General features: G+C 63.8%; 54 protein-coding genes and 1 riboswitch (1 of these 55 only partly in view). Of the genes, 20 read left to right on the top strand and 34 right to left on the bottom strand.

Features of this window, described 5'->3' with window-relative positions:
• Positions 1 to 89: 89 nt before the first annotated feature.
• The 3 genes from CUJ91_RS23300 to CUJ91_RS23290 all read left to right on the top strand — a co-directional run bounded on the left by CUJ91_RS23300 (position 90) and on the right by CUJ91_RS23290 (position 1,948).
• Entirely contained in the window at positions 90 to 410 is a 321-nt protein-coding gene (locus CUJ91_RS23300; protein WP_006047069.1) for a thioredoxin family protein, read from the top strand.
• Positions 411 to 432: 22 nt separating this feature from the next.
• The gene (locus CUJ91_RS23295; protein ID WP_114157265.1) at positions 433 to 852 is read left to right on the top strand and encodes a secondary thiamine-phosphate synthase enzyme YjbQ; all 420 of its coding nucleotides are present in this window, start codon (positions 433 to 435) and stop codon (positions 850 to 852) included.
• A gap of 76 nt (positions 853 to 928) precedes the next feature.
• Complete coding sequence (locus CUJ91_RS23290; protein WP_114157264.1) at positions 929 to 1,948, top strand: class I fructose-bisphosphate aldolase; 1,020 nt, start codon at positions 929 to 931, stop codon at positions 1,946 to 1,948.
• A gap of 128 nt (positions 1,949 to 2,076) precedes the next feature.
• Here CUJ91_RS23290 and CUJ91_RS23285 read toward each other — a convergent pair whose 3' ends face one another.
• Positions 2,077 to 2,379, bottom strand: coding sequence for a hypothetical protein (locus CUJ91_RS23285; protein WP_006047066.1), 303 nt, complete (start codon positions 2,377 to 2,379; stop codon positions 2,077 to 2,079).
• Positions 2,380 to 2,494: 115 nt separating this feature from the next.
• On the bottom strand, positions 2,495 to 4,648 hold the full coding sequence (locus CUJ91_RS23280; RefSeq protein ID WP_029970598.1) for a hybrid sensor histidine kinase/response regulator: 2,154 nt from the start codon (positions 4,646 to 4,648) through the stop codon (positions 2,495 to 2,497).
• Between the two features lie 282 nt (positions 4,649 to 4,930).
• Between CUJ91_RS23280 and CUJ91_RS23275 the strand changes: the two genes are divergently transcribed.
• Positions 4,931 to 6,523, top strand: a complete 1,593-nt coding sequence (locus CUJ91_RS23275) for an FAD-dependent oxidoreductase (RefSeq protein ID WP_114158037.1) — start codon at positions 4,931 to 4,933, stop codon at positions 6,521 to 6,523.
• A 147-nt stretch (positions 6,524 to 6,670) separates the two neighbouring features.
• Positions 6,671 to 6,844, top strand: a complete 174-nt coding sequence (locus CUJ91_RS34490) for a hypothetical protein (protein ID WP_167450667.1) — start codon at positions 6,671 to 6,673, stop codon at positions 6,842 to 6,844.
• Between the two features lie 90 nt (positions 6,845 to 6,934).
• Here CUJ91_RS34490 and CUJ91_RS23270 read toward each other — a convergent pair whose 3' ends face one another.
• From CUJ91_RS23270 to glgX, 3 genes are all read right to left on the bottom strand, one after another.
• The gene (locus tag CUJ91_RS23270; protein WP_114157263.1) at positions 6,935 to 9,007 is read right to left on the bottom strand and encodes an AI-2E family transporter; all 2,073 of its coding nucleotides are present in this window, start codon (positions 9,005 to 9,007) and stop codon (positions 6,935 to 6,937) included.
• A gap of 63 nt (positions 9,008 to 9,070) precedes the next feature.
• Complete coding sequence (locus CUJ91_RS23265; RefSeq protein ID WP_006047061.1) at positions 9,071 to 9,250, bottom strand: DUF2934 domain-containing protein; 180 nt, start codon at positions 9,248 to 9,250, stop codon at positions 9,071 to 9,073.
• A 107-nt stretch (positions 9,251 to 9,357) separates the two neighbouring features.
• Complete coding sequence (gene glgX, locus CUJ91_RS23260) at positions 9,358 to 11,574, bottom strand: glycogen debranching protein GlgX (protein ID WP_107709799.1); 2,217 nt, start codon at positions 11,572 to 11,574, stop codon at positions 9,358 to 9,360.
• 204 nt (positions 11,575 to 11,778) lie between these two features.
• Between glgX and CUJ91_RS23255 the strand changes: the two genes are divergently transcribed.
• Positions 11,779 to 12,198, top strand: a complete 420-nt coding sequence (locus CUJ91_RS23255) for a PRC-barrel domain-containing protein (RefSeq protein WP_192698993.1) — start codon at positions 11,779 to 11,781, stop codon at positions 12,196 to 12,198.
• Between the two features lie 87 nt (positions 12,199 to 12,285).
• Here the strand turns inward: CUJ91_RS23255 and CUJ91_RS23250 are convergent, their stop codons facing one another.
• The 7 genes from CUJ91_RS23250 to CUJ91_RS23220 form a co-directional block, all read right to left on the bottom strand.
• The gene (locus tag CUJ91_RS23250; RefSeq protein WP_114157261.1) at positions 12,286 to 14,535 is read right to left on the bottom strand and encodes a xanthine dehydrogenase family protein molybdopterin-binding subunit; all 2,250 of its coding nucleotides are present in this window, start codon (positions 14,533 to 14,535) and stop codon (positions 12,286 to 12,288) included.
• Complete coding sequence (locus CUJ91_RS23245) at positions 14,532 to 15,536, bottom strand: FAD binding domain-containing protein (protein WP_114157260.1); 1,005 nt, start codon at positions 15,534 to 15,536, stop codon at positions 14,532 to 14,534. The genes CUJ91_RS23250 and CUJ91_RS23245 overlap by 4 nt, the downstream gene beginning before the upstream one ends.
• Positions 15,533 to 16,093 (bottom strand): (2Fe-2S)-binding protein, encoded by a 561-nt coding sequence (locus tag CUJ91_RS23240; protein ID WP_114157259.1) that lies wholly within the window; start codon positions 16,091 to 16,093, stop codon positions 15,533 to 15,535. The genes CUJ91_RS23245 and CUJ91_RS23240 overlap by 4 nt, the downstream gene beginning before the upstream one ends.
• A 180-nt stretch (positions 16,094 to 16,273) precedes the next feature.
• Positions 16,274 to 17,140 (bottom strand): SDR family oxidoreductase, encoded by an 867-nt coding sequence (locus tag CUJ91_RS23235; RefSeq protein ID WP_114157258.1) that lies wholly within the window; start codon positions 17,138 to 17,140, stop codon positions 16,274 to 16,276.
• Between the two features lie 255 nt (positions 17,141 to 17,395).
• Entirely contained in the window at positions 17,396 to 17,854 is a 459-nt protein-coding gene (locus tag CUJ91_RS23230) for a response regulator (RefSeq protein ID WP_006047054.1), read from the bottom strand.
• 125 nt (positions 17,855 to 17,979) lie between these two features.
• Positions 17,980 to 19,665 carry an ATP-dependent DNA ligase gene (locus tag CUJ91_RS23225; protein ID WP_107709809.1) on the bottom strand — a complete coding sequence of 562 codons (1,686 nt, stop codon included), beginning with the start codon at positions 19,663 to 19,665 and terminating at the stop codon, positions 17,980 to 17,982.
• A complete protein-coding gene (locus tag CUJ91_RS23220) occupies positions 19,662 to 20,816 on the bottom strand; it encodes a ligase-associated DNA damage response exonuclease (RefSeq protein ID WP_114157257.1) in 1,155 nt (384 codons plus the stop codon). The genes CUJ91_RS23225 and CUJ91_RS23220 overlap by 4 nt, the downstream gene beginning before the upstream one ends.
• Positions 20,817 to 20,951: 135 nt before the next feature.
• Here CUJ91_RS23220 and CUJ91_RS23215 point away from each other — a divergent pair, with 135 nt between their 5' ends.
• From CUJ91_RS23215 to CUJ91_RS23205, 3 genes are all read left to right on the top strand, one after another.
• Complete coding sequence (locus CUJ91_RS23215; RefSeq protein ID WP_114157256.1) at positions 20,952 to 21,854, top strand: YihY/virulence factor BrkB family protein; 903 nt, start codon at positions 20,952 to 20,954, stop codon at positions 21,852 to 21,854.
• A gap of 166 nt (positions 21,855 to 22,020) precedes the next feature.
• Positions 22,021 to 23,097 carry a cell division protein ZapE gene (gene zapE / locus CUJ91_RS23210; RefSeq protein WP_114157255.1) on the top strand — a complete coding sequence of 359 codons (1,077 nt, stop codon included), beginning with the start codon at positions 22,021 to 22,023 and terminating at the stop codon, positions 23,095 to 23,097.
• A 94-nt stretch (positions 23,098 to 23,191) separates the two neighbouring features.
• A complete protein-coding gene (locus CUJ91_RS23205) occupies positions 23,192 to 24,277 on the top strand; it encodes a hypothetical protein (protein ID WP_114157254.1) in 1,086 nt (361 codons plus the stop codon).
• Between the two features lie 67 nt (positions 24,278 to 24,344).
• Here CUJ91_RS23205 and tkt read toward each other — a convergent pair whose 3' ends face one another.
• The 4 genes from tkt to CUJ91_RS23190 form a co-directional block, all read right to left on the bottom strand.
• On the bottom strand, positions 24,345 to 26,429 hold the full coding sequence (tkt, locus tag CUJ91_RS23200; protein WP_114157253.1) for a transketolase: 2,085 nt from the start codon (positions 26,427 to 26,429) through the stop codon (positions 24,345 to 24,347).
• 241 nt (positions 26,430 to 26,670) lie between these two features.
• Positions 26,671 to 27,273, bottom strand: coding sequence for a cupin domain-containing protein (locus tag CUJ91_RS23195; RefSeq protein WP_244231074.1), 603 nt, complete (start codon positions 27,271 to 27,273; stop codon positions 26,671 to 26,673).
• A 99-nt stretch (positions 27,274 to 27,372) separates the two neighbouring features.
• A complete protein-coding gene (locus CUJ91_RS34485) occupies positions 27,373 to 27,543 on the bottom strand; it encodes a hypothetical protein (RefSeq protein WP_006047046.1) in 171 nt (56 codons plus the stop codon).
• A 26-nt stretch (positions 27,544 to 27,569) separates the two neighbouring features.
• Positions 27,570 to 27,890: a hypothetical protein gene (locus CUJ91_RS23190; RefSeq protein ID WP_114157252.1), complete on the bottom strand. Its 321-nt coding sequence runs from the start codon at positions 27,888 to 27,890 to the stop codon at positions 27,570 to 27,572.
• Positions 27,891 to 28,061: 171 nt separating this feature from the next.
• Between CUJ91_RS23190 and CUJ91_RS23185 the strand changes: the two genes are divergently transcribed.
• A complete protein-coding gene (locus CUJ91_RS23185; RefSeq protein ID WP_006047044.1) occupies positions 28,062 to 28,298 on the top strand; it encodes a hypothetical protein in 237 nt (78 codons plus the stop codon).
• A 20-nt stretch (positions 28,299 to 28,318) separates the two neighbouring features.
• Here CUJ91_RS23185 and CUJ91_RS23180 read toward each other — a convergent pair whose 3' ends face one another.
• Complete coding sequence (locus tag CUJ91_RS23180) at positions 28,319 to 28,564, bottom strand: DUF6723 family protein (protein ID WP_006047043.1); 246 nt, start codon at positions 28,562 to 28,564, stop codon at positions 28,319 to 28,321.
• Between the two features lie 192 nt (positions 28,565 to 28,756).
• Here CUJ91_RS23180 and CUJ91_RS23175 point away from each other — a divergent pair, with 192 nt between their 5' ends.
• A complete protein-coding gene (locus CUJ91_RS23175; protein WP_029970581.1) occupies positions 28,757 to 28,978 on the top strand; it encodes a hypothetical protein in 222 nt (73 codons plus the stop codon).
• A 110-nt stretch (positions 28,979 to 29,088) separates the two neighbouring features.
• Here the strand turns inward: CUJ91_RS23175 and CUJ91_RS23170 are convergent, their stop codons facing one another.
• Together CUJ91_RS23170 and CUJ91_RS23165 are read right to left on the bottom strand one after the other, a co-directional pair.
• Complete coding sequence (locus CUJ91_RS23170) at positions 29,089 to 30,195, bottom strand: porin (RefSeq protein WP_114157251.1); 1,107 nt, start codon at positions 30,193 to 30,195, stop codon at positions 29,089 to 29,091.
• A gap of 183 nt (positions 30,196 to 30,378) precedes the next feature.
• A complete protein-coding gene (locus tag CUJ91_RS23165; protein ID WP_006047039.1) occupies positions 30,379 to 31,059 on the bottom strand; it encodes a MarC family protein in 681 nt (226 codons plus the stop codon).
• A 300-nt stretch (positions 31,060 to 31,359) separates the two neighbouring features.
• Here CUJ91_RS23165 and CUJ91_RS23160 point away from each other — a divergent pair, with 300 nt between their 5' ends.
• From CUJ91_RS23160 to glgA, 3 genes are all read left to right on the top strand, one after another.
• Positions 31,360 to 31,575 carry a DUF3311 domain-containing protein gene (locus CUJ91_RS23160; protein ID WP_006047038.1) on the top strand — a complete coding sequence of 72 codons (216 nt, stop codon included), beginning with the start codon at positions 31,360 to 31,362 and terminating at the stop codon, positions 31,573 to 31,575.
• Positions 31,572 to 33,044, top strand: coding sequence for a sodium:solute symporter family protein (locus CUJ91_RS23155; protein ID WP_006047037.1), 1,473 nt, complete (start codon positions 31,572 to 31,574; stop codon positions 33,042 to 33,044). Before CUJ91_RS23160 ends, CUJ91_RS23155 begins: the two co-directional genes overlap by 4 nt.
• Before the next feature lie 249 nt (positions 33,045 to 33,293).
• The gene (gene glgA / locus CUJ91_RS23150; RefSeq protein ID WP_114157250.1) at positions 33,294 to 34,901 is read left to right on the top strand and encodes a glycogen synthase GlgA; all 1,608 of its coding nucleotides are present in this window, start codon (positions 33,294 to 33,296) and stop codon (positions 34,899 to 34,901) included.
• A 32-nt stretch (positions 34,902 to 34,933) separates the two neighbouring features.
• Here glgA and CUJ91_RS23145 read toward each other — a convergent pair whose 3' ends face one another.
• Together CUJ91_RS23145 and CUJ91_RS23140 are read right to left on the bottom strand one after the other, a co-directional pair.
• Positions 34,934 to 36,085 carry a GGDEF domain-containing protein gene (locus tag CUJ91_RS23145; protein WP_006047035.1) on the bottom strand — a complete coding sequence of 384 codons (1,152 nt, stop codon included), beginning with the start codon at positions 36,083 to 36,085 and terminating at the stop codon, positions 34,934 to 34,936.
• Positions 36,045 to 36,917, bottom strand: a complete 873-nt coding sequence (locus CUJ91_RS23140) for a hypothetical protein (RefSeq protein WP_114157249.1) — start codon at positions 36,915 to 36,917, stop codon at positions 36,045 to 36,047. Before CUJ91_RS23140 ends, CUJ91_RS23145 begins: the two co-directional genes overlap by 41 nt.
• Before the next feature lie 299 nt (positions 36,918 to 37,216).
• On the opposite strand from CUJ91_RS23140, the gene CUJ91_RS23135 reads away from it, so the two are divergent.
• On the top strand, positions 37,217 to 37,525 hold the full coding sequence (locus CUJ91_RS23135) for a hypothetical protein (protein ID WP_114157248.1): 309 nt from the start codon (positions 37,217 to 37,219) through the stop codon (positions 37,523 to 37,525).
• Here the strand turns inward: CUJ91_RS23135 and CUJ91_RS23130 are convergent.
• The 7 genes from CUJ91_RS23130 to CUJ91_RS23100 all read right to left on the bottom strand — a co-directional run bounded on the left by CUJ91_RS23130 (position 37,519) and on the right by CUJ91_RS23100 (position 44,667).
• A complete protein-coding gene (locus CUJ91_RS23130; protein WP_114157247.1) occupies positions 37,519 to 37,878 on the bottom strand; it encodes a cupredoxin domain-containing protein in 360 nt (119 codons plus the stop codon). The genes CUJ91_RS23135 and CUJ91_RS23130 overlap by 7 nt on opposite strands.
• A gap of 29 nt (positions 37,879 to 37,907) precedes the next feature.
• Positions 37,908 to 38,849 carry a metallophosphoesterase family protein gene (locus CUJ91_RS23125; protein ID WP_114157246.1) on the bottom strand — a complete coding sequence of 314 codons (942 nt, stop codon included), beginning with the start codon at positions 38,847 to 38,849 and terminating at the stop codon, positions 37,908 to 37,910.
• A gap of 198 nt (positions 38,850 to 39,047) precedes the next feature.
• Complete coding sequence (locus CUJ91_RS23120) at positions 39,048 to 41,216, bottom strand: M1 family metallopeptidase (protein ID WP_029970572.1); 2,169 nt, start codon at positions 41,214 to 41,216, stop codon at positions 39,048 to 39,050.
• A 614-nt stretch (positions 41,217 to 41,830) separates the two neighbouring features.
• Complete coding sequence (locus tag CUJ91_RS23115) at positions 41,831 to 42,466, bottom strand: glutathione S-transferase family protein (RefSeq protein WP_114157245.1); 636 nt, start codon at positions 42,464 to 42,466, stop codon at positions 41,831 to 41,833.
• Between the two features lie 51 nt (positions 42,467 to 42,517).
• The gene (locus tag CUJ91_RS23110) at positions 42,518 to 42,964 is read right to left on the bottom strand and encodes an SRPBCC family protein (RefSeq protein WP_114157244.1); all 447 of its coding nucleotides are present in this window, start codon (positions 42,962 to 42,964) and stop codon (positions 42,518 to 42,520) included.
• Positions 42,965 to 42,966: 2 nt separating this feature from the next.
• Entirely contained in the window at positions 42,967 to 43,299 is a 333-nt protein-coding gene (locus CUJ91_RS23105; protein WP_006047028.1) for an ArsR/SmtB family transcription factor, read from the bottom strand.
• Positions 43,300 to 43,512: 213 nt separating this feature from the next.
• Positions 43,513 to 44,667: an epoxide hydrolase family protein gene (locus CUJ91_RS23100; RefSeq protein ID WP_114157243.1), complete on the bottom strand. Its 1,155-nt coding sequence runs from the start codon at positions 44,665 to 44,667 to the stop codon at positions 43,513 to 43,515.
• A 136-nt stretch (positions 44,668 to 44,803) separates the two neighbouring features.
• Here CUJ91_RS23100 and CUJ91_RS23095 point away from each other — a divergent pair, with 136 nt between their 5' ends.
• From CUJ91_RS23095 to CUJ91_RS23080, 4 genes are all read left to right on the top strand, one after another.
• Positions 44,804 to 45,187, top strand: a complete 384-nt coding sequence (locus CUJ91_RS23095) for a CidA/LrgA family protein (protein ID WP_053860706.1) — start codon at positions 44,804 to 44,806, stop codon at positions 45,185 to 45,187.
• Complete coding sequence (locus CUJ91_RS23090; RefSeq protein ID WP_114157242.1) at positions 45,184 to 45,924, top strand: LrgB family protein; 741 nt, start codon at positions 45,184 to 45,186, stop codon at positions 45,922 to 45,924. The genes CUJ91_RS23095 and CUJ91_RS23090 overlap by 4 nt, the downstream gene beginning before the upstream one ends.
• Positions 45,925 to 46,254: 330 nt before the next feature.
• The gene (gene treA / locus CUJ91_RS23085) at positions 46,255 to 47,958 is read left to right on the top strand and encodes an alpha,alpha-trehalase TreA (protein ID WP_114157241.1); all 1,704 of its coding nucleotides are present in this window, start codon (positions 46,255 to 46,257) and stop codon (positions 47,956 to 47,958) included.
• 135 nt (positions 47,959 to 48,093) lie between these two features.
• Positions 48,094 to 48,684 (top strand): alpha-ketoglutarate-dependent dioxygenase AlkB, encoded by a 591-nt coding sequence (locus CUJ91_RS23080; RefSeq protein ID WP_006047022.1) that lies wholly within the window; start codon positions 48,094 to 48,096, stop codon positions 48,682 to 48,684.
• 45 nt (positions 48,685 to 48,729) lie between these two features.
• On the opposite strand, the gene CUJ91_RS23075 is transcribed toward CUJ91_RS23080, so the two are convergent.
• A complete protein-coding gene (locus tag CUJ91_RS23075) occupies positions 48,730 to 49,365 on the bottom strand; it encodes a carbonic anhydrase (protein ID WP_006047021.1) in 636 nt (211 codons plus the stop codon).
• A gap of 216 nt (positions 49,366 to 49,581) precedes the next feature.
• Positions 49,582 to 49,854 (bottom strand): DUF1488 family protein, encoded by a 273-nt coding sequence (locus CUJ91_RS23070; protein WP_006047020.1) that lies wholly within the window; start codon positions 49,852 to 49,854, stop codon positions 49,582 to 49,584.
• A 226-nt stretch (positions 49,855 to 50,080) separates the two neighbouring features.
• On the opposite strand from CUJ91_RS23070, the gene CUJ91_RS23065 reads away from it, so the two are divergent.
• Complete coding sequence (locus CUJ91_RS23065) at positions 50,081 to 51,574, top strand: MDR family MFS transporter (RefSeq protein ID WP_006047019.1); 1,494 nt, start codon at positions 50,081 to 50,083, stop codon at positions 51,572 to 51,574.
• A 68-nt stretch (positions 51,575 to 51,642) separates the two neighbouring features.
• Here CUJ91_RS23065 and cobM read toward each other — a convergent pair whose 3' ends face one another.
• From cobM to cbiE, 4 genes are read right to left on the bottom strand one after another with little or no spacing between them, the layout of a single operon-like run.
• Positions 51,643 to 52,368, bottom strand: a complete 726-nt coding sequence (gene cobM, locus CUJ91_RS23060) for a precorrin-4 C(11)-methyltransferase (RefSeq protein WP_114157240.1) — start codon at positions 52,366 to 52,368, stop codon at positions 51,643 to 51,645.
• A gap of 28 nt (positions 52,369 to 52,396) precedes the next feature.
• Entirely contained in the window at positions 52,397 to 53,119 is a 723-nt protein-coding gene (locus tag CUJ91_RS23055) for a cobalt-precorrin-6A reductase (protein WP_107709837.1), read from the bottom strand.
• Entirely contained in the window at positions 53,116 to 54,204 is a 1,089-nt protein-coding gene (locus tag CUJ91_RS23050) for a cobalt-precorrin-5B (C(1))-methyltransferase (protein WP_114157239.1), read from the bottom strand. Before CUJ91_RS23050 ends, CUJ91_RS23055 begins: the two co-directional genes overlap by 4 nt.
• 5 nt (positions 54,205 to 54,209) lie before the next feature.
• The gene (gene cbiE, locus CUJ91_RS23045; RefSeq protein ID WP_114157238.1) at positions 54,210 to 55,460 is read right to left on the bottom strand and encodes a precorrin-6y C5,15-methyltransferase (decarboxylating) subunit CbiE; all 1,251 of its coding nucleotides are present in this window, start codon (positions 55,458 to 55,460) and stop codon (positions 54,210 to 54,212) included.
• A gap of 84 nt (positions 55,461 to 55,544) precedes the next feature.
• Positions 55,545 to 55,690, top strand: a riboswitch (cobalamin riboswitch); it runs 45 nt beyond the window's last position.

Here is a 55,690-nt window from a genome sequence, read left to right as displayed (position 1 = left end):
ATTACCGTAGCGACCCGCGCAACGGCCACAGGATCGCCGCGCGCCGCGGCAACCCCACACCGCACAACCCGATCCACAGCGGAGCATGCATGGCAATACGGACGCCCTATTCCACCAAAGCCCCGTCGCGAGCCGAAGTCGACGCCCTGCCCGGCGCCACCGTCATCGAGTTCGGCACGGACTGGTGCGGCTACTGCCAGGGCGCGCAGCCTTCGATTGAAAAAGCCTTCGAAGCGCATGCCGGCGTCAGGCACCTGAAGATCGAGGACGGCCCCGGCCGGCCGCTAGGCCGCTCGTTCAAGGTCAAGCTGTGGCCCACGCTGATCTTCATGCGCGACGGCGCGGAAGTCGCGCGCGTCGTGCGCCCCACCAGCGTCGAGCAGATCACAGACGCGTTCGCGTCGCTATAAACCGTAGACGAGCGCTTCCATCATGAAGCAGGCCATCCACCATCTAAGCGTCAAGGCGCGCACTCGCGGCCTTGTCGAATTCACCGACGAAGCGCGCCGCTTCGTCGCGGCGCAGCACATCGACACGGGACTGCTGACGCTCTTTTGCCGTCATACGTCGGCATCGCTGCTGATTCAGGAAAACGCGGACCCGTCGGTGCAGCGCGATCTGGAGCGCTACTTCGCGAACCTCGCGCCCGAAGACGAGCAACGCTATGAGCACGACGCCGAAGGTCCCGACGACATGCCCGCGCATCTGCGCACCGCGTTGACGCAAGTGCAATTGAGCGTGCCCGTCGAACATGGACAGATGGTGCTCGGCACGTGGCAGGGCCTGTATCTATTCGAGCATCGGCGCCATGCGCAGCATCGCGACATCGTGTTGCATCTGATCGGCGAATAAGTCATAACCCGGGCGCAGCCGCACGCGCCGCGACGGCAGGTTTTCTTCCGCAACCCGAACAAAGGGAGCACATCTCATGGATACCCGCAGCGAACTGCAAGCCACCGTCGACGCCATGGTTCAGCCCGGCAAGGGTCTGCTCGCCGCCGACGAAAGCGGTCCCACCATCGCAAAACGCTTCAAGACGATCGGCATCGACTCCACCGAGGAAAACCGCCGCGCGTATCGCAACCTGCTGCTCACCACGCCCGGTCTCGGCGAATTCGTGAGCGGCGTCATTCTGTATCAGGAAACACTCGGTCAAAAGGCCGACGACGGCACGCCGTTTCCACAACTCGCCGCCCGAAACGGCATCGTGCCGGGCATCAAGGTCGACCTCGGCAAGATCGCGCTCGCCCATGCTCCGGGCGATGAAATCACCGAAGGCCTCGACGGCCTCGCACGCCGCTTCGTCGATTACAAGCAGCAAGGCGCACGCTTCGCGAAGTGGCGCGCGGTCTACAACATCACGGCCAGTCTGCCGAGCCGTCTCGCGATCGAAGCCAATGCGGATTCGCTCGCGCGCTATGCGGCGATCTCGCAGGAAGCGGGTATCGTGCCGATCGTCGAACCCGAAGTGCTGATGGACGGCGATCACAGCATCGAGCGCAGCGCCGAAGTCACCGAAGCGGTGCTGCACGAGGTGTTTGATGCGCTGCGTCGGCATCGCGTGGTGCTCGAACATATTCTGCTGAAACCGAGCATGGTGCTCGCCGGTTCGGAGAACGCGCGGCAATCGTCCACCGCGGACATCGCCGCTTATACGGTGCGGATTCTGAAACGCACGGTGCCTTCGGCCGTGCCCGGCATCGTGTTTCTGTCCGGCGGACAATCGCCCGAGGAAGCCACCGCCAATCTCGACGCAATGAATCGCCTCGGGCCGCTGCCGTGGAATCTGAGCTTCTCGTATGGGCGCGCGTTGCAGGAACCGCCATTGCAGGCATGGAAAGGCGCGGCGGGCAACGTCGAGGAAGCGCAGCAGGCGTTGCTCAAACGCGCGCGTTTGAACAGCGCCGCGGCGCTCGGGAAATACGACGCAGCGCAAGAGAAAAGCTAGGCTGCGTTAGCCAGAACAAACGCGAAAGTAAAAACAACAGCGCGGTGTAAATGAGTGACGCGCACACGGGCGCGTCACTCGCGAAACTTAGGGAAGCGTGCGTGAACTCTACGCACACGACGCACGCATTACTTACCCTTCGTGTCGCTGCTCGCGTTCGCGCCCGGCATATTTGTGGTGTCGGTCGCGGGCTTGGTCGTCTTCGACGAATGCTTCTTCGTCTTCGAATGCGACATCGTGCCCGATCCCGTGTCGCCGCCTTCGCGCGTCGACGTATTCGCGCCGGCGCTCGTGCTCGGGTCGTTGCCGGCCGGGCCCGCGCCGCCACCTCCGCCGGCGCCGCCACCACCCGCACCGCCTGTGCCTTGCGCCATGGCCAGCGACGACGCTGCGAGCAGCGTGGAAACGAGCAATGCCTTCTTGATCTTCATAACTGTTCTCCTGTCGGGATGAATGCGGAATAGAAGCGGATTGCGCAAGCGGACGCGCCGCCTGCGCATGCCTCGTCAGGAGTTCAGCAAGGGGTGTGCCGCAAAACGGCGCGGCTTACGATTCGCAAGCGACGAGCGCGTGCAGTTCCTCGATATCGAATGGCTTCGCGAGAATGGCGACGCCGATGCGGCGCGCGCGTTCGAGCTCGTCGGCATAGCCCGTCATCAACGCGATTTTCTGCGACGGCCAGGTGCTGCGCACTCGTTCCGCGAGGTCGATGCCGTTCAGCTTGCCCGGCATCTGAATGTCCGACAGCACGAGTTCGAAACGCTCCCCGCCGTTGAGCACGTCGAACGCCTGGTCGGCGGTCGGTTCGTGCCGCACTTCGCAGCCGAACGTCTCGAGCACCGCTGCGACGCCCGCGGCGACATCCTCGTTGTCTTCCACCAGCAGCACCATGCCGGCATGCCGCAGCGCGGGCTGTTCGACCACGGTCTGACTCGCCGCGTGCGTCGCGCGGCGCTCGCGATAGCGCGGCAGATACAGCCGCACCGTCGTGCCGCTGCCAGGCACGCTGTCGATCTTCGCGGTGCCGCCCGCCTGTTCGCACATCGACAGCACCTGCGCGAGACCGAGGCCCGCGCCCGAGCCGCTCAGCTTGGTCGTGAAAAGCGGCTCGAAGGCGCGCCGCGCGACCGATTCGGGCATGCCCTCGCCGTCGTCCGAACACGCGATCAGCACATACTCGCCGTCGGGCAGCAAGGTATCGCTGCCGACCAGCCGGTTGTTCTGGCAACGAATCACAAAGCGCCCACCGCGCGGCATGGCATCGCGCGCGTTGACCGCGAGGTTCATGATCGCGAGTTCCAGGTCGGTCGGATCGGCGAGCACGGGCCACACATCGTCGACGATGCTGAGCGCCAGTTCGATCTTGTCGCCGAGCGCCGCTTCGATGAGCGGCGCCGCGCCCGGCATCCATTTCCTGAGGTCGATCGGCTCCTGCTTGAGCGGCTGCTTCTTCGCGACACTCAAAAGCCGGCGTGTCAGCGATTCAGCCGTTGCGGTCGCACGCTGCACGGCGGTCATCTCCTTCTCAAGGTTGTTGTAGCGCTTTAGCCGCGCCAGTTCGATATTGGCGGACACGACCATCAACAGATTGTTGAAGTCGTGCGCCACGTTGGCAACCAGATTGCCGAGCGCGCCCATGCGCTGCAATTGCCGGCTCGATGCTTCCGCCGACAGCCGCATCGCGACCTCGCCCTGCCAGCGTTCCCACGCGACGCGCTCGCCGTCGAGCTGACGCAGCGAGTACAGCACCAGCATCCAGATCGCGATGCACGGCACCGCGGTCAGCGCAGCGATCACGATGAAGTGCCGGCGCCATGCATCGACGATCGAGCCCGTTGCATAAGCGCTCGACACGTAGAGCGGATAATCGCCGACGCGCCGAAACGCAACGAGCCGCTCCACGCCATCGACGGGCGATTTGACGCGCACGTGGCCCGACAACTGTTTGTCGCGCAAGGCCGCGCCAAACGCGTTCGCCGCGGGCGGCTGCACGCCGCCTGGCCACGGCGGATAGCGCACCAGCAGACTGCCGTCCTGCCGATACAACGAGAGCGCAAGCGACGGATCGCCGTTCGTCAACTCGCGATAAAAGCGCGAGAAGTACTCGCTGCGCAATGCAACCGAGACGACGCCGAGAAATTTGCTGTCCGCACCGATACGCCCGATCGAGGTGTTGAACACGTTCGTCTGCGACAGCGTGCCGAGCATCGGCAGCGAGAAGTACGGATGCGGGCGCATCGCGCGCGCGGCGATAAAGTCTTCGCGCTGACTGACAGACACGGTTGGCGCCGGATAAGCACGGGTCGACACGAGCAGATCGCCGTTCGCGCCGATCAGATAGATGGACGCCACTTGCGGGAAGTCTCCGCCGATCTCGCGCAACTGCCGGTTCAATTCCGCCTCGCGCGCGCGAATCTGCGCGTCGTCTTCGGTGCCGATCAACTCGACGATGCGCGACGCCATCTGCTGATTGAGGTCGAGCACCTTGACCGCCTGTTCTTCGGCGACGCGCACGAGCCGGTCGATGACATCGTTTGAATCGGCGATACGGCGCTGGTAATCGAAGTAGCCATAACCGGCGAGGCAGGCAAGCGGGAACAGAATGGAAACGGCAAGAACAATAAGGAGCATTCGCCGCGTCGCCGCAAAGTTGCGCGACGGCATCGGAAAATCAACTGCGACTCGCTCCGCACGCTGCACGGCCCACGCTCCATCAAAGGTCATACAAGTTAGGCAATCGGACGCACGTATCGTGCCGCGGCGTTCGTGCGCTAATTCCTTAGTGAGGAATCTACCCCACTTTCGGCCATGTACATAGCGACGCGCGAAGAAACGCGAACGTTTCTGCTTAACTGATTTATCAGGGCGTGTTGGGCACATGAATTGCTGCTCACGCAACGAGTTTCGCATTCTCCCGAGTCGCCGAATCGCTGCGGCATCCTGCCGCGCCGAATCCTGCTGATTACGTTCACGGAAACCAGCATGCCCACCACCGCCCGACACGTTGCCCAGCTTTCGCAACTGCGCGAAGACCGGGGCCAACGCGTTGTCGTGGACGGCGAAAAGATCATGCTGATCCGCGACGGCGACGTGGTGCGCGCGTATTCCGCCGACTGTCCGCACGCAGGCGGACCGCTCGAAGAAGGCGCGCTATGCCGCGGCAGGATCATTTGTCCGTGGCACAAAGGCACTTTCGATGCGGCCACCGGCAAGGTGCTGGAGCCGCCGCCGCTGGTGCCGCTCAAACGTTACGCGGTGATCGTCGACGGCGACGACGTCATGGTCACGCCCGACAAGCTGCCGGACGAAACCGAACTCGCCGCGACGCAAGAGCCGCACTTCGCGGTGATCGGCGCGGGCGCGGCCGGCGCGGCCGCCTGCGCGGCGCTGCGCGAATATGGCTTTACGGGGCGCCTCACGCTGATCGGCGATGAACCGCACGCGCCCTACGACCGCACATCGCTTAGCAAGTTTGTCCCGTCCGCCGAGATGCCTCCCGCCGACGTGCCGCCGCTGCTCGCGCCCGACTGGTACGAGCAGCACCGCGTCGAGCGGATCGTCGCGAAGGTCGCGCGGCTCGACGTGCGCAATCGCACGATTCATCTGGAAAGCGGCGGCGAACTGACGTACGACACGGCCTTGCTCGCCAGCGGCAGCACGCCGAAAGTGCCGCGAATTCCGGGCTGCGAACTCGGCGGCGTGTATGTGCTGCGTCATCTCGACGACGCCACCGCGATTGTCGAAGCGCTCGGCGACGCGGACGCCGGCGGCCCCTCGGAAAACGCCGGCTCCCTGCAAGTCGCGATTCTCGGCAGCAGTTTCATCGGGCTCGAAACCGCAGCCGCGCTGCGCAAACGCGGCGTGCAGGTCACGGTTATTTCGCCGGATAAGGTGCCCTTTGCGAAGCAGTTCGGCGAGCGCATCGGTGCAATGTTTCGCGAGTTGCATGAACGCAATGGCGTCAAGTTTCATCTGCAAGCGAAGGTTGCTTCGCTCGAAGGCGAAGAAGGCAATGTGCATGAAGTGATGCTCGAAAGCGGCGAACATATCGCCGCGGACCTCGTGCTGTTGGGCACCGGCGTTACGCCTGCGACCGGCTTTATCGACGGCTTGCCGTTGCAGAAAGATGGCGGCGTGATCGTGAACGCGGGCATGCAGGCCGCGCCGGGTCTCTACGCCGCAGGCGACATCGCCGTGTTTCCGCTGCGCGAAAACGAAGAGCCGTTGCGGATAGAACATTGGCGCGTCGCGCAGCAACATGCGCGCATCGCGGCTCAAAACATGTGCGGAGCGCGCAACCGTTACAGCGGTGTGCCGTTTTTCTGGACCTATCACTTCGGCAAGAACTTCGAATACCTCGGGCATGCAAGCGAGTGGGACGAGCTTGTGGTCGACGGCGATCTGGATCGTCAGGATTTTGCCGCGCTTTATGTGAAGGACGACAACGTGGCCGCCGTGCTTGCCTGCGAACGCGACACGCAGACCGCGCATCTGATCGACGCGATGCGCCGCGGCCCGCTTACATGCGCGCAGGCATTGCGGATTGTCGGGCGCGACTCGTGCGACAGAAGCTGAACCAAAGTGAAAAACAGGCTGCTTCGAATCGAAGCGTACCGGCTTATCGTTCAACTCTACATGCTCATGTAAAAAGCACCGCACGTGGGCCGCGCGAACCGCGTGTCTTTTTTGCGCACACCATTCGTTAGCTAAAGGAGAAGCGCCATGCCAGAACCCAAGGAACAACATCCGAACGCCGACAAGACGGAGAAGCAGATCGACAAGGAAGTTGAAGACACGTTTCCGGCAAGCGATCCGCCTTCTACCGGCGGCACCACCAAAATCGTGACTGACGACGAAGATTCCTCGCCGGACGACGGGGAAGCTACCGGCAAATAAATAGCATCGGCTTGCGATGCACGACTAAAAACGCAACGCCCGGACGCGCAAGCGCCGGGCGTTTTTTACATGCGCGGGTTGCGTCCGTTGTTATCCGTTAGCCACAGCGAGCGATTCATCGCGCGTCGTGCTGCCGCACACATGGCAAGCGGCCAGCATCTCCTGCAACGAAGTCACGTAGCATTCGGCGCCCATCGCGTTTTGCAGATCGACGCTCCACTTCTGCAGATCTTCGGGCGTCCATAGTCCGACAATAATCGACACGTTCGGCAAGCGCGCGCGAATGCGCCGGACCATGTAGCGCAAGTGCGAGGGAATGCCGTCTATCTGCAGATAGAGAAGGCACACGATACCGACGTCGTCGGCGTCCATCCGGTCGATCGACGCACGCGATGCCGCTTCATGCGGCAATGCGCGCGCCGTGAAGCCGTGCTTGCCGAGCAACTGCAGCATGATCGTCGTCGCAAGCGGATCGAGCGGGCCGCGCCCAGGAATGCACAAGACGCGTTGATTCGCGGCGCGCGGCAGTGTATGCGGCTGCGGCAGTTCGGGCGCGCGTTGCAAGGCTTGCTCGCGCGTATCGTCTTCCGCGCTGTCGGCGGCGTTTTCGCGTGCTTCGTCGGCCGCGCCGCGTGCCTGGTTCGCGAACAGCATATGCGTTGCCGTCGAAGCAGGCGGCCCTTCACGCGACGGCGCGACCGGTCCGATCTCAGCACTTGCGTTTTCTGCTGCGTGCTGCGGCGGCTCGTCGGCATAACTGTCGAGGCCATCGACGAGATCGTTCGTCGTGGACTCGATGCGCGCAAGCTGCACCGCCGTGACGCTGCCGCGCACGACATCGTTCGCGGCCAGTTGCAAACCCTTGATCGCCACCTCGTCGTAGTAAGCCGATAACGAACGCTCGCGCAGCAGCGCTTCGGCTTGCGCAATCGCTTCGTCGGGATCGCCCGCAAGTGCGCGCTGATAAAAATTTTCGACCGGCGTGAGCGCCGGCTGATCGCCGAGCATCACGTCGAGAAATTCCAGGCGCCGGATATGTCGGCCGAGCACGAGCAGGCAAAGCGTCAACGGCGTCGACAGGATCAGGCCAATGGGCCCCCAGATCCAGCTCCAGAAGATCGCCGCGACGACCACCGAGAACGGCGAGAGCCCCGTGCTGCGTCCGTACAGCAACGGCTCGACTACCTGGCCCACCAGCAGTTCGACCGTCACGAAGAGCGCAATCGACCAGATCGCCATGTCCCAACCCGGACTCACCGCGGCGGCGAGCGCGGTGGCCAGCCCGCCGGCGATCCAGATGCCGACATACGGCACGAGCCGCAGCAAGGCCGCGAGGATGCCCCACAGAATCGGACTCGGCACGCCGATGAAAAAGAGCCCCGCGCCAATCGCCACGCCGAGGGCCGCATTCAATCCGAGCTGCGAAACGAAGTAGCGGCTCAAGCGCCGCGCGGCTTCGTCCATCACCATCGTCGTGCGATGCAGATCGCGCGAACCGAACAGACGAATCGCGCGGTCGCGCAAGTCGTCGCGTTGCAACAGGATCACCACCATCACGACGAATACGATGAACGCCGTCTCCAGCGGACTGATGGCCGGCGACAACACGCGGCGCGCGACTTCGAGCGGCGTCGGCACCGGCTCGCGCACTTCGACGGGCACGGCGGCCGGCGCGCGGCCATCGGAAGAAGACGCATCGTGGCGCGGCTCCGGTTGCGGCGGCTCGACGGTCGCGCGTTGCAACGCCTGGCCCGCGGCTTTCGCAAAACGGTCGAGCTTGCCCACCGTCAGCGTGTGCGCCGCTTCCATCTTGCGCTCGATCGTCGCCTGATAACGCGGCATGCCCGCGGCGAGGTCGCTCAACTGCATCGTGATGACCGCGCCCAGCACACCGATCACCGAGATCGACATCACGACGGCCGCAAACACCGACGCAACGTGGCCGAGCTTCAGTCGGCCCAACCATTTGACGAGCGGCGCGACGAGAAAGCTCAGCAGAATCGCGAGCGTCATCGGAATCAGCACGGCGCGCGCGAAGTACAGGCACGCGACGAAACCGGCGCCGACCGCGAGTGCGATCAGCGCATCGAGACCGAACGCGGCAGGCGGCGCGTCGATGCGCGTGGGCGTCCCGCCGCGCGACGGTTCCGGAATGTCCTTCATTGCGCTACGTGCTTCTTGTTGCTTGTGATCGTGATTGTGATTGTGGCGCTCCCTGTCATCACGCTATTTTTTCGGCTCTTCTGCGATCGGCCCGCTTTCCACTGGCGGCGCTTCCTTCTCGATCTCGCTGCGGGCCTGTTCCCAGTACTCGTCCGGCGTGCCCTTCGGCTCCGGCGCATGCTCCCACAGGTAGTACGCGCGCGTGCGGATCTGGTCCTCCTGGGAGGTCTGCTCCTGTTCCATATGAGTCCCCTACGGTTTAGGTCTCGCGGATGCCGGCATGGCGAAGCCGCGCGCATCGTCGTGACGAATGCGCGTGGCCATCCACGCAGAGCAAGTGCTATTCCCGCTCAGCTAGCGGGCGGCGTTTCGCTTTCATCCGAGGTGAGTTGCTGTTCGAGTCTGTCGAACACGCGTTGCGTCGCGCGGCTCGGCGCTTCGAGTGCGAACAGCAGCAGCGAACGCGCGGTGACCTGATACTCGTCGCCGGCGCTGAACTGCGGCAAGTCTGGGCGCACCGGCATGTTGGTATCGAGCAGGCAGGTCCAGCGCTCGCCCTCGGGCACGTCGGGCAATTTAAAGTTGACGACGTCATGGTGTGCATTGAGCACTAGCAGCAACGTCGCATCCGACGCGGGACGGCGAATGCCGCTCGCCTGCGCGCGGCCGTCGATCACGAGACCGAAGCAGCGCATTAGCGGATCGGCCCATTGCTCGGCTGTGAGATCGGTGCCGTCCGGCGCGAGCCAGCGCGCATCGGTCACGTCGAGCGCCTCGTTGTATTCGCCCGTCAGAAAGCGGCTGCGGCGCAGCACCGGCAAGCGGTGGCGAAGCGTCGTCAGATTCCTGACGAACTCGGTGAGCGCGCGGCCGTCGTCGTCGATACCTTCCCAGTCGACCCAACTGATTTCGTTGTCCTGGCAATACGCGTTGTTGTTGCCCTTCTGCGTGCGGCCGAACTCGTCGCCCGCGAGTATCATCGGCGTGCCTTGCGAGAGCAGCAGCGTGGCAAGCAGATTGCGCTTCTGACGCTCGCGTTGCTGGCGAATCTCGGGGTCGTCGGTTGGACCTTCGACGCCCATATTCCACGACTTGTTATCCGAGTGGCCGTCCTTGTTGTCCTCGCCGTTCGCCTCGTTGTGCTTGTCGTTGTACGAGACGAGATCGTTCAGCGTGAAGCCGTCGTGCGCGGCGATGAAGTTGACGCTCGCCCACGGGCGTCGGCCGCGATGATTGAACTTGTCCCCCGATCCGGTGAGACGTGTCGCGAGATCGGCGACCATGCCCTCGTCGCCCTTCCAGTACGCGCGCACGGTATCGCGAAAGCGGTCGTTCCATTCGGCCCAGCCCGGCGGAAAGCCGCCGACCTGATAGCCGCCGGGGCCGCAATCCCACGGCTCCGCAATGAGCCGCACGCTCGAGAGCACCGGGTCTTGCCGGCAACTGTCGAGAAAGCCGCCGCCTTCGTCGAAGCCGTGCGGCTCGCGACCGAGAATCGTCGCGAGGTCGAAACGAAAACCGTCGACCTTCATCTCCGTCACCCAGTAGCGCAGGCTGTCGGTCACCATCTGCAGCACGCGCGGATGCGAGAGATTGAGCGTATTGCCCGTGCCCGTATCGTTGATGTAATAGCGCGGCTCGTCGGGCATCAGCCGATAGTACGACGCGTTGTCGATGCCCTTGAACGAGAGCGTCGGCCCGCGTTCGTTGCCTTCGGCGGTGTGGTTGTACACCACGTCGAGAATCACTTCGAGATTCGCGTTGTGAAACGCGTCCACCATGCCTTTGAACTCGCTGACGGACTCGTTGTTCGACGCGAAGAAACGCGGATCGGCCGCGAAGAAGCCGATGGTGTTATAGCCCCAGTAGTTCGTGAGGCCCTTGTCGAGCAGATAGCTGTCGTTGACGAAGGTCTGGATCGGCATCAGTTCGACCGAAGTCACGCCGAGGCTCCTGATGTAGTCGATCACCGCCTTCTGCCCGAGTCCGGCGAAGGTGCCGCGCAGATTCTCCGGCACTTGCGGATGACGCTTCGTGAAGCCGCGCACATGCGTTTCATAGAAGATCACGCGGTCCCACGGCAACGGATTGCGTTCGGGATGAATCCACGAAAAGTTCGCGTCGACGACCTTGCATTTCGGCACGAAGGGCGCGCTGTCGCGCTCGTCGAACGACAGATCCGCGTCTTCCGAATCGAGCGTGTACCCGAAAATTTCCGGCGCCCATTTCAGTTCGCCGATATGCGCCTTCGCGTAAGGGTCGAGCAGCAGCTTGTTCGGATTGAAGCGATGACCCTTCTCCGGCTCATACGGACCATGCACGCGATAGCCGTACACAGCGCCCGGTTTCAGGTTCGGCACGAACACATGCCAGACCTCGTCGGTATATTCCGGCAATTCGATGCGCTCGATTTCATGCTGACCGGTTTCATCGAACAGACACAGTTCGACTTTCGTTGCGTGCGCCGAGAACAGCGCGAAGTTCACGCCGTTTCCGTTCCATGTCGCACCAAGCGGGAAAGGCGTGCCTTCCGCGATACGCGTCGAGTAATTGGCCGGGGATGACATAGGTTTTCCTGTGAGAAGCATGGGCGCGCACGCGCCTTTTTAGTGTAGGCGATACGGATAAGAGGCTCGCTCCTGTAGCAATCCGCGGGCCTGGACGTCGCGCGCCACGGGGCGACGCGGCATGCAATTTGCGGTAACGCGTTTGAAAGCCGACTCGGCTCGACGCGCCGCGACCGGCGCGAGACATAACAAGGAGAAACCATCATGCGAAGCATGCAATCCAAGGCGCTGCTCGCGGCAGCGCTGCTCGTCAGCACGCTCGTGCCGCTAACGCCTTTTTCGCTCTCCGGCAACGCGCATGCGCAAGGCGCGCCGCAGGCGATTACCGAAAAGCGCACGGACGTCGTGCAACTCGCGAGCGGCTATCGCGCATCGAAGCTGACCGGCGCGGACGTGTTCAACAAGAACAAGGACACCATCGGCACAGTCGACGATCTGATCGTCTCGCCAGGCGGCGACCGCAGCACTTACGCGATTCTGTCCGTCGGAGGATTCCTCGGCATCGGCAAGCATCTCGTGGCCGTTCCGTTCAACGATCTGCAGATTACCAACCGTCGTGTGGTTTTGCCGGAGGCGACCAAGAAGTCACTGGAGGCATTGCCGGAATTCAAGTACGCGGATTGACGCTGCATTTCGCGCGCCGCGAAGTGGCGAGAGCGCGGCGCGGCCAATGCACCGCGGCACCGCGCTACGCTCCTCGCCATCGCGAACTCACGCGAACAGTTTATCCAGCGTAATCGGCAAGTCGCGCACGCGCTTGCCCGTTGCATGCCAGATCGCGTTGCTCACCGCGGCCGCCACGCCGACCACGCCGATTTCACCCACGCCCTTCACGCCGAGCGGATTCACGATCGTGTCGTGCTCCTCGACAAAGAGCACGTCGATGTCGTGAATATCCGCGTTGACCGGCACGTGATACTCGGCAAGGTTATGGTTCATCTGACGGCCTATGTCATGATCGAACTGCCCTTCTTCATGCAGCGCCATGCTGATGCCCCACACCACGCCGCCCGCCACCTGGCTTGCCGCGGTCTTCGGATTGACGATGTGCCCCGCCGCAACCGCGCTCACCACGCGCGTTACGCGCACGGTGCCCAGCGCTTCGTCCACGCGCGCTTCCACAAAGATCGCCGAATGCGTGCCCATCGAATACGCCTGCTGCTTTTCGTGCGGCTTCACGGTGGCCTGTTCTTCGAGCTTGTCGAGGCCGGCGCGCTCAAGCAACGCGTCGATGTCGATCGCGTCGGCCGTGCCATGACCGCACACGAGGCGCTTGCCCATGCGTCGTATGTCGTCGCGATCAATGCTTGCGAAACGTCCGCCACCATATTGCCGCGCCAGTTCGACGAGGCGATTGCGCAACCGCTTGCACGCGGCATCGACCGCACTGCCTACCGACGATACCGTCCACGATCCGCCTTCTATCGGCGCCTTCGGCAGGCGCGTATCGCCGAGTTCGAACACCACGTCCTGCAGCGGCACGCCGAGTGCATCCGCTGCGATCTGCGTCATCGCGGTGTAGGTGCCGGTGCCGATGTCGGCGGTTGAACTGGACACGGTCACGCGTCCATCGCGAGTGAGCACGGCGCGCGCCGACGCTTCGTTTTGCATCGCGTCCCACGCGCCGGTCGCCATGCCCCAGCCGATCAGTTCGGTGCCCTCGCGCCGCGCGCGTGGCGCGAGCGGCCGCTTGTCCCAGCCGAAACGCGCCGCGCCTTCGCGATAGCAGTCGCGCAGCGCCTTGCTCGAGAACGGCAGGTTCTTGTTCGCATCGCGTTCGGCGTAGTTGATGAGGCGCAGTTGCAGCGGGTCCATCCGCAATGCTTCCGCGAGTTCGTCCATCGCGACTTCGAGCGGGAAAAGACCTTGCGCCGCGCCCGGCGCGCGCATGTCGGCGGGCGTCGGCACATCGAGCCGCGCAACCTTGTAGCCAAGCGTCACGTTCTCGCATCGATAAAGCTGGCCGGCCCAGTTCACCACGACGTCGCAGTAATCCTCGTACTGCGAGGTCTCGGATACCGCCTCGTGAATCACCGCCTGCAAGCGGCCATCGGCAGAGGCGCCGAGCGCCACGCGCTGAATGGATTGCGGCCGATGCGCGAACGTGAACATCTGCTGGCGCGTCAGCGTCACACGCACCGGCCGCTTCAATTCGAGCGCGGCCATGACCGCAAGCGCAAGGTGATACTGCGGCCTCAAACCCGAGCCGAATGCACCGCCGACGAACGGCGAGACGACCTGCAACTCATCATCTTTCAAACCGAATACGGCCGTCAGATACGACTTCGTATTGACGACGCCCTGGGTCTTTTCATACACGGTCAGGTGCCCATGCTCGTCGGGCACCACCGTGCAACCATGCATTTCCATCGGATTGTGATATTCCGCGGGCGTGCTGTAGAACGCATCGACGCGCGCTGCGGCGTTCGCCAACGCGGCGTCGGCGTCGCCTCGCGGCGGAGGCGGCGGATCGAAGCCGCCCTTCTCCGTGGACGGCGGCTCGGCGCTCATCAGCACTTCGCCCATCTCCGTTCGATGCGGCGCCGATTCATAACGCACGTCGACGAGCGAGGCCGCATGACGCGCGAGTTCGAGCGACTCAGCGAGCACCAGCGCGACAGGCTGGCCGCTGTACCACACGCGGTCGTCCCACAGCGGCCGGAGCGGGCTGCCGCCGGGCGCGACCATGTCCTTGTACGGTTTGTCCTCGCGCGGCAACTCCGGGCGATTCTGCCAGGTCAGCACATGCAGCACGCCAGGCAACGCGAGTGCCGCCGATGCGTCGATCGACACGATGGTTCCCGCCGCGATCGTGCTCGATACGACGAAGCCATACGTCAGTCCGTTCGCGCTGAAGTCCGCCGCATACTGCGCGGCGCCGGTCACTTTCAGCCGGCCGTCGACGCGCTTGTGCGGCACACCGCTCGCGCGCAACGCGGGCAAAGTCTCAATGCGGTTCATCGCGCGTGCTCCTCCAGTGAACGTTGCGCAGCCATCGCGAAGGCACGCTCGATGGCGCGCGCCGTCAATTCGATCTTGAACGCGTTGCCGCGGCGGCCGCGCGCATCGCGCAGCATGTCGGTCGCGAAGTTGCGCACGGTATCGGCATTCAGCGGCTTGCCGCGCAGCGATGCTTCGGCATCCGTATTACGCCACGGTTTGTGTGCAACGCCGCCGAGCGCGCAATGCGCATTGACGATGATGTCGCCGTCCAGCTCGAGCCCGAGTGCAACGGAGACCAGCGCGAACGCATACGAAGCCCTGTCACGCACTTTCACGTAAGCGTGATGTTCCGCGAAGCCTTGCTTCGGCAACTCGACGGCGGTGATCAGCTCGTCGTCGCGCATGTTGGTGTCGATGTGCGGTGTGTCGCCAGGCAAGCGGTGGAAGTCCGCGAACGGCAGCACGCGCGAACCGTCCGGCCCCGACAGATGAACCGTTGCATCGAGCGCGGCCAATGCGACGCACATGTCCGACGGATGCACGGCGATGCAATGCTCGCTTGCGCCAAGAATCGCATGCATGCGATTCACGCCTTCCATTGCGAGACAGCCGGTGCCGGGCTCGCGTTTGTTGCAGCGCGTGCCCGCGTCGTAGAAATAGAGGCAGCGCGTGCGTTGCAGCAGATTGCCGCCGACGCTCGCCACATTGCGAATCTGCGGCGACGCGCCCGCGAGAATCGCCTTCGAGAGCAACGGGTAGCGCGCGCTTATCGTCGCGTCGTAGGCGGCCGCGCTGTTGGTCACGAGCGCGCCGATCTTGACTCCGCCCGCGGCGGTCGGCTCGATTTGCCGAAGTGGCAAACGGTTGATGTCGATCACGAGCTGCGGATGCGCGACGTTCTCGCGCCACAGGTCCACGAGATTCGTGCCGCCTGCGATAAACGCAGCCGCCCGGTTCGCGCGATGCTGGTCGATGGCTTGCGGCACTTCGCTCGCGCGTGTGTACGAGAAGCGGTTCATGGCCGCGCTCCTGCATCGCCGACTTCGGCTGCTTCCGCCGCTTCCGCCGGTTCGGACACATCGAGAATCGCGGCGACGATGTTGTTGTACGCGCCGCAGCGGCACAGGTTGCCGCTCATCAGTTCGCGCACGTCGTCGGCGGTTTTCGCGTGGCCCTCCTCGAGCATCGCGACGGCGGAGCAGATTTGCCCCGGCGTGCAGTAGCCGCACTGAAACGCATCGTGATCGATGAAAGCCTGTTGAAGGGGATGCAACTGCTCGCCGTTCGCGAGTCCTTCGATCGTGGTAATCGAAGCGCCGTCGTAGATAACCGCGAGCGCAAGGCACGTGTTGATGCGCTGCCCGTTCACAATGGCGGTGCACGCGCCGCATTGCCCGTGGTCGCAGCCCTTCTTGGTGCCGGTCAAATGGCAATGCTCGCGCAGCAGATCGAGCAGCGACGTCCAGGCTTCGACGCCGAATGCATGCTGTTTGCCGTTGATGTCGAAGCTCACCGGCACGCGCTCGACGTCGCTCGGCGCGACATCCAGCGGCGTATCCGCAGTGGGTGTATTCATGGGGAGGTTCTCCTGACGAGGGTGACGCACAGCGAGCGCTAGGAAGAACTAGTGATGCGCGCAAACGCCGTGCCCGGCAGGAAGGCGCGTGTCGAAATATCGGGGACGTTCTCGCGCGAACCGCTGTCTGCACTAGCGCACAAACTGCGGTTCGCTCGCTCCCAGATTCAATCAATATGCCTAAATAATCGGCGAGCCGCCCGTGACTGCAATGGTTGCGCCTGAAATGTAGCTCGCTTCGTCGGAGGCGAGCATCACGTAAGCGGGCGCGAGTTCGGCGGGTTGGCCTGGCCGCTTCATCGGCACTTGCTGGCCGAATTTTTCGACCTTCTCAGGCGGCATCGTCGATGGAATCAGCGGCGTCCAGATCGGCCCCGGCGCGACGCAATTCACGCGAATGCCCTTCTCCGCGAGCAGTTGCGCGAGCCCGCCGGTGAAGTTCTGAATCGCGCCCTTGGTCGTCGCATACGCGAGCAGGCCGGGGTTCGGATGATCCGCGTTGATCGACGTCGTGTTCACAATCGCGCCGCCCGGCTTCATGTGCCTGACCGCCGCGCGCGAGATCCTGAACATCGCGCCGATGTTGGTATCGAAGGTCTTGTCCCACTCGTCGTCGGTGATCGCGTCGAGCGACGGATACGTCATCTGGTACGCGGCGTTGTTCACGAGCACGTCGAGCCGGCCGAATGCCTGCACGGCCTTGTCGACGATCGCATTGCAATGCGCGCGATCGGTGATGTCGCCCGGCACCAGCACCGCCTTGCGGCCCGCTTCTTCGACCCAGCGCGCGGTTTCGCGCGCGTCGTCGTCTTCGTTCAGATACGCGATCAGCACGTCCGCGCCTTCGCGCGCGAACGCAATGGCGACCGCGCGGCCAATGCCGCTGTCGCCGCCCGTGATGATCGCCGCCTTGCCGGCGAGGCGGCCCGAGCCCTTATACGATTTCTCGCCGTGATCGGGCTGCGGCTGCATCGGCGCGGTGCGGCCCGGCGTTTGGTCCTGCTGCTGTCCGTCGAACGGTGGCGTAGGACGTTCCTTGTCGCTCATACGATCCTCCAGAGTGCTGATGAACATGTGCGGCGTGCGAGACGCACGGCGTTGCAACAGGGTCAGCAACCGGCGGGCCTGCATACATGCGGTTTGTTACGGCGCATGCGTGCGGCGGTAGAAGATGTTGGGAAAAGATGAGGACAACGCGTGGATGAAGTGTGACGCTCGCGCCGCGATCTGCGCGAATAGAGGGAATCGGCAAGCATATGCAGCGAAACGGCAATCGCAGTTTTTTCAAAGGCCGCGCAGGCTTTACGGCGGCCCCGCCGCATGCAGCGCAGCAGCCGATTCGAGCACGCGCAAGAGCCGTTCGGGCGTCAACGGCTTCGCGCAATGCGCGTCGAAACCCACGGCGCGCGCGCGGGCGCGGTCGTCGCGCGAGGCGAACGCGGTGCACGCAACGAGCAGCATATGCGCCGTCGATGGATGCGCGCGCAAGCGCCGCGCAAGTTCGAGGCCGTCGATTCCCGGCATCTTGATGTCGAGCACGACGGCGAACGGTTGCCACTCCGACGCCATATCGCATACCGCGTGCGGGTCGTCCAGCGCGCGGCATTCGAATCCGTCCGCGTTCAGCAGCATCTGCAGCGCATCGGCTGCTTCACGATAGTCGTCCACCACCAGCACGCGACGGTGCGACGCCATCGCATACTGGATCGGCCGCCATACGACCACGTCTTCGCTGTCGTCGAATCGGTTATCGAGCGTCACCTTCTTCTCCTTGATCGTCGCGTGCGCCGCTATGCGGCACCCGGCGCACGGCCGCAAGATTCGCTCCCGCGCCGCGTTGTTGCTTACATGGTGTAGCTTAGATGCTTGGTGAATGACTGCGGCGCTTATGCGGCCCGATCGTCGATGAAACCCTTGAGCATCGCGAGCGTATCGGCGTCGTCGATATGCTTGTCCGTGCGCCAGCGCAGCATGCGCGGGAAGCGCACCGCCACGCCGGATTTATGACGCGTACTCGCCTGGATGCCTTCAAAGCCGATTTCGAATACGAGTGTCGGCGTCACGCTGCGCACCGGTCCGAACTTCTCGATCGTAGTCTTGCGCACGATTGCGTCAACCTGGCGCATTTCCTCATCGGTAAGACCCGAATACGCCTTGGCGAACGGCACGAGGGTGCGCACGCCATTGGCTTCGTCCCACACTGCGAACGTGAAGTCGGTGTAGAGGCTCGCGCGTCGACCGTGTCCGCGCTGCGCGTAAACCAGTACGGCGTCCACCGCATACGGATCGATCTTCCATTTCCACCACGTACCCGAAGCCTTCGTGCGGCCGACGCCATACAGCGACTCGCGCTCCTTCAGCATGAAGCCTTCGACGCCGCGCGCGCGGCTTTCTTCACGCAGTGCAGCCAACGTCTGCCAATCCGCGGCCGATACGAGCGGCGATACGCGCAGCAGATCGCGCGCAAGCGTGGTGTCGAGCGATGCCGCCAGCGCGTCGAGACGCGCACGCCGTTCCACAAGCGGCGTCATGCGCAAATCCTTGCCGTCCGCTTCGAGCAGATCGTAAGCGAGCAATGCAGCGGGCGAATCGGCGAGAATTTTTTTCGTCAGCGTCTTGCGCGCGATGCGCGGTTGCAAACGCGCGAACGGCAATGGCGCGATAGCGCCCGGCTCCCACGCAAGAATCTCGCCGTCTATCACGAAGCCGTCGGGCAAGGCCTCGCCCAACGCGGTGACTTCGGGAAAGCGATCGGTGATCAGGTCCTCGCCGCGCGACCACAACCACACGCGTCCCGCACGCTTGACGAGTTGCGCGCGTATGCCGTCCCACTTCCATTCGATCAGCCAGTGCGACGGATCGCCGAGCGTCTCGGGATCGGCCTGCAACGGATGCGCGAGAAAGAACGGATACGGCAGGCCGAGATCGCTGTCGTGCCGCTCTGTTGGATGCTGCGCATCGTCGCCGGCAAGTTCTGATGCCTCGGGCGCGATCAGCCGCAGATAGCGCGCGGCGTCCGGCTTCTGCCGCGAATCGGTCCATCCGACCATGCGTTGCGCGATCCGCTTATGGTCGACACCGGCCACTTCCGCGAGCGCTCGCACGACGAGTTGCCGCGCGACCCCGACACGAAAGCCGCCGCCGATCAGCTTCGTGAGTAAGAAGCGGCCGCTCCAGTCGAGTTCGTCCCAATAGCTGAAAAGACGCGTGCGCAATTCGTCCGGCGGAAGACCGCGCAAGATCAGCACGCGCTGCTCGATCCATTGTGTGAGGCCGAGTTCGGAGCTGCGTTGCGCGGGCGGCAGGATATGCGCGATGGTCTCCGCCAGATCGCCCACTGCGTGATACGACTCTTCGAAAAGCCATGCGGGCAAGCCGACGCGTTCGCGCGCGAACTCGGTCAGCAGGCGCGTGGGCACCGATTGCCGCGGCTTGCCGCCCGCCAGAAAATACGATGCCCACGCGGCGTCTTCGGGCTCGGCCACGGAGAAATAACTCGTGAGCGCTTCGAGCTTGTCATGCGTGGAAGTGGTCGCGTCGAGCGCGGTGTAAAGAGCGGCGAAGCGTTTCATGAACGGCTCGCGGTATCGTTGGCGTCGAATGCGGGCGCGCGGGCTTCGTCGCCCGGTGCATGTGTCACCGTGTCTTGCACGACCGTTTCGACGGTGCCCAACGCATCGGCTTCGACTGTGTCGTCGCCGTATTGCGTCGCGAAGGCTCCCGCTTCGAGCCCTTGCTCGCGCAGCCAGCGCACCATCGGTTCAACCGATCCATGCGTGACGATGACGCGCTGTGCGCCGCTCGCGTGAATCGCCGTTTGCAGCGCGGGCCAATCCGCATGATCGGAGAGCACGAAGCCGCGGTCGACGCCGCGCCTGCGGCGCGCGCCGCGCAGGCGCATCCAGCCCGACGCGAAAGCGTCGCTATAGTCGCCGAAGCGTTTGAGCCACGCGCTGCCTTGCGCGGACGGCGGCGCGACGATCAGCGCCTGTTTGAACGTGGCCTTCTCTTTCGGCGGAATTTCGCTGACGAGCCGTACCGGCGGCAAACGCACGCCGGCCTCGCGATACGCGCGGTTGAGCGGCTCGACCGCGCCATGACAGAAGATCGGCCCGATGCCCGCGTCGACGCTCGCCAGCACCCGCTGCGCCTTGCCGAACGAATAGCAGAACAGCACCGACGCGCGCCCTTGCGCCGCGTTGTGACGCCACCATGAATCGATTCCGTCGCACACGGTTTGCGGCGTGTCCCATCGATAGATCGGCAGACCGAAGGTGGATTCGGTGATGAATGTATCGCAACGCACGGGCTCGAATGCATCGCAGGTCGGGTCGGGGTCCAGCTTGTAGTCGCCCGATGCGACCCACACGCGGCCACCGTATTCGATGCGCAATTGCGCGGAACCGAGCACATGTCCCGCCGGATGCAGCGACACGGTCACGCCGTTGATGTCGAGCCGCTCGCCATACGCGAGCGTTTGCAGCGAGATGTCGGGCAGACGCGAGAGCAGCACGTTCGCGCCCGCGCGCGATGCGAGATAGTGCCGATGCCCGAAGCGCGCGTGATCCGAATGCGCATGCGTGATCACGGCGCGCTCGACGGGCTGCCACGGATCGATATAAAAATCGCCCGGCGGACAATACAAACCCTCGGGCCGTGCGATGACGAGGTCCCCGGGGCCGGCATTGTCCGCTGCGATATTCGAGGTGGGTTCGGATGCCATGTCGCCCGTATCAAGCAAAGGTTATTCCCGGGTGGACTGTCATGAGCATGGCGGCTTTCTTGCTTATGTTTGCGATCAGGCGTGTCGGAATGCGCCGCTCATCGGCGGCGCGAAACGCGCTTGTTGCGAGGACCCATGCACTTCATGATCGATCGACGCACGCTGTACGTCGCGAAACATCCGGGCCGGTTTACGCTCGACGCGCTCAAAGCGTTTCGCGCGAACCAGGGACTGCTGCTCGCCGGTGCGGTCGCGTATTACGCGCTGCTTTCCATCGTGCCGCTGATGATACTCATCGTCATCGCACTGTCGCGCATCGTGCCGCAACACGTTTTGTTGTCCGCGCTGGGGCATCTTCTGCAGTGGCTCGTGCCCGGCCAGTCGAAGGCGCTCGTGCATGAACTCGCCAATTTCCTCGCGCATCGCGCGGTGGTCGGCTGGGTGCTGTTCGTCACCATGCTGTTCTTCAGTTCGCTCGCGTTCACCGTGCTCGAAAACGCGATGTCGCTGATCTTCGTGCATCGCGTGGTCATACGGCGGCGGCATTTTTTGCTGTCGGCGCTGCTGCCGTATTGCTACATCCTGTTCCTCGGCGTCGGCGCGTTGATCGTCACCGTTGTGTCGAGTGGACTCGAAGCGGTCGGCGCCGCAGGCATCGATCTGTTCGGCACCTATGTTTCGCTGCAAGGTGCGTCGCGCGTGCTGCTGTATCTGCTGGGTCTCGCCGGTGAGATTTTTGTGCTGACGTCGATTTATATGGTGATGCCGGTAGGACGGCCTTCGCTGAAACACGCGCTGTTCGGCGGCATTGTCGCGGCCGTGTTGTGGGAGATCACGCGGCATGTGCTGGTGTGGTACTTCGCGACGCTTTCGCAAGTCAGCGTGGTGTACGGCTCGCTCACGATGGCGATCGTGATTCTGTTCAGCCTGGAATGGCTCGCGACGCTGCTGCTGTTCGGTGCACAGGTGATCGCGCAATACGAGCGCTTCGGCCTCGAGCCGCAAGACGCGCCGAAGCAGCCGATTAAAACCGGCTGAGTGTGTTCCTGATGCACGGCGCGGCAAGGCGCGGCAAGGCGCGACCAAAACGCTGCGGTAACATTACGCGCATTCGCCGCTTCCATTCCGGCACGCTTACAGGATTCGATCATGAGCGCCGTTCAGCGCCACAAGATAAACCCCTGTCGATCCAGCAGCGCACCCTATGCTCGATGAAGCGCTGATCGAAAACAGTCTCGCCGCCCGCGGCATCGTTGCCGATGCGAGGCAACGCGAGTCCATCGCGGCGCTCGCCGAATTACTCCGCCCGGCTGCGCGCGATTTTCACTCACGATACCAGGGCGTGTATTGCCACGGACTGCCTGGACGCGGCAAAAGCCTCGTGGTCGATACCGTGTTCGAACTCGCGGATTGCCGCAAGCGGCGTCTGCATTTTCACGAGTTTCTGCGCGAGATGAACCGGCGCCTCGTGAACGAACCGCGTGGCGACGACCGGCTCGGCTCCGTGTCGAAGCAATGGCTCGATGGCGTCGAGCTGTTGTGCTTCGACGAATTCCATGTGCACGACATTGCCGACGCGTTTCTGATGGGCCGCTTTCTCGACACGGCCATCGTGCTCGGTACGCGCATCATGCTGACGTCGAACTACGCGCCGGAGCATCTATTGTCCGACCCGGAGTTTCACGAGCGCTTCCTGCCGACCATCGAGCAGATCAGGCGGCACTTTCGCGTGATTCATTTCGACGGCGCGCGCGATTATCGTTTCGGCGGTCAGGCGCATCCGTCGCCGCGTTTCTTTTCTCCGCTCGACGCCGCGACCGGCGACGCGCTGCGCGATGTTTTTCTGCGCTACGAAAGCAGCGGCGCACTCGACGCGACGAAGCTCAGCGCAGCGGGCCGCCCGCTGATTGCGCGCGCGGTCGGCGCGGCTCTTCTTTGGGCCGACTTCGAAGCGCTTTGCGTGGCGAGCCGTTCGCATCTCGACTACCTCGATCTCGCCGAGCGTTGGCGTGGGCTCATCGTCGACAACGTGCGTACCGAATGGCTCGCGAAATCTCATACGCTGCAGCGGCTCGTATGGCTCGTCGACATTCTTTACGACCGCAAGCGCGCGCTGTTCATTGCATCGGATCAGCCGATTCATGCCGCGTTGCGCGGTCTTGAAGGCGCACATGATCTGTCGAGAACGCTGAGCCGGCTCGCGGAAATGCAATCGCGCGGCTATCGGAATGCGCTCGACGATGCGATGGACTGGCCCGCGTCAACGGCCGACGAACGCTGAGCCAGCACGCTTAAAAACCCGCATACGATCGATACGGGAATGCACCGTGCTACCGCCGTTGAAGTTTCATTCTTCAGCGGATAAACACTCCGAGATGATGAAAGCCGTTTCGGTAACAGCCGCACTGTGCGCGGCGTGCCTTTCTTCCGCCTGCGTGCATATTGGCCCCGCGCGCCTGAAGGCCGATCAGGTCGACTATGCCCGCGCACTCGGCGATGCAAAAAAGCGCGAGATTCTCGCGGCCGTGGTCGGCTTGCGCTATGGCGACGCACCGGCGTTTCTCACGGTCAGCAGCATCATCGCGGCCTATACGTTCGATGCCGGCGGCGGCGCGACCGCGAACGTGGGCTCGGGTAGTCAGCCGAACTATGCGCTTGCCACCGGCAGCGTGTCGTACTCGAATCACCCGACCTTCACGTTCACACCGACCACCGGCGAAGCCTTCGCCTCCGCTTATATCCGGCCGCTCGCGCCGGCGCTCGTGCTGCCGCTCGCCGAAGGCGGCGTTCCGATCGATCTGCTGTTGCGCATTACCGCGCAATCGGTGGGCGGCTTGCAGAACGGCAATGCGCTCGGCGGTGAAAACAGCGCCGGCGCGCCGGGCTTTTTCGAATTGCTGCGCGCGTTGCGGCGTCTGCAACTCGCGGGCGAGTTGAATGTGGAATCGCGCAACACGGGCGACAAGAACGAGCCGATGCGCGTCTTTCTGGTGATGGGCGCAACCACCAGCGGCGACTCGCCGCAAATCACCGCCGACGTCGCGCGTGTGCGCAAGCTGCTGCATCTTTCGTCGAATACACGAAGCTACGAGATCGTTTACGGGCCGTCGTCGGCATGGCGGAAGGCCGACAAGATTCCGATGGTGACACGTTCGGTGCTCGGCATCCTGACCGATCTCGGCGCGCAGGCACAGGTGCCCGCCGAGCGCATCAGCGACGGTTCGACGAAGCCGACCGTGGGTCTGATCGGCGGCGAGACGAGGCCGACCATCGTCATTCATTCGGGCAAGACCGCGCCCGAGAATGCCTACGTGATGATCCCGTATGGCGCGTCGTCGTATTGGGTGGACCGCAACGACTTCGACTCGAAATACGCGTTCACGGTCGTGCAGAATCTGATGGCGCTCGCCGAAGCCGATACCAGCAGCAAGGCGCCCGTCGTAACGATTCCTGCGAATTGAGTTGACGATAAAAAAACCGGCGGTTTTTACGCCGCCGGCTTGTACTAGCGCATTGCCTGCGCGTTCATCACTCCTGGCTGCGCTTGCTCTGCACTCTTTCAATCTGCTGCTTCGCCGCTTCATAAACATGCTCGGGCGTGAAGCCGAACTTCTTCTTCAGATCCGCAAGCGGCGCAGAAGCGCCGAACGTGTGCATCACGACTTGCGCGCCAAGCCTGCCGACGTAGCGGTCCCAACCGAGCGTCGCGGCCTGCTCGACTGCGACTCGCGCGTCGATGTCCGGCGGCAAGACCTCATCCTGATACGCATCGTCCTGCCGCTCGAACAGATCCCATGAAGGCATCGACACCACGCGCGCCGCAATGCCCTCGGCCTTCAGCTTCTCGTAGGCGTCGACGCAGAGCGAAAGCTCGCTGCCGGTGGCCATCAGAATGACTTGCGGCTTCTGTCCGTCGGGTGCATCGGCGAGCACATAGGCGCCCTTCTTCACGCCCTCGGCGGATGCATAGCGGCTGCGGTCCAAAGTAGGCAGCGCTTGCCGCGATACGACGATGCACGCCGGACGGCGCTTTTGCGTCAGCGCGACGCGCCATGCTTCGGCCACTTCGTTTGCATCGCCCGGACGCAGCACGGTCAGGCCGGGCACGCCACGCAGCGAGGCGAGTTGCTCGATCGGCTGATGCGTCGGGCCATCTTCGCCGACGCCGATCGAATCGTGCGTGAAGACATAAATCGCCTCGACTTCCATGATCGCCGACAGGCGAATCGGCGGCTTCATGTAGTCGCTGAAAATCAGGAACGTCGAGCCGAACGGCCGCAGGTTCGACAACGCCAGACCGTTGACCACCGCGCCCATCCCATGTTCGCGAATGCCGAAATGCAGATTGCGGCCGCCGTAGTTGTCATGCTCGAAACTGCCCGCGCCCTCGAATTTCAGATTCGTTTTCGTGGATGGCGCGAGGTCGGCCGCGCCGCCGATCATCCACGGCACGCGCGCGGCAATCGCATTCAGCACCTTGCCCGACGATTCGCGCGTGGCTATGCCTTTCGGGTCCGCGTCGAAGGTCGGAATGTCGTTGTCCCAACCCACCGGCAATTCATGCGCTTCGATCAACGCGAATTCGCGCGAGAGCTCGGGATACTGCTTGCCATAGGCGTCGTATTTCGCCTGCCATTCCTCGCGCGCCGCCTTGCCGCGCGCGCCGATGCCTGCGGCGAAACGCTCGTGAACGCCGTCGGGCACATAGAAGAATTTGTCTTCGGGCCAGCCGTAAAACTTCTTGGTGAGCGCGACTTCCTGCACGCCGAGCGCCTCGCCGTGCGCGGACGCGGTGTCCTGCTTGTTCGGTGCGCCCCAGCCGATGATGCTGTTGACCACGATCAGCGTCGGCCTGTCGGTAATACTTTTTGCTTCGACGAACGCGGCTTCGAGCGCGGCGGCGTCGTTCGCGTCGTTCACATGCAGCGTGTGCCAGTTATAGCCGCGAAAACGGCTCTCCACGTCGTCGCTGTACGCGAGATCGGTGTGCCCTTCGATCGTCACGCGATTGCTGTCGTAGATCCAGATCAGGTTCGAGAGCTTCAGGTGGCCCGCGAGCGACGCCGCTTCGTGCGAGATGCCTTCCATCATGTCGCCGTCGCCGCACAGCGCGTAGACGCGGTAATCGAAGAGCGGCGCGTCGGGCTTGTTGAAGCGGTTCTCGTACCAGCGCGCGGCCATCGCCATCCCGACGCTGTTGCCGAGACCCTGGCCGAGCGGACCCGTGGTGGTCTCGACGCCCGTCGTCATCCGATACTCGGGGTGGCCCGGCGTCTTGCTGTCGATCTGACGAAAACGTTCGATGTCCTCGAGCGACACCGCGGGACCGCCGGTCGGTTTGCCTTCTTCGTCGACGGCCTTCACGTTCGCGAGATGCAGCAGCGAATACAGCAGCATCGACGCATGCCCGACCGACAGCACGAAGCGGTCGCGGTTCGGCCACAGCGGCTCGTCCGGGTCGTAGCGCAAATGGTTCTGCCACAGATGATAGGCAACCGGCGCGAGCGCCATCGGCGTGCCTGGGTGGCCGGAATTGGCTTTCTGCACAGCGTCCATCGACAGCGTGCGGATCGTGTTGATGCACAGCTGATCGAGGGCGGGATCGTTTTGCATGGGACACTCCTTGTTCGGCCGTTGGGAGATTGCCCGCGCGCGCTGCCGCGACGTCGCAGGGGAGCGGTGTTCACACGCAACGCATGAACATCGCCCAGGCGTTGACGATGATGCGCCGATGCGCGCAAATGTGCACGCGGCGTGACATCGCGGGGCGTTTACGGGGGGCTTGCACACGCGCTTGCGGATTCGGACATCAGCCGCACTTCGCGCACCGCTGATATCCGGTGCACTGAACGCACTAGCGGCATTCAGCCGCGCCAAGCCAGTGCTCGCAAAGCGGGCCGTGCTTGCCGTCGACGGGGTCCATCGGCGGAAACGGCAAGGCGTGCATGGCCGCGAGTTCCTGCGGCGTGAGCGCGTCGCGGCGAATGTCCCACTGCTGGCCCGCCGGATAGCCGGCCACGACACGAAAGTGTCCCTCGAACGATTGCAGGCAATGGCCGGTGCCGGCGGGCAGCAGCAAGACGTCGCCGGCAGAAATGCTCACCACTTTCCCGCCCGGTCCGCCGACGATCACTTCGGCCGAACCCTCGCTGACGCCGAGCACTTCGTGCGCGGTCGAGTGGAAATGATGGTAGTCGAAGATGCCGTCGCGCCACTGCGGCGGCCACTGGTTGCGCCCGAACAGCACTTCGAACGCGGCGGCAAGATCGCCGATGGCCGGATCGACCGCTTGCCGGTAAATCACGACCGGCAGCTTGCGGTTATTCGGCACCCAGTCGTGCGGTTCGAGCATGAAGGCTTCGTACTCGGTTTGCGCGGCATCGAACGCGTGTATCGAGTCTTGGTGCGACCCTTCGGGCGAGTTTATGTGCGAACTTTCGTGCGGGTTTCGGTCCATACATGGCTCCTATGCGTAGCGTGGCCGGTCCGGCAATCGCATGCCGGACACGGACGATCTTGCACTGCCGCATAAAGCGCGCCCGCTCGCGCGGAACGCTCAACCGCCGCCGATGCCTTGCAGCACTTTCCCCGTGCCGCCGCACACCGTGCATTGCTTTCCTTCGACCTTGCCGGTGCCGTGACACGCGCGGCAGATGTCTTCGCCGACGCCGGGCGCGTCGGGGGGCGCTTCATCGCCGGGATTGAGGGGTTCGTTGTCCTGTTGCATGTGTCTCTCCGTTCGGTTTGACGCGATCAGTTCTTGTGCGACGCGCGCCCGCCGCCGCCCGCGGGCTCGCCGTGCGTGCCGGTGCCGAGCGGCACCTCGGCGGTTTGCTCGGGGTGCTCGTTCGAGCGCGGCGGATTCGTTTGCCGATCGACGCCCGTCTGCACGACCGGTTCGATGCCGAGCGGACTCGGCTCGACGTATTGCTCGCCGCTCGGCTTGTTGCGCTCTTTGACTTCCGGCGCGAGGTCGGCAGTGGCGGAATCGTCGCGGCGTGCGTCGAGTTGCGGGTCACGTTGTGAATCGGCTTGCGGATCAGGTTGCGTGTCTTGCTGCGTGTTGGGCTGCATGGCGCTCTCCATTTTTATCGGCTACTCCGCTATGTCAGCAACATACGGACCCCATCACGCGAAGCCCGCGTTCTCTCGACACACCGCACGCATGCGCGCGCGGGTTGGGCACGGCCATTGCATCGAAACTTGCTGAAGCTTCGGATTCATCTTTGTAAAAAGGAGCGCCTCATGACAGTCACCACCATTCGCGTGTCCGATACGGAAGTGCAAGTCGAACGAACGCTTTACACGTTCTCGCAAAAGAGCGACGCCGATGCGTTCGCGCAATGCGTAATAAACGATTCCATCGACGTTTGTTATCGCAGCCATCCGCCGCTGTCGGCGCGTCCCGTGGTCCCGGACGAACATCCGGACGATCCGAATCGCGGCAGCACGATCTCGCCTTCGTTAGGCGGAATGCCTTGACGAGTGCGAGCGCGCTGTCGTCACTTTTCCGGCGAAGCCCGGTCGGCGGCGACGATCTGCTTGCCGTACTCGATGGCGGCGCGGCGCGCCTGGTCCGCCGTCTCGTAGGGCCCGATCTCGGGAGCGCCGTCGAACGGAAAAAGAATTCTCCTGTCCGCTTTGCGGACAACCTTCAGTCCACCTACGTAACGGCCGTCGCCTGTTCCGTGATAGCTGGCGAAAATCTCGAACTCGCCGTCGGCGACGTCGGCCTTGTGTCGCGCCATGTGTATTTCCTTGTCCCTGTACCCGCTGCTCGGGGAGCAGCCCACGCTGTGCCGCGTCATGCTCCGCGCATGCCGCGTGACGGAACGGAGCAACGTCCGTTCCACGCGCGAAAGCCGCTACGCAAAAGGCGATGGAGGAATCAGAGAGGCGTGCGCATTGCGCGCAAAACACGAACGATGACGGAGGTCACGATGACCCTGAGGGACACGCACGACGCAGCGACTTTTGTCATGCACACGCCGACGCCGCCCGAGATAGACCCGGAAGCGCCGCCGCCGCCGAACATCGATCCCGATCCGCCGCCCGCGCCGGACGACGATCCAGGCGGCCCGCCGCCGGGCGCACCCGAAGGCGATCCGCCCGCGGCGCCACCGCCGCTGCATGCGCTGCGGCCTGGCGTGCGGCGGGCTTGAATTCGCTTCGCGGTTCGTGTGTTTTGTGTGTTTCGCGTGGACGCGCGGACGCACAGCGCAACGTGAAAGCGGCGCGCTAAAAATCGCGCGCCGCTAACCCACATAGCAAATCAGAACTGATGCAGCATGCCGACGTAAGCGCCGGTCTGCGATTCGCCGACGAGCGGGTTCGTGTTGTTCGCGGCATCGCGCGGCGAAGCCTGCAGCGAAAAGTTCGAGTTGCCGCTGTTGCGCACATAGCCCACGGTGCCGTAGACGAACGTGCGCTTCGACAGGTTATAGGTGGTGCCGAGCACGTACATCATCGCGTGGCCGGACGGATCATGCGCGGCATCTCCGGTGCCGTCGCCGACCTTCACGTAGTAGCCGCCCGCGGTCACCGCCCAGCGCGGCTGGAAGTTGTAGGTCGCGCCAAGCCAGTAATGGTCGGCGGTGTCGGCCACGCCTGCGGGCGAATCGGGCGCCGAGTAATGCGTATAGGCGCCCTGAATCTTCACCGCGTCGAAATGCACGTTCGCGCCGACAAAGTACTCGCGCGAACTCTGGAAGATATTCGAGAACCGGCCATTGCTGTCGCGCAGTTCGTCGTAGATGCCGCGTACGTCGAAGAGCTGCGAATGATAGGTCAGCATGATGCCGTCCGAGCGGCCGAACTCGCCGCTCGCGCCGCTGTTGAACGCGCCCGGCTGATTGCCGAATGCGTACTGCGCCTGCACGTCGAAGCCCCAGAAATTCGGGCTGTGATATTCGACGTTATTGCTGGTTTGCTGCCAGTTGCGTCCGCGCACGAGCGACGCCGACGAAAACGCCTGCTGCACGAAGGGATCGAATTCCCACACGCCGTCGCTGTCGATGAAAAGATTGCGGCCCGCTTGCAGCGTGCCCCACGTCTGGCTGCTCAAGCCCGCGAATGCGCGCCGCGACCACAGGCGTCCGCCGCTCGTCGTGCCGTCCATCACCTGCAGACCGGTCTCGAGATTGAAGATCGCCTTGAGTCCGCCGCCCAGTTCCTCGGTGCCCTTCAGGCCGAGCATGCTGGTGCCCCAGTCGCCGCCTTCGCTGCGCCAACGGCTCGAATTTCCGCCCGCGCCGTTGTCGATGTGATTCATGTATTCGATGCCCGCGTCGAGACGGCCATATAGCGTGACGCTCGTTTGACCATATGCAAGCGGGCTTGCGACCGCGAGTGCGGCCACCAGTTTTGTGTGTAATCTCATTGTCTCGCCGTGAGTTTTTATGATGCTTCTTGTGACGCTGTACTGGGCAACGCGGGGGCAAAGCAGAGGCAAAACCAGGAGTAAAACCAAGACACAATTGCCGCCGAACTATAGGCGATGCAGCGCCCGTTCACTATCCGTTTTTCGCAATAGATTTTTGCGGCGCGCTCAATGGAGGGCGGCTTATTTGCTCACCGCCGGCTGCATCGTCGCAATCGGAATGAGGAATTCGGAGAAGCCGGTCAGCATGATCTGCACGCCGATGCACAACAGCAGGAACGACGACACGCGCATCGCCACCTTCGTGCCTTCCGTGCCGAGATACCTGGCGAAGACGTCGGAGCGGCTATAGACCACATAGACGGTAAGCGCAACCGCGAGCGAGATCACCACCGAGGCGATACCCGACAGCACGAATTCCGAGAGCTTATGCGTGCGATTCGCGGTGAGCGCAATGGCCGTGGCAATCGAGCCCGGCCCGGTTGTGAGCGGGATGGTCAGCGGGAAGAAGGCGCGCGCCTTCGCGTTCTCGGCGTCGACGCGCTTCACGCCCGGCTGTTCGGCGGGCTGGGTGTCGGGCGCATTGAGCATTTGCCAGCCGCCCACCGCGACGGCCAGCCCGCCGCCGATGCGCAGCGCCTCCATCGAAATGCCGAAGAAATGCAGAATCGGCGTACCGATGAAAAACGCCACCAGCAGCACGCACACCACATTGATCGCGATCTTTCTGGCGAGCACCCTGCGCTCTTCGGTCGTCAGCGAAGCCGTCCGGTCCAGAAAGACAAAGGCGACGCCGATCGGGTTGATGATGCTGATAAGCCCCGTGAAGCCAAACAGAATGTCCGAGATCAGGCTTTCGATCATATGCGATCCGTGTTGTGCGGCGGCCCGGCATGGCGGCTGCTCAGCCGGAATCATATCGCGGCGCGATATAAGTTCGCGGAAAATGCGCGGACACCCGGCATGCCGATGCGGCCTTTGCTCAGGAGCCTGGCGCATTGCAACGCAACAAGCCGATCCGCCGAGCGTGAATCGATGCGCGCGCAACTTTCAGACAGCCTACATTTATTTTGAACTGCTTTACGCGACCAAAGCATCCGGCATACAGTCGCCAGCGAAGCCGCAGTTTCAACGAGATCTACTCACCGTTCGAGGAGTTGCCCCATGTTGCTTCGTGTACTCGCCGCGCTGCCGTTCATCGGCATTCTGCTCGGTGTTCCGTTTGTGAACCGCGTCGAGCCGCTGCTGCTCGGCATGCCGTTCGTGCTGGGATGGATCGTCGCGTGGGTGGTGTTGAGTTCGATCATCATGGCGATCATCTACCGTCTCGATCCGTCGAACCGGCAGATCGCGGCGGACAGCGAGGAGGTCCGCCCATGAGCGCACTCGTCATCATTGCAGCGATTACGCTGTTTGCGCTGTTTCTGGGCGTGCGCGCCAGGCATGGCCACGACATGAGCCTCGAACAGTGGACCGTGGGCGGCCGCAGCTTCGGCACCGCCTTCGTGTTCCTGCTGATGGCCGGCGAGATCTATACGACGTTCACGTTCCTCGGCGGCAGCGGCTTTGCATACGGCAAGGGCGCGCCTGTCTACTACATTCTGGCGTACGGCACGCTCGCCTACATTCTTTCGTACTGGATGCTGCCGCCCATCTGGCGTTATGCGAAACAGCAGCGCCTCGTTTCGCAGCCGCATTTCTTCACGCGCAAATACGAGAGCCCCGCGCTCGGCACGCTCGTCGCGCTGGTCGGGGTGGCCGCGCTGATCCCCTACCTGGTGCTGCAACTGAAGGGTTTGGGCATCATCGTCGCGACCGCTTCGTATGGCGCGATTTCGTCGACGGCGGCGATCTGGATCGGCGCGGCCGTGGTCACCGTGTATGTGATCGTCTCGGGCGTGCGCGGCTCCGCGTGGAATTCGGTCGTGAAAGATCTGCTGATTCTCGCGATCGTGCTGTTCCTCGGCATTTATCTGCCGCTGCACTACTACGGCGGCCTCGGCGAGATGTTCCATGCCATCGACACCGCCCGCCCCGGCTTCCTGACCTTCCCGGCGAAGGGCTCGAGCGTGACCTGGTTCCAGTCGACCGTGCTGCTCACGGCGCTCGGCTTTTTCATGTGGCCGCACACGTTCGGCTCGATCTTCACCGCGAAAGACGAGCGCATTTTCCGCCGCAACGCGATGGTGCTGCCGCTGTATCAACTGATTCTGCTGTTCGTGTTTTTCGTGGGCTTCGCGGCGACGCTCAAGGTGCCGGGGCTGAAAGGCGGCGACATCGACCTGTCGCTGTTCCGTCTTTCGTTGCAGACCTTCGACCCGTGGTTCGTCGGCGTGATCGGCGCGGCCGGCATTCTGACCGCGCTGGTGCCGGGCTCGATGATTCTCACGTCGGCGTCCACGCTGCTCGCCAACGACGTCTATCGCGGCATGGTGAACCGCAATGCGTCCGACGCTACGGTCGCCAACCTCGCGCGCGTGCTGGTGCCGGTCGTCGCGCTGGTCGCGGTCGCCTTCACGCTGCATGGCGGCGAGACCATCGTGGCCTTGCTGCTGATGGGCTACAGCTTCGTCACGCAACTCTTCCCCGCGGTGATCTGCAGTCTCTTTCCGCGCAACCGGGCGACCAAGCAAGGCGCGTTCTGCGGCATTCTCGCGGGCGTCGCGGTGGTCGCGATCACCACGACGATGCACCTGACCATCGGGCAATTAATGCCTTTCCTGCCCGACGCGATGAAAGACGTGAACATCGGTTTCGTCGCGCTGGCGGTCAACGTGATCGTCTTCGTCATCGTGAGTGCGATGACGCAAAGCGGACGCGTCGAGCACACGCACGCATCGGCGCATTGATACGGACGGCGCACGCCGCCCATGAAAGCCGTCGCCTCGCGCGACGGCTTTTTTTATTGCGCTCGACGAACGGACGTCAAAAGTACACGCGCGTGAAAAATCGGCGGGAGCGCGACCGCCCTAACCGCTGAAACATTCGCATCGACGCTGCCTCCGAAGAACGACGTACTGGGCACAGCGCTTGCTGTTTTATGGCCCTGTGTTTCCGCCGCACTGCACAAGTGCATATCGCGTCCTCTGGGGGCCACCTTGCCGCTTAACGTTCTACTTGTCGCTTCCGAAGCCGTGCCTCTGGCCAAATCCGGCGGACTCGGCGACATGGTCAGCGCCTATGCCGCCGCGTTGCGCGACGCGGGCGTCGACGTCTCTATCCTGATGCCCGCCTATCCGTCCGCGCTGGAACGCGCCGTCGACATCGCCCCAGTTGCGCGCATGACCGGCCTGCCCGGCGGCGACGCGCGCCTGCTGCGCGGGCGCATGCCCGACACGGGCGTGACGGTGCTGCTGCTGCAAATGGACCACCTGTTTGCACGCGAAGGCTTGTACCGCGATCCGCAAGGACGCGACTACCTCGACAACCTCACGCGCTTTGCGTCGCTCGCCGCCGCGGCGACGCGCGTGGCGCGCGGCGTTCGCAATCTGAGGCGCCCCGACATCGTGCACGCGCACGATTGGCATGCAGGTCTCACGCCGCTCTACATGCGCCTCGCGGGCGTGGCCGCGAAAAGCGTCTTCACGATTCACAACCTCGCGTTTCAGGGCAACCATCCGCTCGCAATGGGCGGCTGGATCGGCGTGCCGCCCGAATTGCTCGTGCCCGCGTTGAGCGACGAGCGCAGCATCGAATTTTACGGATCGCTCAGCATGATGAAGGCCGGCATCGTACACGCGGATCGCGTCACGACCGTGAGCCGGCGCTATGCGCGCGAAATCCTCACGCCCCAGTTCGGTCACGGAATGGAAGGCGTATTGCAGGCGCAGGCGGCGAAGCTCTGCGGCATCGTCAATGGCATCGACATGTCGGTGTGGAATCCCGCTCGCGACGAGTACATTGCCCGCTCCTATTCGGTCGACGACACCGCCGGCAAGCAGGCCTGCAAGCGCGAACTGCAACAGGCATTCGGTTTGACGCGCGAGCCGTTCGCGCCGCTTGTGGCGATCGGCAGCCGTCTCACGGAACAGAAACTCGCCGATGTAGCGATACGCGCACTGCCCATGTTGCTCGAGCAGCATCCGCGTTTGCAGTTTGCGATCCTCGGCCAGGGCGAGCGCGCTTTCGAACACGCGATGCGGGAACTGGCCGCAGCGTGGCCGGGCCGCGTGGGTGTGCAGATCGATTACGACGAGCGGCGCGCGCATATGCTGCACGCGGGCGCGGACATGCTGCTGCACGGCAGCCGCTTCGAGCCTTGCGGACTCACGCAGCTCTATGCAATGCGTTACGGCACGATTCCGGTGGCCTCGCGCGTGGGCGGCCTCGCGGATACGATCGTCGATTACGCGCCGCATGAAGCGCGCGACGAAGATTGCGCGACCGGCTTTCTATTCGACGGCCAGCATCCGCACGACATCGTGCATGCCGTGGGCCGCGCGCTCGCCGCATTCGCGCAGCCGTCGTCGTGGCATGCGTTGCAGCGCAACGCGATGAGCCGCGACTCGAGCTGGGAAGTGTCGACGTCGAACTATCTCGCGTTGTATGCGGATCTCGTCGATGCACGTCCCGCAGTACACGACACGCGCGTTCGCAAGACGCCGGGCCGCGCGAGAACGGCGAACGCTGCCGGCGCGCGGCAGGTTCGCCGCGGCCGCGATGAAGCGTTCAATGCGGGCGTCGAGGAGATGGTGAGAAGCGCGTGATGTGAAGCACAGCGGTGAAGCGCAGCGTTGCCTCACTGCTCACGGCCGCGTGATGCGAACGCGTAACCGTCCTTGCCGCTGCGCTTGACCTGGTACATGGCTTCGTCGGCGGCAACGACGAGGCGGCGATAGTCGTCGACGAGATCGGGATAACTCGCGATGCCGATGCTCGCGCGAACCATGCCCATGCCCATCTGTTCGTCGGTGCGAACCACGCAGCCGATCAGCCGCTGCGCGATGTGGCGCAGTTCGTCCTGCTCGGAGAATTCGCGCACCAGCACCGCGAATTCATCCCCGCCGATGCGCGCGACGACATCGTCCTTGCGCACCGATTCGCGAAAGCGCTTGGAGACCTCGATGAGAAACTCGTCACCGACGCGATGACCCAGCGAATCGTTGACCTTCTTGAAGCCGTCGAGATCCATATAGAGCACAGCGATCTTGCGAAGCCTCGCGCCGGTCGACACCTGAGTGGCGGCCTGCTCCAACGCGGCAACGAGCTTGCGACGGTTCGCGAGGCCCGTCATCGGATCGTGCAGCGCCGCGTGTTCGAACTCGTGCGACTGCCCGGCCAACAGACGATTGCGCTTCGCATACATGCCGAGCGCCGTCAGCAGCATGCAGAAAAGCAGCGCCGCGACGGCGAGCAACATACGCGCGACGAGCGTGATGCGCTTGCGCATGTCGGCGCTTTCGGCGTCGCGCCGCGCGTGCCAATACGACGACGCGTCGTGGAGCAACGTGTCCATCTGCGCGAGCGTGGTATCCGGCAACAGCACCGATGAAGGAATGCGCGGCGAGCCCGCCGGACTCGCATTCACTAGCGCGGCAAGCGACGCGAGGCGCCGCGTCAGTTCGGCGCGCGCGTCGCGGTAACCCGCGGCTGCGGACTCGTGCGCGCCGGGCACCTCGTCCCACACGCCGACGCGCGCGCGCGCCGTCTCGGCCCGCTCGACCGCTTCGAGCACGAGACTCGCGTATTCCTGTTTGACGTGATCGGAGAACACGGTCCTGATCTGCATGGCCAGATACAGCAGGCCGACCAGCAGGCACAGCAGCGACGCCACGGCGACGGTGGCGGGACCGAGCGTGAGCCGCCAGCCGTTGGCACGCGGCAGGCCCGGGCGCGACCCGAACAGCGGCTCAGGGATGGGAGTAGAGGTCTTGCTGGCTTCCGCTGCCATGTTGTCGATAGCTTATGCGTCGAAAGAACGAACCCATTTTGGTGAAGAGATTGCCTTTGCGCCGCGCGCCGTTTGCCGACGCGCGCCGTTCCTGCGGTGCGTATTTCGCTTCGCGCGCGGGACGGCTCGAGGCAAGCTCCGGCGCGGGCGCTTCGGCCGGGCCCGCGGTGGCTTGCATCGCGGGACGCGCAGCGCCTCGCGCAGCCGCCAACGTCGAGGGCAAATCGGCGCCGTCGTCCGCGAGCACCTCTTCGACCTCGTCTTGCTGCGGACGTATGATCTGGCCGGCCCACGTCGACGGCTTGCGATTGTCATCGGCAGTGGACGCGGATGCTTGCGCCGGCATTGCGGGCAAGTCGAGCAGTGCGATGGAGTCTGCGGGCGTGTTGGGTGCAACGGCGGGTGCAGTGACAGATGCGGTGGCGGGCGCAGAGCCGGGACTTCGCGCGGGTGCGCCGATCGCGGACGTCACGAACGGCGTGGTCGCGACCGATGCTGCCGAGGGCGTGGTCGTCGCTGGTCGCGTATCCGACGCATTGCCATTCACCTCCGACGATTTCGCCAGCACCGTTGCCGCGTTGCCCGGCGCCGGCATGCGCAATGCCTGGCGCGCGCGGGCGATGGCCTCCGCATAAGTCTGCTGATCGCTATTGAACCAGACGCTATAAGCGACCGTGCCGACGACGCCGAACGCCAGCGCGCTCGCTGCCGCCACGCACAGCGCAAGACGTCCGAAGCGGGGGGCCGTGCCCGTCACGTCCGCGGCGTCGCTCTCGCGCGCTGCATCGTCGTAGTCTCCGCGAACAGGAGGCAAGTCAGGATCGTTGTACATCGTAATACGCTCCGCAATTCTTCCGTCTGACGCTCCATCAGGCCTGGATCACACAATTCGCACGGTCGATGCAAACGCTGCTGGAAGAATGTAACTCTCTCGTCCGATAGCGACAACACGACGGGCTCTGCTTCGAACGTCTGTTCGGCAGATCGCATTCGAGCCTGGAAAAGCAGGTAAAACGTTCAACGCCGCATGCATATGCGACACACTTTAGTGCCTCGATGGGGGCAAGTCCCGCTGCGAAAGCCCGCCGCGCATGGCGATGAAACCAGCGGCGGATGCGGGGGCTCCCTTCCATGCAAAAATCGGGCCGGTCATGGCCGATTTCGACGAACGCCGCGCGGACAGACTTCAACGCTTCGCGCCACGACGCGCACGGAAATGGTTGCGCCCTCCACCAAATCGAGAAATTTTCTCGCGACGTCGTGCGTGAGCGCAAGCAGGAGATGCTGGCTGCGATGATGCAACGTCGACGCAATGTCGTTTTCGCGCCTCTCGTCTGGTGCGGCCAAACGATGGCGCGTTTCGACGAGATTTCGGCACAAAAGCGCTATGGCGAAAACGGCACGCCTCGCGGTTCTTCGACACGAGTTCCCAGTTACTGAACGGTGATCGTCTCCTTCATGTTCGGATGAATGCCGCAAAACACGTTGTAGACGCCAGGCTTGTCGAAGCGAAACTGATACGTGTCGTTCTGATCGAGCGCGGCCGAGCGGAAGATGCCCGCGTCGTTGACGACCGTGTGCGGCTCGCCGTCGAGATTCTTCCAGGTGACGGTGGACCCGGCTTTGACGGTGAGCGACATCGGCGAAAACATGAAGTCTTTGATGACGATCTGGTTGGGCGTTTCCGCCCGCGCCGACAGTGCGCCGGCGCCCGCGATGACCGCGACGAACGTGACAGATGCTGCGCCGGCAGCAAGCCGAAACCATCCGCGGCGAATGAAATTGTTCTGCATGACTGATCTCCAGGGAGCGGACTTTGCCGTTACGAGACGAGCGTCGCGTCGGCGAGCGTCGCGCTGAGCGGATGACGCGCGATGGTGACGCTCGTCACGCCGAGCATCCTCGGCAACTGGTCGTCGGCGACCTTCATCGGGCCGGGACCCGAGCCCTGGCCCGCAGCCGGCTGCGGATATGCCGTGGAGCGCGCGGTGTGGAACGTGACGTTGCCCTCCACCTTCGACACGATCTGGTGGATATGTCCGTTCAATACGGTCACCGAGCCGAAGCGTTTCAGATAGCTCAGCGCCTCGCCCGCGTCGCCGGTGCCCCAGCCCCACGGCTCGTAAATCGTCCACATCGGCATGTGCGCGAACACCACGATCGGCGTGCTGGACGAGCGCGCCTTCAGGTCGTTTTCGAGCCACTTCAATTGTTCGTCGCCGAAACTGCCCAAGCCGTTCGGCTTGAAGTGCATCACATTGACGAGACCCACGAAGTGCACGCCTTGATGGTCGAAACTGTAGTAACCCTTGTTATTCGACGCCTTGCCGAAGCGCTGGAAGTACTCGGCTCCGGGCCCGTCGGTGACGTCGTGCTCGCCGGGCACGGTATGCAGTTCGGTGACGGGCAGTCCCGACAGCAACTGCGCGGCGAGATCGAATTCGGCTGCTTTCGAGAGATGCGTGATGTCGCCGGTATGAATGGCGAGCGCCGGTTTAACGGGCATCGCGTTAACGAACTCGATGGTCTGCTTCAGCGTGCCCGCCACATCGGGGTTGGCTTCCTTGTTAAAGCCGATATGCGTATCGCTGATCTGAAGAAAGAGCGGCACGCCGCTCGCCGCTGCCGGTTTGCCGTCGGCGGCGAGTGCGAGTTGAACCGGCGTCAGCACGCCGCCGGCAAGCACGAACAGCGTGCCCGCGCCGCCGAACGCGAGACATTTCAGCGCGCCGCGGCGCGATGGATCGAAGGGATGGGACGACATGTTGGCCTCACGATAACGGGCCACCGACAGCACGCCGGCTTATCCAGCGTTCTTCGGGCCCGGTTCGTCAGGCATGACTGCGGCCGCACGGAATTTATTCCCGGCGGCCGCGAATCTTCAACATTGTCTTCAACATTGCAGCGCTAACGTGCAGTGGCCGGCATCGCGCGAACGACGCCGGCCATGCTGCGGATCGGCTTACTCTCCTTGAGCCTTCTGGCGCAGCTTGCCCTGGTAACGGATCGTCGGACGCAGCGATTGCGTGGTCGGCGCCGGTGCCTTCAGCAACTGACGGGCAACCATCGCGTTCGACGAACTGAGCGAGCCGATGCTCGATTCACGCGACGGGTCCGCGAGACCATGCGCGACGAGCAGCTTGGCTTCGAGTTGCAGGCTCGTCAGCAGCACCGGGTCCTTCAGTGCGCTGCTTTGTGCGAGCAACTGGCTCCACGCGTTGTTGCTGTAGTTCGTCACGTAGTAGTCCAGGCCGCTCGGATCGGCCAGCACCGCGGAACAGCCGTTCAGCCGCAACTGCGTTTGCAGGTCCTTCATCGCGACCGTCTTGCGCGAGGCGAGTCCGTCGCCATAAGCAAGCGTCAACGGAATCGTCCACTGCGTGCCGGGATACTGGTTCTGATTCGGGAACGGCGACTGTTTGAGCGTCACGATGGTCTGGTTCGTCGTCAGATCGCACTGCGTGTCGAGCGAGATCAGCGGTACGCCGGTTTGCCGCACGAAGCTGTCGCCGATCGCGACCATCGGCTCGCCGCTCGCCTTCGCGAGTTCGTCCCACAGGCGCTTGGGCGTCACGTTGCCGAGCGAATAGTCCGCGAGATACTGCTGCAGACCCTTGCGCATCGTTTCCTCGCCGAGATAGTTCTCGATCGTCTTCAGAACATGGCCGCCCTTGTCGTACGTGAAGGCGCTTGCGCTCAGCACGAAGTCGTTGGACGCCCAGCCGTTGAAGTTCGGCTGCACAGGGAACGACGTCGACTTGAGATCGGCGTTGATGACCGCGTACTTGTTCTTCACGTCGTCGACCCAGCTAAAGCGGTCGGGGAAGAAACGGACCTTGGTCTTGTTCTCGAAGAACGTCGCGAACGATTCGTTGAGCCACACGTCGTCCCACCAGTCGAGCGTAACGAGATCGCCAAACCACTGATGCGCCGCTTCGTGCGTGAGCACCGTCACGCCGTAATCGGACATGGTGGTGCCCGGCGCGGGCAGGATGTCGTCGGCGAATTCCAGAATCGCGCCCCAGTTCTCCATGCCGCCGAAGTTCAGGTCCTTCTGCTCCTTGAACGCGTCGTTCGCGGCGACCGTGTCGAACTTCGTGAGCGGCAACGGGATGCCCGTGTAGCGATAGTAGTAATCGAGCGCCTGCTTGGTCTGCTGCATCGCGGGCTTGGCCCAGTCACGCATGCCGGGCGGCGTGAAGATGCGCAGATGCAAGCCCTTGCCGTCCGGCAGCGGACTCGTGAAATCGTCTTCGAGAATATCGAACTGACCGCCGCCGAAGAACAACAGATACGACGGCATCGGCGGCGTCTTTTCGAACGACACCAGCTTGTAGCCGCTATCCACGTTCACCGCGGGCTTCTCGGCTGCGTTCGACACGACGTTCCAGTTCTGCGGCACTTCGGCGCTCACCTCGTAGGTCGGCCGGAATGCCGGCTCGTCCCAGCCAGGGAACCATTGCCGCGCGAGATTCGACTCGCCTTGCGTGAGAATCGCGCCGCTCGTGGTGCCGTCGGTCGACTTCAGATCGACGCGGAACACGCCCTCCGCCGCCGAGCAGCCGGGATAGTGGTCGTCGCCGCAACTGCCGCCCGTTTTCGCCACCGGGTCGTCATAGCTCTTGAAGTTGATGATGCCGCTCCACTCCATGTGCAGCGAGTAGTTGCCCGCGGCGATCTGGCCGCTGACGGGCCGCAGCTGATAAAAATCGCCGTCGTCCTGCGGCGTGGCGATCAACGCGATGTTGCCCGGTTGAAGCGTGATCGTGCCGTTGGTGAACTTGACGCGATGGCCGGCAATCGTGATCGCGTTGACCGGCTTGAGCACCTTGATCTGCACGTCGGCGCGGCCGTCGAACGAGGAAAGCGCCGGGTTCGGCCTGAACCACAGCTTGTAGTTGATCGGCGTGACCGTGTTCGGCAATTCCACCGGCTGCACGGTCTTGTCGATCGATGTATTCGCCAGCACGGCGCTCGCCGGCGGCACCAGCGGAACGTCGGATGCGGCCGTTGGAGCTTGCGCGGATTTGCCCGTCAACGAAGCCGAGCCGTCGCCTCCTCCGCAGCCGGCCATTACCATTATTCCGGCTAGCGCCAGGCACTGGACCTGTAATCGGAAATTAATACGCATTTTTAATCCTCGACTGACAATATCGGTATAAAGAAAGTGCGTTGAGTCACTTCAGCCGTGTTTCTTTTTTCAGCGAAAAAGGTCTCCCGCACTAGCACCGAATTGCTAGCGAGAATATATGGACGTGTTATGTCCTCAGCACTAATGGCTGATTTTTAAAGCGGAAACTCGTTTATTACAAAACTTTCAGAAAGACGATTAAAGCCGCCCTTGCGGATCGACGGGTCAAGCGCAGCCCGCCTGCTCTTCCGGGTGCAATGCAATAAAACAGGATCAGTCTTGACGACAGTGCGTAGCCTAGTTTGGCAAACGTTACCGTGTCAACTTCCTTTCACAATCTTTCTTCGATTCGCGTGCGCCGTATGCAAAGCGAATGCCTTAAGTAATCGGCCTGAGTTAATACTCTAAATAGCGGGATTTTCGCGCGGGACTACGGAAAATTTTTTATTTTCCGGGTGCGGGATGTGATAAGCGGGAGATGAGCTACCCGATTGGAAAAATCGGGTGGCGCATTTGTACTAGCTATTGAGTCCAGCGGGCGGGTTCGGTGGATAAGCCGTGTCGCGCGCGATCGTCATAGGTCATGGCAACGATCGCGCGGCACATGCGTTTGCTCAGGCCGCTGCTGCCTCGGTCTGCCGCGAAGGAAACGGATTGCGCCACGCTTCCAGTTCATTCAGCCGATCGTGCCAGCGCACCACATTCGGAAACTCGCCGAGCGGCATCGCGGCGCGCGACGCATACGGCAACGTGACGGCGACCGAGAAGTCGGCAATGCTCATCGCGTCGCCGAGCAGCCACTTCCGGTTCTCGAGATGCCGGTCCAACACCGCTGCGTGCTTGCGAAACCAGCCTTGCGCTTCGGCGATCTTCGCGCTGTCGGGTCCGCCGAGTCCAATAGCGGGCTTGATCAGGTGCTCGAAGTAAAGCGTTCCGCCGTGGCGATAAAAATGCTGGCTATTCCAGCTCAGCCAGCGCAGCACGTCTGTCTGCTGCTCGGCGTTCTGCGGCCACAACGGCGATTGCGCACGTTGCGCGAGATGGCAAATGATCGCGTCGGCTTCCCAGATGCTTCGCTCTCCGTCGACGAGGCACGGCACTTTGCCGTTCGGATTAATCGCCAGATAAGCGGGCGCGACGTGCTCGCCCTTGCCGAGGTCAACGAAAACATATTCGATTGGCAACCCTAAATAACGCGCAACTGCGCAAGCCTTGCGAGGGGCCAGCGTTTCTGAATAATAAAGCTGCATGTGACGTCTCCGTGTGAGTTCACTCCATTCGATGTTGCCTCTTCAAGCGCTTTAAATTCCTGTGCTGCCGAGTTCCGCGATCAATGCATCGAGCTTCTCGAACGCGCCTTTCCAGCCCGCATCGTGACCATCGCGCGCGGCTTCGTCGAAGAACTGCGAGTGCGTGAAATTCATTTCCGTGCCTTCGTCGACGGGACGAAACGTGATCGTCACGAGCGAGCGGCGCTCGGGCAGCGTCACCCACTGCCACGTGAACACGAGCTTGCGGTCGGCCTCGACTTCCTGATATTCGCCGCGGCAATCGTGCGTTTCGCCGTCGAGCGTCTGGAACACCACGCGAAAACGGCCGCCCACGCGCGGATCGGCTTCGGCGCTCAGCACCGGCCCGGCGTCGGGGCCCCACCAGCGCGCCATCAACTCCGGTCTCGTCCACGCGGCATAGACTTTCTGCGGCGGCGCCTTCAGGCGCCGTACGATCGTCAGGCTCGGCTTCTGCATATTCACTCCTCTCCTTCGACAAAATCGGCGAGCCGGTCGAGGCTCGCGGACCAGAAGCGCTCATAGCGTCTGAGCCACGCCATCGCCTCTTCCATTGGGCCGGCCACCAGGTCAACCGACACGGTCCGCCCATGCTTGGCGCGCGTGATGAGCCCGGCGTCGCTCAGCACGTCGAGATGCTTCATGACGGCGGGCAGCTTGAGCGGCAATGGGCGTGCGATTTCCGTGACGGACAGGCCCGGCTCCCGCTCGAGGCGGGCGAGGATGGCCCGCCGCGTGGGGTCCACCAGCGCGGAAAACGTACGATCGAGTTGACTGACAGGAGACTTCACCATGTGGTGAACTATAGAGACTCGGCGCGCGGTGTCAAGGTGTTCTATGTCTACTTTTTCTCGGAGCTTGAGACCGGGGAATTGGCGCGGCGCTGAGCGACGTATCGATCAACCTCGCCTGCGCCGCGAACCGCGATCAGCTCGTCAGCGCGTTGCGCTTGCTGGCGGGCACGCTGAAAGATCGTCCGCGCGCGCTGTTCGGCACAATTTGACGCGCTACGTGCGTAGCGGTCTGAAGAAGCTGCGGATCTCGGCGGCCAGCAGATCGGGCTTTTCCATCGCGGCGAAATGGCCGCCGCCCGGCATGTCCGTCCACTGCGCGACATTGAAGGTTCGTTCGAGCCAACTGCGCGGCGGATGGCTGATCTCTTTCGGAAAGCGCGCAAAGCCGACGGGCGGCACGACGCGCTGGCCTTCGGCAAAACGCATCGGCTGAAGGCGGTTCTCCCAATACATCTGTATGGCCGGCCCGATGCATTGCGTGTACCAGTAAAGCGAAATGTTGGTCAGCAACTCGTCCTTCGAAAACACGCGCTCGACGTCGCCTTCGCAATCGCTCCACGCGCGAAATTTTTCGGCGATCCAGGCGGCGAGTCCAACCGGCGAATCGTTCAGCGAGGCGGCGAGCGTCAGCGGCTTCGTCGCGTGCATGTGGGCATAGCCGCCTTCGAGTGCGGCCCAGTCGTTTTTCTCGCGCAAAAAGCGCTCTTCTTCCGATGTCAACGGTCGTTGCGCCGCGCCGATTGCCGGCTCGTAGGAACTCGGCAGGAAGTTCAAATGAACGCCGTCGACAGCCTGCGGATGCCGCGCCGCCAGCGCAAGCGATACGCCCGCGCCAAGGTCGCCGCCTTGCGCGCCGAAGCGCCGATAACCGAGGCCGCTCATCAGCGACACCCAAAGATTCGCGACCTGAAACGCCGACGTGCCGGGTTGCGCGGGCGCCGGCGAAAACGCGAAGCCAGGCAGCGAAGGCACCACCACATCGAACGAATCCGCGGGATCTCCGCCGAACGCCGCGGGATCGCAGAGCCGTTCGAGCAGCGCCTCGAACTCGACAAACGAACCGGGCCAACCATGCGTGACGACGAGCGGATAAGGCGCGTGACCCACGCCGCGCCGATGAATGAAATGCACGCGCTGTCCATGCACATCGGCGATGAATTGCGGCTGCCGGTTCAGGCGCTGCTCGGCCGCGCGCCAGTCGAACTGGTTCGCCCAATAGTCGACGAACTCGCGCAGCCATGCCGGGTCGATGCCCTGCTGCCACGCGGGCGACGGCGTCGCGGGCGCCCAGCGCGTTGCACGAATACGTCGGTGAAGATCGTCGATGTCGGCATCAGGCACGGCGATATGAAACGGTTCGATTTGCATGGGCGTCATCCAGGTTGAAGTAGCCGATAGCGCACTGCCGAGCAGCGAGACTCGCGGCAATGCGCTCGCGCGAACCACGAAATTATCGGCATGGTACACAATGGCCGCATTTCCGTTTCGTGCGCTGGAGATCGACATGCTGGGAGCGCTCGCCGCCCTGCTTCTATTTCAATGCCTTGGAGAAGGCGTGTCTTACGTATTCCATTTGCCGGTGCCCGGCCCGGTGATCGGCATGCTGTTGCTGTTCGGCTTCATCATGATGCGCCCGCAAACGGCGGACGCAATCGAGCCGACCGCGCTCGAATTGCTGCGGCATCTGTCGCTGCTGTTCGTGCCTGCGGGCGTCGGCATCATGGTGTCGGCAAGCCGCATTCGCGGCGATGCCGTTGCGGTGATCGTCTCGATTGCCGTCAGCACGACACTCGCGATTGCGGTCGCCGCGCTGGTCACCCGTGCGTTGATGCGCCGGCAGCAGCGCCGGCAACCACACGATCGCGCCGATACGGAGGCCGCACAATGACCGCGTTACCCAAGCTCGGCGCGATCTGGGTCTATCTTGCGGCAAGCCCGCTGCTCGGCCTCACCATCACGTTGATCGCGTATCTGATCGCGCAGACGTTGTATGCGAAGGCGCGTTTCAATCCGCTCGCCAATCCGGTGTTGATCGCGGTCGCGCTGCTGGTCGCGGTGCTCGAGATCATGGGCACGCCGTACGCCACGTATTTCGAGGGCGCGCAGTTCGTGCACTTCCTGCTCGGTCCCGCGACGGTCGCGCTCGCGTTGCCGCTCTATCGTCAGTGGCCGAAGCTGCGGCGCTATGCGTTGCCGCTGTTAGGCGGGCTCGTCGCCGGCTCGTTGACCGCGATCGTGTCGGCGATCGGCGTGGCCGCGCTGTTCGGCGCATCGCATCAAACGCTCGCATCGCTCGCACCCAAGTCCGCGACGACGCCGATCGCGATGGCCGTCGCGTCGGAAATCGGCGGGATTCCGTCGCTGACCGCAGTGCTCGTTATATCGACGGGCGTCTTCGGCGCGGTCTTCGCGCGCGCCATCCTCAACGCGCTCAAGATCGCAGAACCCGAAGTGCGCGGTTTCGCACTCGGCATTGCGTCGCATGGCATCGGCACGGCGCGCGCCTTCCAGGTCAGCGAGCAGATGGGCGCGTTTGCAGGGCTCGGCATGGGGCTTAACGGCGTGTTCACCGCGTTCGTGGTTCCTGTGCTGATGCCGGTTGTTGCACGCTGGTTGGGTGCGTGAGCGTCGGTTGCTTTTATGCTTCATAAACAGATTAGCCCGTAAATCAAGGGCTAATCTGAAATGCTCCGGCGCGCTTAGCTCCGCATCGCGGACAGTAACGGCGTCGACTTAATCATTAACTAATTCGCCATCCGAACTAAACAAAGAGCGCGGCCAGCAAGCGCTCGCGACACCTCATCAGAACGCTGTGCACCCATTCGTCCCGCATAGTTTGAAGCGCCGTCTGTTTTATGCCATGCTAGCCACGCCCCAAAAGGATCATCACGGCTAGTCATCAAAGAGAGGGCGTGAGAGGCGACCAATCCTGTTGTCCATTCCTCAGGAGGAGACATGATTGTGTCATCGCAAGCGCGCAGCATTCGCTGTGCCGGACGCGCGCCCGGCGTCGCTGGTTTCCCCGCTTTTTTATCGCAGCCTTCCCTTCCCGCCGCGCGGTTCAAGTACCTGCATCGCGCGGCCGCCGTGTCGAGCTTCGCTTTCCTAATCGGACTGTCGTCCGTCTGTCACGCCGACACGCAGGTCGGCGGCACGTTGCCGCCCGCGCCGGACATACTCTATGGCGACCTGTTCGTGGCAGTGCAAACGGCGCAGATCTATCCGGACCAGAAGACCTTCGTCGATGCAACGCCGAATGCGGATCCCGCCGCAATCGTGCAGCTTTATCACCAGCAGAGGAGCAAGCCCGGCTTCTCGCTCGCGAACTTCGTGAATCAGTACTTCACGCCGCCGAGCGAGCCGGTCATCACGCCGCCCGCGAATCAGACGCTGCGTGAGCACATCAACTGGCTGTGGCCCGCGCTCACACGCACGACCATGAGCGCGCCGCCGAACAGCTCGCTGATTCCCTTGCCGAAGCCATACGTGGTGCCCGGCGGACGCTTTCGCGAAGGCTACTACTGGGACACCTACTTCACGATGCTGGGCCTTCAGGAAGCGGGCCGCGAAGATCTCGTCGACAACATGCTCGACAACTTCGCGTACATGATCGACACGTTCGGCCATATTCCCAACGGCAATCGCACGTACTACCTCGACCGCTCGCAGCCACCCTTCTTCTCGCATATGGTCGAACTCGCGGCCAAGGTGGAAGGACGCGGCGTCTATCAGAAGTACCTGCCGGCGCTGCGCAAGGAATACGGCTACTGGATGCAGGGCGAAAGCTCGACGCCGGCCGGATCGGCGACGCGCAACGTGGTCGTGATGCACGATCGCACGGTGCTGAACCGCTACTGGGACGAGCTCGACACGCCTCGCGACGAGTCTTATCTTGAGGACATTCAGACCGCGCAAAAGGCACCCGGGCGCAATCCGAACGACGTCTACCGCGAACTGCGCGCCACCGCCGAAAGCGGCTGGGATTTCAGCTCCCGCTGGTTCGGCGACAACATGACGCTCGCGACGGTGCGCACCACCTCGATCATTCCCGTCGATCTCAATAGCCTGATGTTCCACCTGGAGATCACCATCGCGAAGGGCTGCGGCGAGACGCGCGATTTCCGCTGTGTCGGCGAATTCGCGGGACGCGCGGCGAAGCGCGCGCTCGGCATCAATCGCTACTTGTGGAACGCGAACGGCTACTACGGCGACTATGACTGGCAACTCGCCAAACCGCGCGACAACAAAACCGCGGCGATGGTGTTCCCGCTGTTCGTCGGCGCCGCCTGGCCGGATCGCGCGAAAAAGACCGCGCAGCAGGTGCAATCGACGTTGTTGCAGCCAGGCGGCCTCGTCACCACGACGTACAACACCACGCAGCAGTGGGATGCGCCGAACGGCTGGGCGCCGTTGCATTGGGTCGCGATTCAGGGCTTGAAGCGCTATGGCCAGGACGCGCTCGCGCAGCAGATCGGCACGCGCTTTCTCGCCGACGTGAAAGGCGTCTATGCGTCGGACAAGAAGCTCGTCGAGAAATACGTAGTGGAAGGCGCGGGCACGGGCGGTGGCGGCGGCGGCGAATATCCGCTGCAGGACGGCTTTGGCTGGACGAACGGCGTGACGCTGAAACTGCTGGACCTGTATAGCCCCGGCGAGTGAGTTCGCCGCGGCGCGAGGAGACCAGAGGCTGGCGGCAGACTTCCGGGACCTGGAAACACTGTATAAAAACACAGTATAATGACAGGCATGAACCCGTCATTTCCTGGCCGGGGCCTGCGCGCCCGGCGTTGAATCATGGTGTCCCAGCAAGGCCTGTTTGCCCCCGAGCCCGTTACCCTGTTTAGCGACAACGAAGGCGGAATGCGTTATTTGCCCGACCTGGTCCCGCTTGCGCTCGCGCAGCAGTGGTTCGGCGAGGCGCTGAAGAACATCGGCTGGAGCAGCCATCAGCGGATGATGTACGAGCGCGAGGTGGCCGTGCCTCGCCTGATCGCCACGTTCCTGCGCGAATCGGCGGACTTGCCCGCGCCGCTTGGCGAGGCGTTCGAAGCGGTGCGCTCGCTCGTCGGCGCGCCGTTTAACCGCGTGGGTCTGAACCTGTATCGCGACGAACACGACAGCGTCGCGCCGCACAGCGACAAGACGGCGAACCTGGTGCGCGGCGAGCCGATCGCGATCGTATCGCTCGGCGCTGCCCGTCGCATGACGATCCGCCCGAAGAAAGGCCCCGGCCGCGCGGTGCATGTCGACCTCGAGCCGGGTAGCTGTCTGGTGATGAGCTACGCGTCGCAGTTCACGCACGACCACGGCATTCCAAAGCTCGGCGAGCGCGTCGGGCCGCGTATCAGCCTGGCATTTCGCTGCTACAACGGGCCACGGGAATAGGCACGCCTGCGCGCGCGCAAGCCCCTGCCCGCATCCCCCGCCCGATCACACGGCAAAAACGTCCGGATTTTCGAGCAAGGGCACAAACTTACCGCTGCGGCCGTCGAGTGCAAGCATCACGCCGCTTTCAATCTGGAAGAGCCAGCCATGCAGTTGCAGCGTCTTGTTCGCGAGCCCGACCGCCACCGACGGATGCGTGCGGATATTAGCCAGTTGGGCCACCACGTTGTCCTTGACCAGCGCGTCGAGACGTTCCGCCGCCGACTCATAGGTGCGCGACGCATTGATCGCCTTCGCGGCATCGGCGTGACGCAGCCAGCCGGCCACCGCCGGCAGATGTTCGAGGTTCGTGTTGCTCGAGATCGCCGTCATCGCGCCGCAATTCGAGTGGCCGCATATCACGATGTCGCGCACGCCGAGCACCGCGACCGCATATTCGACGGTCGCCGACACGCCGCCCGGCTCGGGACCATACGAGGGCACGATATTGCCCGCGTTGCGAATCACGAACAGCGCGCCGGGTTCCGACTGCGTCAGCAGTTCAGGCACCACGCGGCTGTCCGAGCACGTCACGAACAGCGCGCTCGGGCTTTGCGCGGCGGACAGGCGCTTGAACAAAGCGCTTTGCTGCGGAAACACGTCGCGTTGAAAGCGGATCAAGCCCTCGATGATTTCCTGCAAGATGTTCTCTCCGATAGTCGAAGGTTCGAAGTTGCGCGGCGCGCAGCGCACAGCCGCTATGGATTCGCGCGACTATACCGCGTTGCCGCGTTGCCACGCGATGGGCATGCGCCGCCGAGGCCGCCGCGCAACGCGCCGCGCCAGTGCGACCCGGCGTGTCCTTGCCGCATCGTCGCGCCGTCAAAGCCGGCGCATGCCGGCCCCGCTACGACGACCTCACGGCCCCGTCTTGTCGAAATCGCGCGTTTCGAGTTCCACCGATTGCCCGCCGTTTTTTTCGAGCACCCGCTTGGTCGCGTTTTCGATCTGCGCGCGGTTCGCCTCGAACGTGCCCACGAGATCGTGCGCCGACGGCCCGCCATTGCCGAAATGGTCGTTGAGCGCGTCGAGCGATACGCTGCACCAGACGTCCTTTCCGTCGACATTGGCTTCGAAGGCGACGCGCGCAGCCGCCACCACTTCACGGCGTCCGGTGAATTCGATCCTCATAATGATCCTCCATGTGTCGAAAGAATTGCGGGAGTCGCAAGCGTTGTGCCATGACGGCACGCAGCGCTTCACTGCAGCACTACGCTGCGAAGATTCCCTGCAAGGTGCATACTCGCTTTCGGCCGCTCGAACGGCCACGCCGACGTCATAGCGCCGACCGTGCATCATGCATCAGCCAGGCACCGCCCGGCAGACGCACCCACTATTCTGATACCAACTTCGCCCCATGTCCCGCCATCCGCAATCGTCGCGTCCTTTGGTCATTGCCGCCGTCATGGCTTCGATGGCGATGGTCGCCATCGAAGCCACCATCGTATCCACCGCCATGCCGCAGATCGTCGCACAACTCGGCGATCTGCATCTGTATAGCTGGGTCTTCTCGTCGTTCCTGCTCGCTCAAACGGCGATGACCGTGGTGTTCGGCAAGCTGGCCGATCTCTACGGCCGCAAGCCGATCATGCTGGCGGGCATCGCGATCTTTCTGATCGGCTCCGTGCTCGCGGGCTTCGCGTGGTCGATGCCGGCCATGATCGCATTCCGGCTGATTCAGGGCGTCGGCGCGGGCGCGATCCAGCCGGTCACGCTGACCATCGTCGCGGACCTGTATCCGGCGCGCGAACGCGGCAAGGTGCAAGGTTATCTCGCGAGCGTGTGGGCGATTTCGGCAGTCGTCGGGCCGATGGTCGGCGGCTTCATCATCCACAACATGTCGTGGGCGTGGATCTTCTGGATGAACGTGCCGATCGGCCTCGCGTCGGCTGCGGGCTTCATCGCCTTCCTGCGCGAGGGTGAGCGGCACGCGCGCCCTTCCATCGACTTCGCGGGCGCAGCGCTCTTCATGGCCGCCATCGCCGCGTTGATGACGGCGCTCACCTACGCGGGCGACGACGACCTCGCGCATGCGTCGATGGCCGGCGCGGCATTCGTCGTGTGCCTGCTGCTGTTCGTGCTGCAGGAGCGCCGCGCCAGGGAGCCGATGATCTCGTTCGCGCTGTGGAGCCGCCGCCCGATTGCCGCGTGCAACGGCGCGACCTTGCTCTCCGGCATGATCCTGATGGGCTCGACCACGTTCCTGCCGATGTACGTGCAAGGCGTGCTGAACCGCTCGCCCGTGATCGCCGGCCTTGCACTGACGATGATGATGGTCGGCTGGCCGGTCGGCGCGACGCTCGCCGCCAAGGTGTTTCACCGCATCGGCCTGCGGCGCATGCTGATCGCCGGCAGTGCGTTCATTCCGGTCGGCGCGGTGCTGCTGCTGTTTCTCGCGCCGGGCGGCTCGCCGCTCGTCGCCGCGTTCGGCTCGCTCATCATGGGCTTCGGCATGGGCACGTCGAGCGTCAGTTGCCTCATCCTGATCCAGGAAATCGTCAAGATGGAGGAGCGCGGCAGCGCCACGGCGTCGAACCTGTTCTCGCGTAATCTCGGCAGCACGCTCGGCGCGACGCTGTTCGGCGCGGTGCTCAACTTCGGGCTGAGTCATTCGGGAGGCAGCGCCGCCGTCAGGTCCGATCAACTGAAAAGCCTGCTGCAAAATCAGGCGGCGAATTTCGGCGGCGGCGACGCGATCCGCATGGTGCTGCATCAATCGCTGCACCTCACGTTCATGTCGATCTTCGCGATTGCGATTTTTGTGGTCGTGCTGCTGACGCTGGTGCCGGCGATCCACATCGGCGCCGAGAAAAAGATGCCGCTGGAGGCGCTGGCGCCGCTGGAAGATTGAGGCTTTGCGATGCGAGCTGCGCGACGGCAAGCCAACGCCGCCGCTTCGCGCGGCCCATGCACAACGCGTCAGTCCTTCGCGTACAGCGTCGAGTCGGCAAACCCTTCCGCCGCCAGCACGTCGCCGACCAGAATCAACGCGGTGCGCTCGATCTGCGTCGACTGCACCTTGCCGAGAATATCGTCGAGCGTACCGGTGATCTTTTCTTCGTCCGGCCAGCTCGCGCGATAGATCACCGCGATCGGACACGCGCCGCCGTAATGCGGCCGCAATTCGTCGACGATACGCGCAAGGTGCCGCACGCCCAGGTGAATCGCCATCGTCGCACGATGCCGTGCGAGATCGGCAAGTTGCTCGCCTTCGGGCATCGCGGTTTTCGTCGCGTAGCGCGTGAGAATGAGCGTCTGCGAAACGCCGGGCAACGTCAGCTCGCAACCGAGCGCGGCCGCGCTGGCAGCGGTCGCCGTCACGCCCGGCACGATCTCATAGGGAATCGCGAGTTCGCGCAGTCTGCGGATCTGTTCGCCGATCGCGCCATACAACGACGGGTCGCCCGAATGCACGCGCGCCACATCCTGGCCTTTATCGTGTGCGCGTTTCAGCAAGTCCACGATCTGATCGAGATCGAGTTCGGCGGTGTTGACGACCTCGACCGCCGAATGTCCTTCCAGCACCGCAGCCGGCACCAGCGAACCCGCATACAGAATCACCGGACAACGGCGCACGAGGCGCTGCCCTTTCACCGTGATTAGTTCGGAGTCCCCAGGACCCGCGCCGATAAAAAACACCGTCATTCAAAGCTCCATGATTGATGCAGACCATTCAGTGCGACCGAGGCAGCGCTTCGAGCAAACTGGCCGCGCTGTCAAACTCGCGATCCACCGCGGGCAATGACGGCCGGCGCAGCATCACAACCGGCAAGCGGCGCTCGCGTGCGACTTCGAGCTTCGCTTCGGTCGCGCTGCCGCCGCTATTCTTGCTGACGAGCACGTCGAAGCGTTGCAGCGCGAACAGCGCGCGTTCGCCTTCCAGTGTGAACGGTCCGCGCGCCGCGAGTATGCGAGCGCGTGCGGTGTCCGCGTGCGAGTCCAGGCAGCGCACGAACCAGAACTGATGCGCGGGAATCTCGTCAAGATGCGCGAGCGGTTCGCGTCCAAGCGTGAAGAGCGGCCGCGCGAATGGCGCCAGCGCCGCCGTGAGTTCGTCCCAGTCATCGACCATGCGCCAGTCGTCGCCGGCTTGCGGCTCCCATGCGGGCCGGCGCAGCGCCCAGCACGGCACGCGCGCGGACCTGGCCGCCTGCGCCGCGTTCGCGCTAATTTGCGCCGCGTACGGATGCGTCGCGTCGATCACGAGGCCGATCGCTTCCTGTTCGATATAGCGCTGCATCCCTTCACTGCCGCCGAAGCCGCCCACGCGCACTGCGCAGCACAGATCGTCGGGCACCTTGCCGAGTCCGGCGAGACTGTAGACGTCGTGCGCGGCAAGCTGCCGCGCGATGCGCAACGCGTCGCCCGTGCCGCCGAGCAGCAGAACCCGCGTCATCGCGCCGCTCCGATCAGTTTGCCCTGGCGGTCGATCGCGAATGTCTCGACGCTCACCTGCGGCGGCACGATCTCGCGCGCCACGCGAAGCGCATGTTCACAGACGATGTCGGCGAGCGGCACCTGTTGCGCATGCGCGAGCGCGACGGCCTGCTGACTCGTGTTGGCCGCGCGAATCGCGGCCTGCAACGCGTCGTCGGCGCCGTGTTCGGCGGCCCATACGGCGAGCCGTTCAAGGTCGATGCTCGAGTTGCGGCTATGCAGATCGAGGTGGCCCGCCGCGAGCTTGCTCAGCTTGCCGAAGCCGCCGCAAATGCTCAGCCGCTCGACCGGCGCGCGCTTCATATGCTTGAGCACCGCGCCGACGAAATCGCCCATTTCGATCAACGCGATGTCGGGCAAGCCGTAATGCGCGCGCATCGCGTCTTCGCTCGCGTTGCCGGTGCAGGCGGCGACATGCGTATAGCCGTTCGCGCGCGCGACGTCGATGCCTTGATGAATCGACGCGATATACGCCGAGCACGAGAACGGGCGCACGATGCCGGTCGTGCCCAGAATCGACAGCCCGCCGAGAATGCCGAGCCGCGGGTTCATCGTCTTGAGCGCGAGCGCTTCGCCGCCCTCGACGCCGATCGTCACTTCGAAGCCGCCGCGATAGCCGTGCTCGGCGGCGAGTTCGGCGAGGTGCGCGGTCATCATCTGACGCGGCACGGGGTTGATCGCGGGCTCGCCGACCGCGAGCGTCAGTCCGGCGCGCGTGACGGTGCCCACGCCCGGTCCGGCGCGAAACACCACGCCCGCTTCCGCGACGAGGCGCACGCGCGCGAACACCACGGCGCCGTGCGTGACGTCGGGATCGTCGCCGGCGTCCTTGATCGTGCCGGCCTCGGCGCCGTCGTCGGTCAGGCGGCAGAACACGAGCGGCATCGGCACATGCTCGCCCTTCGGCAACACGATTTCGGCGATGTCGCTGACCACGCCCGCGAGCAGCAGACGCGCCGCCGCCAGCGACGTCGCGGTGGCGCAACTGCCGGTCGTGTAGCCGCTGCGCAGCGGCGCGGGTTGTTCGGGGGTCTCGTCGCGCATCGCGGTCAGGCGGAGCGTTCGGGCTGTGGGCGGCTTGCGGCGCGCTCGTCGCCGCAGGGCTTCACCACATCGAGCAAGGTGATCGGCAACGCCTGCCGCCACGTATCGAATCCGCCGAGCGGTTGTGCATCGGCAAGCGCGATGCGCGTCAGCGTGCCGCCATGCTGTTCGCGCCATACGGCAAGCGCCGCCTCGCCTTGCAACGTCACCGCGTTGGCGACCAGCCGGCCGCCGTCGCGCAGACTCGCCCAGCACGCGTCGAGTACACCCGGCACCGTCACGCCCCCGCCGATGAACACCGCATCCGGCGTCGGCAGCCCGTCGAGTGCTTCAGGCGCGCGGCCCGCGACGAGTTGCAACCCCGGCACGCCCAACGCATCGCGATTGTGTTCGATAAAGCGCTGCCGCTCCGCGTGCGCTTCAATGGCAATCGCGCGGCAAGCCGGATGCGCGCGCATCCATTCGATGCCGATCGAGCCGCTGCCCGCGCCCACGTCCCACAGCAATTCGCCGGGCGTCGGCGCGAGGCGCGCGAGCGTGATCGCGCGCACATCGCGTTTGGTCAACTGGCCGTCGTGGCGAAACGCGTCGTCGGGCAAGCCGCAAGTGAGCGGCAGACGCGGCGCGCCATCCGTCGCGCGGCATTCGAGCGCGATCAGGTTCAGCGCGGCAACGTCGCGCGCGGACCACTGATCCGCGCGGCCGTCGATGCGCCGCTCCGCGTCGCCGCCGAGATGTTCGAGCACGGTCATGCGCGTCGCGCCAAAGCCGCGCGCGTTCAGCAGCGCGGCGAGCGCCGCGGGCGTGCCGCCGTCCGCGCTCAACACGAACACGCGCGCGCCGTCGTGCAAATGCGCATTCAGCGTCGGCAGCGGCCGGCCGACCAGCGACACGACGGCCACCTCCTGCAACGGCCAGCCAAGCCGGGCGGCGGCCAGCGACAACGACGAAGGTGCGGGCAGCACGCGCAACTCGTCGGCCGGCAACTGCCTGGCCAGCGTCGCGCCGACGCCGAACAGCATCGGATCGCCGCTCGCCAGCACGCAGACGGAGCGGCCGCGCTCGGCGAGCAACGGCGCGAGATCGAACGGACGCGGCCACGCGGCGCGGCGCGCGGCGAGCCGCGCCGGCAGCATCGACAGATGACGCTCGCCGCCGTAAATCGCTGACGCCTCCAGCAACGCACGCCGCGCGGGCCGTCCCAAACCGGCGAAGCCGTCGTCGCCGATGCCCACTACCGTCAGCCACGCCGGCATGCATCCTTCCTCATGATGTCTCTCAAAACAATGCGCTGCGCCACGCCGGTCAAAGCGTCCAGCCTCGTTGTGCTATCCGAAAAAAGGCATAATACAGCCGCCGGTGCCCTTCGGGGCCTAAGAGGGAACACAGCGGGGAAACCATCGCCGCTGCGGCTGCCCCCGCAACTGTATGCAGCGAGTCCGCCTGCGCTAAGCGCCACTGGTTCGACCGGGAAGGCCGCGGCGGA

The sequence above is a fragment of the Paraburkholderia graminis genome (assembly GCF_003330785.1).
Taxonomy (GTDB): domain Bacteria; phylum Pseudomonadota; class Gammaproteobacteria; order Burkholderiales; family Burkholderiaceae; genus Paraburkholderia; species Paraburkholderia graminis.
The sequence above is the reverse complement of the archived record's forward strand: the minus strand, read 5'-3'. Positions and strand labels throughout refer to the sequence as shown.

Bases quoted from the DNA above. Each gene is read 5' to 3' on its own strand.
- tkt (WP_114157253.1), bottom strand. From the start codon at position 26,429: ATGCAAAACGATCCCGCCCTCGATCAGCTGTGCATCAACACGATCCGC.
- CUJ91_RS23160 (WP_006047038.1), top strand. From the start codon at position 31,360: ATGTTGCTTCGTGTACTCGCCGCGCTGCCGTTCATCGGCATTCTGCTC.
- CUJ91_RS23190 (WP_114157252.1), bottom strand. From the start codon at position 27,890: ATGCAGCCCAACACGCAGCAAGACACGCAACCTGATCCGCAAGCCGAT.
- CUJ91_RS23285 (WP_006047066.1), bottom strand. From the start codon at position 2,379: ATGAAGATCAAGAAGGCATTGCTCGTTTCCACGCTGCTCGCAGCGTCG.
- CUJ91_RS23065 (WP_006047019.1), top strand. From the start codon at position 50,081: ATGTCCCGCCATCCGCAATCGTCGCGTCCTTTGGTCATTGCCGCCGTC.
- CUJ91_RS23180 (WP_006047043.1), bottom strand. From the start codon at position 28,564: ATGGCGCGACACAAGGCCGACGTCGCCGACGGCGAGTTCGAGATTTTC.
- CUJ91_RS23120 (WP_029970572.1), bottom strand. From the start codon at position 41,216: ATGCGTATTAATTTCCGATTACAGGTCCAGTGCCTGGCGCTAGCCGGA.
- CUJ91_RS23300 (WP_006047069.1), top strand. From the start codon at position 90: ATGGCAATACGGACGCCCTATTCCACCAAAGCCCCGTCGCGAGCCGAA.
- CUJ91_RS34485 (WP_006047046.1), bottom strand. From the start codon at position 27,543: ATGCAACAGGACAACGAACCCCTCAATCCCGGCGATGAAGCGCCCCCC.
- CUJ91_RS23140 (WP_114157249.1), bottom strand. From the start codon at position 36,917: ATGTACAACGATCCTGACTTGCCTCCTGTTCGCGGAGACTACGACGAT.
- CUJ91_RS23220 (WP_114157257.1), bottom strand. From the start codon at position 20,816: ATGGCATCCGAACCCACCTCGAATATCGCAGCGGACAATGCCGGCCCC.
- glgX (WP_107709799.1), bottom strand. From the start codon at position 11,574: ATGTCATCCCCGGCCAATTACTCGACGCGTATCGCGGAAGGCACGCCT.
- CUJ91_RS23205 (WP_114157254.1), top strand. From the start codon at position 23,192: ATGATGAAAGCCGTTTCGGTAACAGCCGCACTGTGCGCGGCGTGCCTT.
- CUJ91_RS23270 (WP_114157263.1), bottom strand. From the start codon at position 9,007: ATGAAGGACATTCCGGAACCGTCGCGCGGCGGGACGCCCACGCGCATC.
- CUJ91_RS23265 (WP_006047061.1), bottom strand. From the start codon at position 9,250: ATGGAACAGGAGCAGACCTCCCAGGAGGACCAGATCCGCACGCGCGCG.
- zapE (WP_114157255.1), top strand. From the start codon at position 22,021: ATGCTCGATGAAGCGCTGATCGAAAACAGTCTCGCCGCCCGCGGCATC.
- CUJ91_RS23090 (WP_114157242.1), top strand. From the start codon at position 45,184: ATGACCGCGTTACCCAAGCTCGGCGCGATCTGGGTCTATCTTGCGGCA.
- cobM (WP_114157240.1), bottom strand. From the start codon at position 52,368: ATGACGGTGTTTTTTATCGGCGCGGGTCCTGGGGACTCCGAACTAATC.
- CUJ91_RS23105 (WP_006047028.1), bottom strand. From the start codon at position 43,299: ATGGTGAAGTCTCCTGTCAGTCAACTCGATCGTACGTTTTCCGCGCTG.
- CUJ91_RS23155 (WP_006047037.1), top strand. From the start codon at position 31,572: ATGAGCGCACTCGTCATCATTGCAGCGATTACGCTGTTTGCGCTGTTT.
- CUJ91_RS23195 (WP_244231074.1), bottom strand. From the start codon at position 27,273: ATGGACCGAAACCCGCACGAAAGTTCGCACATAAACTCGCCCGAAGGG.
- CUJ91_RS23225 (WP_107709809.1), bottom strand. From the start codon at position 19,665: ATGAAACGCTTCGCCGCTCTTTACACCGCGCTCGACGCGACCACTTCC.
- CUJ91_RS23240 (WP_114157259.1), bottom strand. From the start codon at position 16,093: ATGAATACACCCACTGCGGATACGCCGCTGGATGTCGCGCCGAGCGAC.
- CUJ91_RS34490 (WP_167450667.1), top strand. From the start codon at position 6,671: ATGCCAGAACCCAAGGAACAACATCCGAACGCCGACAAGACGGAGAAG.
- CUJ91_RS23110 (WP_114157244.1), bottom strand. From the start codon at position 42,964: ATGCAGAAGCCGAGCCTGACGATCGTACGGCGCCTGAAGGCGCCGCCG.
- CUJ91_RS23125 (WP_114157246.1), bottom strand. From the start codon at position 38,849: ATGTCGTCCCATCCCTTCGATCCATCGCGCCGCGGCGCGCTGAAATGT.
- CUJ91_RS23165 (WP_006047039.1), bottom strand. From the start codon at position 31,059: ATGATCGAAAGCCTGATCTCGGACATTCTGTTTGGCTTCACGGGGCTT.
- CUJ91_RS23295 (WP_114157265.1), top strand. From the start codon at position 433: ATGAAGCAGGCCATCCACCATCTAAGCGTCAAGGCGCGCACTCGCGGC.
- CUJ91_RS23115 (WP_114157245.1), bottom strand. From the start codon at position 42,466: ATGCAGCTTTATTATTCAGAAACGCTGGCCCCTCGCAAGGCTTGCGCA.
- CUJ91_RS23135 (WP_114157248.1), top strand. From the start codon at position 37,217: ATGCAAAAATCGGGCCGGTCATGGCCGATTTCGACGAACGCCGCGCGG.
- CUJ91_RS23100 (WP_114157243.1), bottom strand. From the start codon at position 44,667: ATGCAAATCGAACCGTTTCATATCGCCGTGCCTGATGCCGACATCGAC.
- CUJ91_RS23055 (WP_107709837.1), bottom strand. From the start codon at position 53,119: ATGACGCGGGTTCTGCTGCTCGGCGGCACGGGCGACGCGTTGCGCATC.
- CUJ91_RS23215 (WP_114157256.1), top strand. From the start codon at position 20,952: ATGCACTTCATGATCGATCGACGCACGCTGTACGTCGCGAAACATCCG.
- CUJ91_RS23255 (WP_192698993.1), top strand. From the start codon at position 11,779: ATGCGAAGCATGCAATCCAAGGCGCTGCTCGCGGCAGCGCTGCTCGTC.
- CUJ91_RS23080 (WP_006047022.1), top strand. From the start codon at position 48,094: ATGGTGTCCCAGCAAGGCCTGTTTGCCCCCGAGCCCGTTACCCTGTTT.
- CUJ91_RS23175 (WP_029970581.1), top strand. From the start codon at position 28,757: ATGACCCTGAGGGACACGCACGACGCAGCGACTTTTGTCATGCACACG.
- CUJ91_RS23275 (WP_114158037.1), top strand. From the start codon at position 4,931: ATGCCCACCACCGCCCGACACGTTGCCCAGCTTTCGCAACTGCGCGAA.
- treA (WP_114157241.1), top strand. From the start codon at position 46,255: ATGATTGTGTCATCGCAAGCGCGCAGCATTCGCTGTGCCGGACGCGCG.
- CUJ91_RS23290 (WP_114157264.1), top strand. From the start codon at position 929: ATGGATACCCGCAGCGAACTGCAAGCCACCGTCGACGCCATGGTTCAG.
- CUJ91_RS23130 (WP_114157247.1), bottom strand. From the start codon at position 37,878: ATGCAGAACAATTTCATTCGCCGCGGATGGTTTCGGCTTGCTGCCGGC.
- CUJ91_RS23050 (WP_114157239.1), bottom strand. From the start codon at position 54,204: ATGCGCGACGAGACCCCCGAACAACCCGCGCCGCTGCGCAGCGGCTAC.
- CUJ91_RS23245 (WP_114157260.1), bottom strand. From the start codon at position 15,536: ATGAACCGCTTCTCGTACACACGCGCGAGCGAAGTGCCGCAAGCCATC.
- CUJ91_RS23185 (WP_006047044.1), top strand. From the start codon at position 28,062: ATGACAGTCACCACCATTCGCGTGTCCGATACGGAAGTGCAAGTCGAA.
- CUJ91_RS23250 (WP_114157261.1), bottom strand. From the start codon at position 14,535: ATGAACCGCATTGAGACTTTGCCCGCGTTGCGCGCGAGCGGTGTGCCG.
- CUJ91_RS23095 (WP_053860706.1), top strand. From the start codon at position 44,804: ATGCTGGGAGCGCTCGCCGCCCTGCTTCTATTTCAATGCCTTGGAGAA.
- CUJ91_RS23070 (WP_006047020.1), bottom strand. From the start codon at position 49,854: ATGAGGATCGAATTCACCGGACGCCGTGAAGTGGTGGCGGCTGCGCGC.
- CUJ91_RS23235 (WP_114157258.1), bottom strand. From the start codon at position 17,140: ATGAGCGACAAGGAACGTCCTACGCCACCGTTCGACGGACAGCAGCAG.
- cbiE (WP_114157238.1), bottom strand. From the start codon at position 55,460: ATGCCGGCGTGGCTGACGGTAGTGGGCATCGGCGACGACGGCTTCGCC.
- CUJ91_RS23145 (WP_006047035.1), bottom strand. From the start codon at position 36,085: ATGGCAGCGGAAGCCAGCAAGACCTCTACTCCCATCCCTGAGCCGCTG.
- CUJ91_RS23170 (WP_114157251.1), bottom strand. From the start codon at position 30,195: ATGAGATTACACACAAAACTGGTGGCCGCACTCGCGGTCGCAAGCCCG.